The following is a 57,464-nucleotide window of genomic DNA, read 5'->3' as shown; positions in this document are numbered from 1 at the left end:
GCCCAACAGGCCAAGGAGGCTGCCGCGATGGGCGACGAGGAGAAGGCCGCCGAGCTGAGCCACAAGGCTCTGATGGCTTCAGCAAATGCCAACAAGATGCACGCCGAAGAAGCCAAGCTTGCCCGCAAAGAAGCGGAGGAACGCTCCGCCAAAATTCGTCAGGAACGCAAGGAAGAAATTGCTGAGCGTAAAGCCGAGGAAAAGGCTCGGGAGGCACTGGCTGCTGCGAAACAGCGCCGCCTCGAAGAAGCGCAGGATAAAGCCGTTGATGCCAAACATCACCTAGAGGAGGCTCGCAAGGCCAAGCACGAGCGTAAAGCCGCCGAGGCCGAGGTTTGGGGGAAGCGCCTGGAGGAAGGCCAGTTCTGGATTCGGCAAATGCAACTGGTGCAAGAGGGCAAACATCCGACCCAGGCCGTGGCTCGGGCGCAAATCCAGGCTTTCCGCGATGCTTCCGTGGCAGTTGAAACCGTGGCTCCGGATTTTACCCCAACGGTGTTGGCTGCCTAGGGACGTTTAGAAACCTTGCCGACAGCAAAGGGCAAAACTGAGCCGAAAGACCTACCCCTGTCCATAACTCATTTGCGTTTTGACCAAGTGGTTTCGTTTTGGACGCGACCGGCTAGCCAGCAAATCAGGAAGATAAGGAAAGAAATCGTCGTGATATAGGGCGAAATCGGGAGACCCGGACCCAGCGAGAGCAGGATGCCGCCGAGAGCCGAGATGAGCGCAAAGATAACCGCGAGGGCGTGTTGGTGATACGGGTTCGCGCTGACTCTGGCCGCGGCGGCCCCCGGGGTAATCAACAGCGACAGCACCAAGAGTGCCCCAACCATTTGCACCGCCAAGGCCACCACCAGGCCCAAGATGACCATGAACAAGAGGTTCATCACGCGCGGGGACACCCCTTTGGTGAAAGCCACCGCCGGATCCACCGCCGCGTAGTAGAGTCGTCTCCCAAACAGCGCCAAGGTCAAGACCACGAGGAAACCAACCGCAGCAAAAACCGCGAGTTGGTTCGTATCGACCGAAACGATTTGGCCGGTCAAGAGGCCAAATTTATTCGAGGACCGCCCTTTATAAAGGGACAAAAACAGCACCCCGATACCGAGTCCGAAAGGCAGCAGCACGCCGATAAGCGCGTTTGTCCCCCAGCGCTTGGTGTAAGTTGCGCTCATCAGGAGTGCTGCCACTACCGAGCCGACGAGGGCTCCGCCGGTAACACTCGCTCCCAGGAACAGCGCGACCGAGGCTCCCGCGAAGGAAAGCTCGGAAGTCCCGTGTACTGCGAAAGCTGCGTCTCTAAGTTGCACCAGGGGGGACAGCAGTCCGGCCACCACGGCGAGAATGGCCGCCGCAATCAGGGATTCTTGGACCAGCGGGAGGAGTTCAAAAAAACCGTCGAAGTTGATGATGACATCCATTAGTGACCTGCTTCTTTCGGGTTGTGAGGGCGTTCCGCGGATTCGAAGTGGCCAGCATGGTGGTGACCATGGAGGGCCTCTTCAGCAAACTGATTACCGGATTCTCCGCCCAAGACGAAGAAGTTGCCGCCAATCTTCACAACCTCAACGGTTTCTCCATAGAGCCTAGTGAGGACTTCGCTCGACATGACTTCATTCACAGTCCCCACGGCGGCGCGACCTAAAGCGATGTAAACCACCTTGTCGAGCAGTTTTTCGACCGGATTCAACTCGTGGGTGACGAGAAGGATGGCGGTGCCTTGTTGGCTGAGACGTTCGAAAATCTCCACGATTTCGCCCTGGTGCTTGATGTCTAGTGAGGCCAGGGGCTCATCGGCCAGGAGAATCTCGGGTTCACTCACGATGGCAGCAGCTATCCGCAATCGCTGTAGCTCCCCGCCGGAGAGCAGGTTAATCGGGGCATCCGCGTAGGATTCGGCTCCCACCGCCTCGATTGCCTTCTGAATCCGTTTCGAGGCCCCAGGTTGGTTCCAAAATCCGAGTTTCGCCCCTTCAAGACCCAGATAAACCACGTCGCGACCGCGGATTTGGGCGCTGCGCGGGAAACGTCCGTGCTGGGGAAGGTAGGAGACTCTTGCCCCTTGACTGAGGCTCACCGTGCCAGCCGCCGGTTTCACTTCCCCCAACACCGCTTTGAGGAGCGTGGTTTTTCCGGCACCATTTTGTCCCAGAATCCCGACGATATCCCCGGGCGCCACCTCCAGATTGAGGTCGTGGAACACCTCTCTGCCGCCGTAGCTCAGGGCGAGATTATTGATTTTCAGCAAGTCCAAAACTGCTCGATTCTCTCTTTAATATTGCCTGCCGGAAATATCCGGGGAGTTTTTCGACAACATCGCGGTTTTCGGGGCTCTGGTGTCGAAAAACTCCCCAGATAATCCAAATTTCTCAACCCAGGAATCTGGAATCCCGTGAGTTTGGGGCTGCCTGGATTTCGGCAATTACTTCAGCGCCGCATCCAATTGGTCGAGCGCATCCCCAATCCAAGACACGTAGTCGCTGGCTCCAGCCAAAGTTTCATTCATGGTCACCAAGGGAATGCCCTTCGCTTTGGCTTCGTCTTGGAGCGCCTTCGACACGGGATCTTCCGTTTGGGCATTCACCAAGAGCACATCAACTTTGCCTTGCGTGAGGAGAGCCTTCGTCTCTGCCTGGGTCTTCACGCTCGGGCCGGATTCTGTTTCAGACTGTTCTACATAGGCAGCCGGAGTGATGTCGTGAACTCCAGCATCCTCCAAAAGGTAGTTTGCTAGGGGCTCGGTTGCCAAAGAATGCTTTTCACCACGCTCTTCAATAGCATCTGCTTTTTCTTCCAGGGCATCGAGCTTGGCTTCAAAGGCTTTGGCATTAGTCCGGTAGGCCTTTGCGTTGGTTTTATCGGTCTTACCCAAAGATTCAGCCAGTTTTTCGGCCACATCTGAGACGGTATCCAGGTCGTAGAACACGTGTTCATTCACCGCGCAGTGGTGGTGTCCGGCGTGAGCGTCCTCAGCGTGATCATCATTTTTCTCAGTTGCCTCATTTTCGTGATCGTGCTCATCTGTTTCTCCCGCATGTTCCTCATCGTCGCCGTGTTCGTGGGCATCCTCTTCTGCTGTTTCACAGTCAATACCCGAAATTTCAACCGCGTTCAAAACAGCCGGTTTGGCCTTTGCTGAATCAGCTAACTGAATGGCCCAATCGTCGTAACCGCCACCGTTGACAATCACCACGGAGGCATCATTGACAAGTTGCTTGTCTTTCACGGAAACTTCATAGGAGTGCGGATCTTGATTCGGCTGGTCGATGGAGGTCTTCACTTCCGCGAGATCACCCGTCACAGCCTTGGCGACACTGGCCCAAACATCGGTTGAGGTGTAAACAATGGGCTTGCCAGCATTATCGGCTTCGGCCTTGGCGGCTCCACCGGACGCTCCGCTGTTGGTGGCACATCCGGAGAGGCCCGCTGTTAGGAAAGCGGCACTGACGAGGGCTCCTGCACTCTTGAATTTCATGATTTCCTTTCAGTTTGAGTTTTGAGAACAGAGCAGAAAACTCATTTACTTCTTATTGCGAATCGTTCTCATTATCATCTAAGTGGCACTAAATGTCAAAACGCGCGACAATAGAGAAAATAGAGAGGATGACTGTGAAGGAAACCCAGCCCAGACAACGGAAAACCCGCCAGCTTGATGCGGTTTTACATGCTGTCCGCGGGGAAAAAGATTTTCTCTCCGCGGCTGATGTGTTCACTAAATTGAAAACCGCCGGTGAAACCGTCGGCCTAGCCACGGTCTATCGAAACCTGGCTTCATTAGCCGCCTCCGGCGTGCTTGACCAGCTCCGCTCCCCTGATGGCACCATGATGTATCGCGAATGCGGGGTCGCGCATCACCACCACCATCTAGTTTGTCGAAACTGCGGAAAAACCGAAGAATTCCAGCTCAAGGGGCTGGAGGAAACTTTGGGCGAACTGGCTCGCAAAAATGGCTACTCCGACATTGAGCACGTCGTGGAGCTGACTGGACTGTGCGCAGACTGCGGCGAAGAAAGCCAGCAATAACAAGCCTATTGCCGGATGCGCCCCTGGAGTAGGTCAATCAGTCTATCCAGAACCCGCACATCTTGGCGCAGGCCATTGTGTTCATATTCCGAGGTCACCCACAGTCGGCAATCCGCCATCATCTGGGCGGTTTCGAGCGAAAACTTCAGCGGCACATAGGCATCTTGAAAATATGCCACTGCCGCCACCGGAACTTGCGCCGCAGCCAAGGCTTCCGCGGAATAGAGCCGGTTCCAGACGTGGTCGGCCACCAAATCTGCCGCCTCGCGAAGCCCAGAGAGCTCAGAGTCCTCCAAAAATAGTGAGCGGTGAAGGTGTTCCCCACCGAGCAGGGTCGGATCCTGCTTGACCTCCGCGGGCATGGTTCGTTCCGCGGCCCAGCGAGTTGCCACCCCATCAGCATAGGACGACTCGTGCAAAATCGCATAGACTGGGTTTCGTCCCCCGAAAGGTAAGGCCGCGCCGAGGTCGTGGCGGAAAGCCGCCGAGAGCGGGTCATGGTCGAGCAAATTGTGGAGCCGCTGCATCCCGCCTTGCATCCCAATTGTGATTCCAACCGTGCGCCACCGCTCGGGACTGACCGTATCGCCGTTTGGCAAGGTCAACTTGCCTTCCGCGCAGAGTTCCGCCACTCGGCGCACTTTGTCGCGGTCTTCCGGGAATTCCCGATAGTATTTCTCGGACTTCTCGGTCATTATCTGCCAAGTCTCGGAATAGACGTCTTCAATGGAGTGACCCACCGCGGTAAGACCTCCGGTCAAGATGGCTCCCGCCAGCGCCTCGGGGTGAGAACAGAGATAGTGAACCGAAGTAAAACCTCCGAAAGACTGTCCGAGCAAAGTCCAGCGCTCCACCCCGAGGTAGGCTCGCAAAGCCTCCGCGTCATTGACAATCTCATCGGCCCGCAGGTGAGTCAGGTATTCGGCCTGCGCGGTCGCGTCCAAACCGGCCAAAGCACCGGTGGTCGGATCCGCCGAAACTGGGGTGGACCTCCCCGTTCCGCGTTGGTCGAGCATCACAACTTGGAAATCCTCCAATGCCCGCGGCAGCCAGTTCGGATTCGGGTTCGGGTATAGCGCCGGACGCGGATCCTCGTTCCCGGGACCCCCTTGCAAAAACAACAGGAACGGTTTATTCGCGCCGTCTTCGCCGGTCACGATCCGAGCGAACACTTCGATTTTTCTCCCCTGCGGTTCCGTGTGGTCCAGGGGCACTTCCAAAGTAATCTCGCGAAGTTTCAACGCGGGCAAAAATTTTGTCTCATCCAACATAGTCCTATCCTAACTTGTCAGTTTTCCTACCACTTGTTCCCGAAGTTTCAGGTCTCAGTCCCATCCGTTTAGACTGAGTCGGTGAGATGCAAGTATTTTAGCGCCGGAAAGTGCCGGTCCTGCGATTTGATGGGGATGCCCTATAACGCGCAGCTTCAGGGGAAACTCCGCCACACGAGGCAGGTCCTCTCCCCTTTCGGTAAAGGTCAGCAAATTACCTGGCTGGAACCTTTTAGCTCTCCTCAGACTGCGTTTCGCAATAAGGCAAAAATGATTGTGAGCGGGTCGAAGAAGGATATTCGACTCGGGCTTGCTCCCACTTCGAAGCATCCTCGGGGCGTTGACCTCGAGGATTGCCCGCTTTACCCGGAGTCTATCCGCGCCGCTTTCGCGCCTCTTCGGGATTACCTGACACGCCTCGGCGTCCGTCCCTACCAAATCGAGGCCGATAAAGGGGAAGTCAAAAACGTCCAGATTACTTCCAATCCGGAAGGTGAGCTCATGATTCGCCTCGTGTTGCGCTCCAAGGCGGCGCTGAATCGGGTGAAAAACACTTGGGCGGAGCTCCGAGAGGTACTTCCCCATTTAGAGGTTTTTTCGGTCAACATTCAGCCGGAACATGCCGCGCTTCTCGCCGGTCAGGAGGAGATTCTCCTGAGCGATGAGCGCTTTTTGAAGATGCCCGGGGTTGGCGCTGAGCTAAGACTAGCCCCGAACGCCTTTTTCCAAACCAATACGGCTGCCGCCTTGACTATGTACCAGCAAGCCGCTACCTGGGCGGGGACGATCCAGCCCCAAACCGCCTGGGATCTCTATTGTGGAGTGGGCGGGTTCGCTTTCGCGGTTGGCTCCGCAACAGAGGCGAAGGTAACTGGAGTGGAGATGGCCGGGGCTGCGATTGAGGGCGCGAAGGCGTCAGCAAGCGAGTCCGGTGGGGAGGCGCATTCTGCAAAGGATGTGCCGGAAAATGGGCAAACCCTTGTTGAATCCACACCCCACTTCATCACCGCCGACGCTACCAAATGGATAAAGAACCAAAAACATCTCGAAACCCCAGACCTTGTCGTCGTGAATCCGCCGCGGCGTGGGCTCGGCTCGGAACTCGCCAAGTGGATGGAGAAATCCGGAATTCCCCACGTAATCTATTCTTCCTGTTACCAGCCCACCCTCGTCTCGGATCTCCAACGGATGCGTTCCTACCGACTCAAGGATGCTAGACTTATCGACATGTTCCCCCACACGCGACACGTTGAGACGGTAGTATTGATGTCAAAGGTCAAAGGGAAATAGGCGCGAAAGCCCAGTAATACTGCGGTTTTCGGGCAATCGGGCAAATTTGGCATCGGACAGACAAAACGCTTCTCGGTAACTTATCCAAGGGCAATCCGGCTCAAAAAGTGTGAGAGTTGAGTTGCCACGATAGATGTCACTATGTTGAGTTGCCGAGTTAGATGTTGGGGAGTTGTGGCTGTGAGATAGATGTCAGTGCGATGGTTGGAAATGAAATGTCCAGCAATTCGCTGTTTATGGTAAAGACAATTTGGTGGAGATTCGCTATGCTTTTCTCAGGAGGTGGGTCATATGGATCTTATGAAAACAGGTAAATTTATAGCGGATCTTCGAAAAGAGAAAGGTCTGACGCAAGAGCAACTCGGAGAAAAAATCGGAGTCACTAATAAAACAGTCTCCCGATGGGAAACAGGAGTATATCTGCCACCTGCAGATGTGATGCTGGTTTTAGGAGAACTTTTTAGTGTTAGTGTCAATGAAATTCTTAGTGGAAAGAGATTAACCGATGATGAGTACAAGGAGGCCGCAGAGGAGAATCTGACACAGGTTATCAAAGCCAGCAGCTTCTCATTGAAGGATAAAATAGAGTTCTTCAAGAAGAAATGGCTGAAAGAGCACATTGCTATTATGGTATTCATCGGGATTTGTATCATAGCTGTGTTCATAGCCGGTATTTTGATTAATAATGTGATACTTGTTTCGATTACTCCTCTGCTGATTGCCGTTGCACACGCATGGAGAAACAATACCATGATGGCTTATGTTGAACGTAATGCCTATGATGGAATAGGTAACTAACTGACACACCAAAGCTCCCACACTGCCATCATCGGCGGCGGGGAGCGCACTTTACCGGACTCAACCAGCGGTAGAGTTGCAGGAAATCAACCTACGGTTCGTGTAAAAATATGATGATACCGGCTATGCTTGAGTCATGAAAGGAGGTGCCCGATATGGATCAAATCAAAATTGGAAAATTCATAGCATCCTGCAGGAAGGAACAGGGCATGACTCAGGCAGTCCTTGCCGAGCAGCTTGTCCAGTTCACTGGCATCAAAGCCAAGGAGAGATAGGTCAAAGGACTGATCCTGCAGATCAGACAATTCGACCGACAGCATTTCCTCATCCCAGCCTGCGTTGAGCGCCAGCTGATTGTCCGCAAGGATATACGCACGCTTTTGTGCTTCCGTCAGGTTCTCGGCAAAAACGCAGGGCACGGTTTCATATCCTTCCTCGCGGGCAGCCGTAATGCGACCGTGGCCGACGAGGATGTTATAATCTGCGTCAATGACCGCAGGACTCACAAAGCCGAACTCCCTGAGAGAAGCGCGGAGCTGTGCGATCTGTTCTTTACTATGTGTCCGGGCATTCCGGGCATAGGGCACCAGCTTATCAATAGGTACCTGTTCCAATTTCTGTGTGTTCATTTACATATTCCTCCTGCTTCGAAGCAGCTGCTCCATCACGCTGTCCTGCGGGCTGCCCTCAAAGGGCTCGGTGCAGTTTTGCTTCACAATGTCGTAAATCTCATACCAGAGCAGGTTGGCCTGCTTCTGAAAGTTCATCAAAAGCTGTGTGAAAGGGCTCGCAATGGCAGCGCCGGTGGTAGGGTGCTTTCCGAGCATTCCGTATTTGCTGACCGCTTCGGAACACTGGATATACCGGGCAAAGGCCTCAGAGTAGCTTTCGAGCAGGCGCTTGTTTACCAGCCTCTCGCAGCCGCGTTCCTTGAGCCACAGCCATGTTTCCTTATAGATTTCATCTGCGCCGAGGGGCTTGCCGTCCTTCTGCAGAGCAGAGAGGTAATCGTCCGGACTTGGCATATCCATACCTTCCAACTCTACGCCGTCACCGATGTCGTCAACATCGAAGTCGGTCATGTCTTCGGTGAAGTCCGGCAGCTCCATACGCTTTGCAGGTGCGCCTTTCATTATTTTGTCGGCGAGGGCGTCCGGCTTGGAGCCAGCTTTGACACGCCGCCCGCCGCGATAGGTTCCGTCTTTCGCCATGTCGATCACTTCCATTTCTGTGGTGCAGGGTTTAATACCCTGTTTGAATTGCAATTTTTGTGTAAAAGACCCCGCGCCGTTTTCCGGGGAAAAGGGTCGTAGAGATTTTGACCGCCCTACCGGTCGCCTCGCTCGCGGTGAATCTTCTCGTGACACGAACGACAAAGACTCATAAGGTTGGACTCGTCATTCGATCCTCCGTCAGCAAGCGGCACGATGTGGTGGACTTCCTCGACCGCGACGTAGCGTCCTTCCTTTAAGCACTGCTCACAAAGCGGGTGCTTGTGAACGTAGCGGTCACGGATTCGTTTCCATGCTCTGCCGTAGCGTTTGCCGGTAGAGTAGCCGCGCTGAAACTTCTCGTAGTGTTGATCCATGATCTTTGCGTGCTCTTCACAATAAACGCCGTCCGTAAGGTGTGGACATCCGGGATAGCGGCACGGTCGTTGTGGTTTTCTTGGCATAAGCCGTGCCTCCTTTCAGGGCATAAAGAAAGCCCTGCAGGGTGTTCCCGCAAGGCTCGTGTGCTGCGTGTGCAGCTGTTCTTTATTTTGTTTTGCTGATTATATACTATCATAAAGGACGGGTGGACATCTTAGGACAAAGCAGGACATTTCGGGCGCATTTCAAATGATAATCGGATCATCCGGAAGCGTCACATGAAGGAGTGCCTTGCCATGCCAGCGGCGAATGGTACGGGCATCTGCACAGAGCTCCATCCCGATTTGCTCCCACGTATAGTTATGGATGTACCGGTACTTGAGTACCATGCGCTCGTCGGTATCAGGAACTGCCTCAATGACCTCCCGTATCTGTTTCTTGAGGTCTGATAGCATTTCCAGCTCACCGGCGATTTTCTTTTCCAGTGTCCACAGTTTCTCAAGCGTCCGGACAAATGGTGCTTCGGTATTACGTGATGTCTGCACGCGGTCTTTATCATATTGGATAGCCGACACGCTGCCTGCCATCTCACGCAGGTTTTGTGCTTCTATCGTGTCGGACTTGATTCTCTGATCAAGGCGGTAGGCCTGATGGAGATATTCTTTTACTGTCATAAGGACTTCGCCTCCTCTCGTAGTTTTTGTATGAGATACTCGCCGTCTACACTCGTTAAGGCCTTGTACCAGCCGGAGCGGAAGAACCGTTCACACTCCATTGCATCCGACATGGCGGCTTGATTACCGGGTTTCTTTTTCAGGCGCTTCAGGGCGTCCCGGTAATCCTTCACTGCCTGCAGCACGATGGCATTGGCGAGATTTTCATAAGGATCGGTCATCACACCACCTCAAGGTCAGCCTTGACCGCGTCAATCAGTGCGGTCTGCGTCATTTCTTTCTTGGATAGCGCCTTTACGATCCTTTCGTCGATGGTGCCCTTGGTAATAATGTGCTGGATCACCACAGTGCCGGATTCTTGACCTTGCCGCCAGAGACGGGCGTTGGTCTGCTGATATAATTCCAGAGACCATGTAAGGCCGAACCACACAAGGGTGGAGCCTCCGGCCTGAAGGTTCAAACCGTGACCGGCAGAGGCCGGATGGATGACTGCTACAGGAATCTTTCCCGCATTCCAGTCAGCAATATCGCGGCTGGTCTTGATCTCCCGAACATTGAAGCGGTTCTTGATGCGGCTTAGGTCATGTCGGAACCAGTAGGCCACAAGAAGCGGTTTTTCATTGGCGGCCTCGATAATATCCTCCAAAGCGTCCAGCTTCCTATCGTGGAACTCGATGACCTCACCGGTATCGGCATAAATGGCGCCGTTTGCGAGCTGTGAGAGCTTGCCCGTAAGCGATGCGGCATTGGCAGCAGTCACCTCACCATCAGGGAGCTGCAATATGAGCTCCTGTTTCAAATCCTCATAACGGCTGCGCTCAGAGTCGGAAAGCTGCACTTCATATTCTGTTGAAACCAGCTCCGGCATCTTCAGATGGTCGGTAGATTTCATGGAAATCGTGATATCCGAGATCCTCCGATAGATGGCATCCTCCGCATAGGGCAACGGCTTATAGGAGTAGATGATCTCGCCGTTTCTCTTGTCCGGCATGAAGTAATTTGTCCGGTACTGTGTGATAAAGCGTCCGAGGCGCTCGCCCATATCCAGCACTTTAAACTCTGCCCACAGATCCATGAGACCGTTGGAGGAAGGAGTGCCTGTGAGCCCGATAATCCGGTGAATCCGTGGCCGTACCTTCATCAGCGACTTAAAGCGCTTGGATTTGTGATTTTTGAAGGATGACAGCTCATCGATAATCACCATATCGAAGTCAAAGGGAGAGCCGGACTCGTCAATGAGCCACTGCAGGTTTTCACGGTTGATGATCGTGATATCCGCTTGCTGCATGAGGGCGGCTTTTCGCTCCTTCGGTGTCCCGACTGCGACCGCATAGGTAAGACCTCTTAGGTGCTCCCATTTCTGGATTTCTGCTGGCCATGTATCGCGGGCGACTCTTAAGGGAGCTACCACTAACACGCGATGCACTTCGAAGCTGTCAAATAACAGGTCATATACTGCCGTCAGGCTGATGATCGTCTTGCCAAGCCCCATATCTAAAAGGACTGCGGCCACAGGGTGCTTTTCAATATAGCGGATGGCATAGTACTGATAATCATGTGGATTGAAGTTCATCGATCATCCCTCCAATCTGCTCCGGATCGTCAATGACATATACCGCAAAGCCCATCTCCCGCAGCAACCTGTGGCGTGAGAGCTGGAGAGGGCGTGGCTTTTTGCCGGGTGCCTTCAGCTCCGCGAAGCCGATATGGCCGTCAGGGAGTAAGATCAAGCGGTCGGGCATTCCTGCGAAAGACGGACACACCAGCTTAAGGGCAATGCCGCCGTTCTTTTTTACCGCAATAGTTAACTTGTTTTCTATCTGTTTTTCTATCATTGCAAACCTCCGTCAGGCGTTAATTTCAGGGGTTGTGCAAGGTGTATCAATGGTATTTACCGAACTTTTTCTTAGAGCTATTTTTTTAGGCCTAAGAGAGTTTTTATATAAGACCTTGATACACCTTGTCATAGTCCCGGATTAATGCAGAAAATCTTCCTCTGCACCGCTGTCCTCATGAATCTTTAAGCCCTTGAAATAGCGCTTCCGATTCAGTGTCAGCCGCTCGAATCCGGCTTTCTCCAGCGCAAAGTAAAAATCTGCCGTGCTGCGCACATACTCATTGCAGTCCAGCGAGTAGTTGCGGTATGCCTGATAGAGCGCCGAGGAGCTTTCCTTAAAGGACTCATCCACATCGCACTTCTCGTCCAGAAAATGTCCGAACCAGTCGTTCTGGCTGCGATATTCATCGATGGCCTTTGTTACGCAGTCCGGTACCGGAATCTGGTAGTCCAGCGCGATGACTTTTTTGGCACCTTCGATGATCCATGCCAGAATGCTTTCACCGGCATTTTCATACAGGTACTCGCCGTAATTCTTGATGTCGGCCTTGCCCTCGATCTTGGCATTAAACGGGATCACGATAAGCCTGCGCCAGATACCGTCATCGGAAGCGGAGACGCGAGGCAGGTGGTTCGTATACAGCACCAGCGTATGGCAGGGCTTGAAGGAAAACGGGTCTTTATACTTTTTCTCCGCAAACACATCATCCGTAGAGCAGAGCTGCTTGACGGTAGAGTCGTTGAGCCGTGCGCCTTCCTGCATTTCGGCAGCAATCAGCAGGCGTTTGCCCTTGACCTCAGCCATTTCCGGCTTGATGTTCCTGCGGCAGCCGACGGTCAGGGTATCTGCGGATATATTTCCGCTGTAGAGTCCAAGCACGCGGGAGATGGCATTCCAGAAGGTGGATTTGCCGTTGCGTCCATCACCGTATGCGATGATGAGTGCCTCCACAAAAACCTTCCCGATAGCAGCAAGGCCGCAGATCATCTGTACATAGTCGATAAGCTGCTGATCCTTCTGAAAAATCAGATCCAGATTATCCTGCCAGAGCTGCGCTCCCTTACTGCCGGGTGACACGGACGTGATTTTTGTAATAAAGTCATCTGCAGAATGTTCGCGGGCTCCGGCCATACCTTTGCGAAGGTCGTAGGTCGCCTCCGGTGTGCAGAGCAGGAAGCAATCTGCGTCCAAGTCTCTCGGCGAGATTTCCAGCATCGGGTGCGTCTCTTTCAGAGTAGATGTAATGTTCTTGGAGTCGCGTCTACGGACGGCAAAGCTCTGGTAGGCCTTGGCGGCAAGGAACTCCTGATAGGCCTCCATCTGCTCGTCGCTCATCAGCTGTTCAGCTTTGGCCTTGGATGTGTTATCAAGGATTTCCTGCGCTCCGCAATTTTTGAGCTTCTGCAGAGCCTCCATCATATTTCGATTGGCTTCTGCGAGCTGTCTGCGGGTAAGTTCATGAGCGACGGCCTGTGCGCCGGGCTCTGTTTCCTGCCAGTAGTGATCGCTGTATCGAATAAAGTGGGTGGCCGGTGAGTAACGCAGCTCGTTTGCAAAATACTTCGAGAGCACCTCTGCCTGCCCGACGTCGGAAAAGTCCTCCGGCTTATAGCTATTCTCATCGTTATAGACTTCCGGAGGGACATATCCGTCCTCACGGCTGATCTTGGAATAAAAACGCTGGGCGCTGTGCCAGATTGTATTAAGCTCGCTGTTATCCAGAGGCGGCACGCAGGTCGCGGCCTTTTCCAGAAAACTTTGGTAGGCTTTTTCCGTATCACCGTATTTCTTTATGACGATACCGGCAAAGCGGGACATGGTAGCGTTACGGCTTCCTTCCGGGATCACGACGTCTTTCTCGTGGCCGCCGGGCAGGTCTGCATCGAACTCGTCATCATTCAAAAATTCCGTGAGGTTCATGCGACCGGGATAGAGCTCCACATTCGGCTCCTGTGTTCCGAAGAAGAAGCGAGCAGCATCCAGAGCCTTCGTATCAAAATACGGAAATATGGAATTGACCAGCTTCTTCATATCGCTATAGAGGGCAGCATCCGTCACCCGGTCGATGGGAAAGAGCACATGGAACTTTGGCCTTGCCGGTTTGCCGTTTTTCTCGCGCTGATTAAAGCGGCTGTAATGGATGGCGAGGCTTACTCCCGGAAATGCCTCCAGCACATCTGCCGGTGTGATCCAGTCTTTCGGATCTTCTGAATGGTCGTTATCACAGTCCACGGGAAGACAGTCAGCGGAGAGGAAATTGTCGCTGTTGCGGTAGTGATTTTTGTACTCCGCACACACATAGTCGTGACCGACTGCGTCTCTCATGCTGTCCGCGTCCATGACAACGGTTTTATGCGGATAGGAGCAGTTTCCGGGATTGCCGATAAAATCGGCGCTATACAGGGTAAACATCAGTCGTACACCTCCTCCGATTCTTCCTCCAGCACCTTCGTGATAAATTTCAAGGCGCGGATCATGGTTTCCAGTTCGCAGTCGCCGCCAAGGGTAACTTCAAAGCCGCTGCAGCCGAATCTGTCCATAAAAGGCCTGACATGGATATCTGTGCTGGCTTCATCGGAAATGCGGAAATAAGTTCGTCCGCCGTGGCCGGTGTCGCCACCTTTGTAGCCGGTCGTCCCGGCTTCGACCTGCAGGATATTGGCACTTACCACATCGCGGGTGTAGGTTGTGATCTCAGTGCCATCGAAAAGCTCTCTGCGATTTTCTTTAATTTCATACATAGCGTTAGACCTCCTGACATTCTTCTGTGAAATAGCGCAAGTGATAGCCTTTCCACTTGGCGCGTTTGATTTCTGCTTCCATACCGGATGAGATGCGGCTGCCGAATACCCAGACCTCAGCGCACTTGCTCATGAGGGCATTTCCGAAGAAAAGACCAAGCTCACGTTCTTGCGGATTGTCATCATCAAGGAACTGCGGAAATAGCAGATGCGGTGCGATAGGGATATATCCCTTGTCCACGGCATAGAGGCTGTAGCGTCTGGCGTTGGCTACGTTTGTCTCCACATCTCCGGAAAACGGAGAGCAGATGTAGACGATAGGCCGGAAAGCACGAAGGGACTGCTTTTCATTTGCAGCAATCCGGGATAGTGCTTCACCTGCAGTTGGGTCAGGATAGCCTTCGCTGTTGCGATAATCGTTGCTCACTCAAAAGTCCTCCTTTCCGGGCAGACTTAAAGGCGTCCACCTCCAATTTCCACTGGAGATGAACGCCTGATTTGAGCGGACGATTTTTAATCTTTTTTGTAGAAGGGCGTGACATAACCGTCGGCGCGGAGCTTCAGGCCTTTTGCCCACGGCGGAGTCCTGCCCATCTGTTCACAGAGAACGTCAAGAGACATGCGAGGGTCTGCTTCGATGACCAGTTCGTCGTGGATATGCATGACGATGGAGCAGCAGCGAAGCGTCTTCATGGCATAGCAGAGAATATCGCGGGAGGTTGCCTGCACGATATTTTCCACGAATTTCGGCCCGTATGAATCGAGCCGTTCCCATTTTTTCGTGCTGCCGATGCCCTCATAGGTAATACACTCACCTCCGAATTTATTCGTACCGACCTTTGGCTTCACATAGGCGAGGTTCCGTCCGGAGGGCAGCGTAATAAAGAGCATCCCGGAGCGGCAGGAGAAAGTAAGCCCGTAGCTGCTGGTTGTGTGTTTATACTTCACAGCCTCCATGACAGCGCGGTCGACATCCCACCAGAATTTTACGATGTTAGGATTTGTCTGCCGCCATGCATCCACCAGCGGAGGAAGCTCATCTTCGGAGAGTCCCATCTCTATAGCGCCCATTGCCTTTAAGGCACCGACCGAGCCGCCATAGCCGAGCGCGAGTTCCGCAATTTTGCCCTTTTGGCGCAGATGGCCGTTAATGCCATGTTTCTCAACCGGAACATGGAACATCTGACTGGCACTGGCGCAGTAGATGTCACCTCCGGTTTCAAAGACCTTTTGACGCCACGTCTCACCGGCATACCACGCGATGACTCTTGCTTCGATGGCGCTGAAGTCGGAAACATAAAACTGCATACCGTCTTTCGGGATGAATGCTGTCCGGATCAGTTGGGAGAGGGTGTCCGGGACATCCTCATATAAGAGCTTCACGGCATCAAAGTCGCCGGATTTCACAAGTGCGCGTGCGTCAGCCAGATCCGGGAGATGATTTTGCGGGAGGTTTTGTAATTGTATAAGCCTGCCTGCCCAGCGACCGGTACGATTGGCTCCGTAAAATGCAAACATGCCGCGAGCCCTGCCGTCATCACAGACTGCACGCTCCATCGTCTGATATTTCTTGACGGAGGATTTGGCAAGCTGCTGTCGGAGCTCCAGAACGGTTTGAAGTTCTGGCGGAGCGGTTTTGATAAGCTCTGCCACGACTTTCTTCCCAAGGCTGTCAGTTTCGAGCCCGTTGTCGGAGAGCCACTGTTTCATTTGCTGGACGGAGTTTGGATTATCAAGTGCTGTCATATCTTTCATGGCAGCAGTCAGTTCTGACCGGGAGCGGGAGTCCATTTCGATGGCTTCCTTTACCAGATCCATATCGAGCCGGACACCACGGTCGTTGATTTCCTGATCGATGTGGTATTCATCCCAGACCTCCTCTGGTACAGGGAACTTGGCAAGACGATCCTTAATACCGATCTCTGTTTCAACATCGCGGATGTTATATTTTTTGAAGGCCTCCCACTTGTCCGGCGCATGGAAAGGATGGTTCCTTGTGCGACCGCCGTTTGCTTTCGTCGGAGCGCAGGGCACGGAGAAGTATTTGATAAGCTCCTTGCCTTCGGTGAGCTTCTGCTTCTCAAGGCCGAGGACGGCACCGACGCCTTCCAGAGAAAGTGGTAGTCCCATTGTGGCTGCCCAGACCATAGAGCAGCGCCAGCTTTCGGGATTTAAGAAGCGTGCGCATTCGGTCGAGAGAGGGTGTTTATCATGGAAGGGATCAAGGCTTACTCCAAGATCACGGAGATATCGGGATAAGCAGACCCGTTCAAAATTTGCGTTGAAAGCCCATTTGATGACAGTATCATCAGTCAGAGCATCTATAATTTCCTGCGGCAGGCGCTCTCCCTGTGCAAGGTCGATGACCGTCACCTCGGAGCCGTCGGCGCTGTAGCCGAACAGCAGTATCTCAAAATCCGGTGACTCGGCATATTTATATACGCCGCACTTGGATAGGTTCACGTCGCTGTAGGTTTCGATATCAATACTGAGTGTTTGCATAGATTTTCACCTCAATTCAAACAAGCGGCTTAAGATTGCTCCTAAGCCGCCTGCCGGTACTGGATTATTTCAGGGATTCCATACGCTTGATATGGTATTCGTCGTCCTGCGCGGCTTTTTTCTCCTCGCGCTTCTCACGCTTGAAGTCATTGATCACCGTCTGGATGGCGGCCACTGCCCAAGACAGCACTACGATGCAGAAGCATCCGATCAGGATGTTGCAGAGAAGGGATGAAATCATAACTGTGCTTTCCATTGTTTTGCGCTCCTTTCCTTAGTTGAGAAAATCTTCATCGTCGTCAGTAGCAAAGTCGGACTCAGCGCTTGCCTTGCCGCCGAGAGGCTCACCGTCACGGATCTTCTGCAGGTTGTTGAGCCCACAGGCGATTCCCTTGTTGCCGGAAGAGTTGAAAGCATAAAACGTGATGCTGGCTCTGCCGTACACGCCGCTGTACACTTCGGAGCGGGTGAGAATCGGATTAAGGTCTGCGTCCACGATGCCGGGTGCAGAGGTTGCATTGGCGTTGACGAAGTAGGCGTTCTTGTAGGCCTCGTCGTCCGGACGTTCTGCATCGCCATCGCGCAGAGGAGTCTTCAAAACAGAGAGCGCCGGTACGGACTTGCCGTTGCCCTTGAGCTTGGCCTCTCCCTCCTTGTAGGCAGCTTCGATAGCAGCCTGAATCTTGGCGATGGTCTTGGTGTCGGACTTCGGGATGATGAGACTCACGCTGTACTTAGGAGTGCCGCCGTTGATGGACTTCGGCTCCCAGACGTTCGCGTAGCTCCAGCGTGTGTCGACACCGGTGATAACCTTCATGGGATTGCTGATTTTTACATTCTTACTCATTGTCGTTTTCCTCCATAAAATCATTTTTTGCTGTATTCATGGCCGGGCGCTTGTCGCTATCCGGCACAAGTGTGGGTTTGCCCTGTGGCTTTTCGATATAAGCCGTCAGGAGTTCATCAAAGCGGGACTTGCCGAGGAGCTTCTGCATGGCGGTGACGCCGAGCAGCTTTTTCTCATACGGGTCGAAGCCTGCTTTCTCGACCGTTTCAATGACAGCGGCCTCATTGCTGTATCTTCGGTTGGCACGTCCTTCGACGAGCTTGAAGCCAGTCCACTCCTTACCGGAGAGAGCTTGCTGCAGGGCATATTCCTTGATGTCGGATGCCCAGCTGACCAGCTCATCCACTTTGCCGAGGATAACCTCGATCTCGGTGTCCGTGAGCAGTGGCGGGAGCTTGAAATCATGCTGTGCGAGTTTCAGGTTAGCTTCGGCTCTGGCTCGGCACTCGTTCTTGGCCTTGCAGAAGCCGCACCATTCACCACACAGGAAATTCCCATCTCCGGCGAAGGCCAATTCTGCGGTGGGCTTCAATACTTCGTCTGCCCAGCGGTAGAGCGCGTCTTTGCTGATCTCGAACGTGCTGATGTTTTGCCGTCTCGGCTGGTAGATAGTCATGGAAACCTGATCGATGTCGTAGATGCCATCGAAAAGCTCCAAAGCGCCGAGCGCGTAACACTGCATCTGCGGGTTTTCATCTGCTGAGACCAGAACGCCGAGACCGTGTTTGTAATCGATGATCCTGAGTGTGCCGTCTGCAATGATGATGCAGTCGGCTGTTCCGAAGCCCTGTTCTACCCAGCGGGAGAAGTCCACACGCTGCTCGATCAGGACGACCGGGTCGCTGCATGTTTCCTTGGCGGCTTCGACCTGCTCCAGAACGTATTCGGCATAGCCGCTGGCGCAGTCCTCCATCTCTTCGGAATACCATTTGAGGCTTTTGGTCGGGTCTTCTGCGGGAAGTCCAAGAGCGGACTTGATCTTGAATTCGCCAAGCGCATGTGCATCGGTGCCTTCTGCAGCGTAGTCGCTTCCTTTATCCTCATAGGTTTCGCAGAGCCTTGCTGATGGCGGGCAGTGCAGCCACCTATCGGATGAAGATGCGGAGAGGATCGCGTGTGCTTTAGCTGCCATTGCCGATTACCTCCGCGTCCTTCAACAGGGCTTCATAATTTGCCGGGTCTACGGCTGAGAGCTTTGCGGCACCGTACTTCTGGAGCAGGGTGCGAACCTCTGCGGTATGACCGGCACGGGACTTCTCGGCAAGGACGGCTCTTACATCCTCCAGCTTGATCTCTGGCTTGGGTTTCTCCTTCTTAGCAGCACATTTTAAATTCTGCTGCTTTGAATCGTTTTCGCCGGAAAAATGCTGGTAGAGCCAGTCGGCTGCGGCATTAATAGAAGCAGCAGCGGTGCGGAGCTCTTCGATGGTTTGTGCCATTTCTGCCATCTTTGACATGTTCTTTTCCTCCTTCCTCGGATTGGCTTGCGGCAAGTACCCGGAGGTTTCTTGCCAGTCTGGCGGATACGTGACTGATGGAATTCAGGAGTTTTATCTCCTCGTTCACGTTGCCGCCGGTGTCTGCATAACTGCGGTACATCATGTTCACCTCGCTTTCTGAAGGCTTTGTTCTCTGTCCTTCACCTTCCACTGGAGATGAACTTTCGATTTGAGCGGAGAATTTTATAAAAAGTTTTCCGACCACCATCCGAAAGAGAGATGATGGCCGGAAAGAATGTGGTTCGTGGTGTTTATATTACTTATCGCCGCTGATCCTACGAAGATCGGTGCGGTACTTCTTCATCTGGTCAGCAAAGGTCTTCTGCGGACGACCGAGCTCTCTTGCAATGGCACGGTCGGAGATACCCTCCGGGTGATCCCTCCAAAGCTGGATGATGGTATCGGCCTCCGGGTCGAGTTCACGCAGACGTGCAAAGAGCTGCTCCAACAGCATACGGTCGGCTATGACTTCATCCATCGGTTTGTTGCTGTCCGGGATATAATCGCCGAGTGTGCCGTTGCCGTCCGGGAGAGGTTGATCCAAAGATGTGGTGTCACCTGCCGCGTGGTATTCACAGCCGATGCAATCGCCGTCGCACTTCCATATAAAGCGATACGGACACATGCACCTGCCGTGATCCTGCTCCTTGTGGCGGATACGGTCGGCTTCCTTATAAAAAGAGTCGTGCTGTGTCTTGGTGACTGGCACCTTCTCGCCGGTGCTGCGAACGTAGATGAAATAGGTCTTCTGATTGTCATTGTTTTGCATAATAAAACCTCCGATTTTCGTGTGGTTCCCGAACCGGAGGTCTCATGAAAAGAGCGTGGAAGGCCGACCGGAACGGGAAATAAATCCGTTTCAGTTGCCAACCACGCTCGTAGGTTGGTGTTTATTTACTTGTGACTGCTATGACCGTTCGAACCACTCTGCATGCCGGGTGAGCGTTCATAGCGGTGAGCCTTTTTATGCCTTGCTCAGGGTAGTCAGCAAAATAGACTAAAAAGTTTCTTTGCGTTCACAAATTAAATATCAGCGAAAGCTCGGAAAGAATTGAAATTCGCCGAAATCTGTGGTATAATGTAAAAGCAAGTTTTGTCAGTCATCTGCTGACTGACATCATTGTACAAAATCTGGTCTTTTCGGTTATGACTGCTGATGACTGCGGTTTGACCTGAGAGGTCAAAAGGAGGTATAGCGAAGTGTTTTTTCATGAGATTGCTGGCGAACTCAAGACATACATGGATCCGACCGGTCGCGGTGGCGATTTTGTGATTGCACTGGTTGGAGACACTTTACGCGATCCAATGACCGAGGAAGAAGAAAAAATGGCTGAGAACGACGAGTTCAATCCTCTCGCCAGCAGGATGTCGATCAATATGCTTGACCAGATTCTTGAAGGAAAGAAGTTTATTTCAAAAGCCCGTGCAGGCCTGATCTGCAGCCGCTATGACGGGCAAGACTTCGCTGAAGAAATCGATAATCTTTACGATGCCGACAAGGATCATTTGCAACAATTCCTCCTGCGTCGTGGAATATCAGTCGAAATAGATGAGCTTGGATCTGCTGTTCAGGATATTCTGAATCAGATTTTTCACGGACTTTCCAAGGGAATGCATGATGTCGATATTAATCTGACCATCCATGATCCTAAGCCCAGCATTAAGAATCTGGCTGGAGACCGTATCTATTGCGAAAACGGGAAACTTTATATCGATGGTGACGTTATTGAATTGCCAATCAAACTAAGCGACGCGCAGATTTATGATTTTGAGGCAGACTATATATCTGCACTTTGTGATGCCTACGCCGATGTACTGTCTCGTGATTCGGTCACTATGGACGATATCCCAAAGTTGCCAAAGAAGTATCAAACAAATTTTTATGACCAGCGAAAGGCATATCTGAGTGCTGAGAGTATTCAAAGATCCATCAGTGAAGTGTATGAGGACGGAGAAAATCAGTTTGATATTTTGAAGAGCGATGCGTTTGACGGAATAAAAACTACATATCTTGATGACTACGACAACGGCTATAGACGACTGTTAGAGGTGTTGAAGAAGATCTCTGATGTTCAGCTCACGAAGTCAAAGCTGTCACTAATTAAGAATTTGATAGGAAATTTAGAAAGGCTTGGAATTGTTCATATATTGGTGAACGACAAGACGATTAAATCGTGGGTTGATCCATATGCGGAGTAAAGTATTCAATACGGTATTTGAAAATATGCTGCGGGTGCTGCTTTTGGCTGATACCTTAGATACTCCGGCAAATGTGGATAGACTTGCAGCGCTGGACTTCATCTGTATTTACGGAAAAAAGTGCAAGGTGTTGGACAAGAATCTGCACGGAGATAACGAGTTCGGTTTTGCCGAATTTGCCAACAAGCGCGAAAAAATAACTGAGGCGATAAAGCTCTCAGTCAGGAATGATTTTATAAATGTTGAGCATACAGAACAGGGCTTCCTATATAGCATTAACGACAGAGGGCGCGAGATCGTTCAGAATATCCAGTCCTCATATGCAAGAGCGTATACGGTAGGAGCTAAAATTGTATGTAGGAAGTTTTCAGGTTTTACCGATGATGGTGTTTTGCAGTATATAAGCGACCGGGCGACGGAGTCAAAGGAGGCGTAAGGATGCAAAAGTTCATGATCGAAAAATTACGTGTATCCGGAGCCGGAAAGATTGATGGCGTCGTTGATTTTACAGATGGATTAAATATCATACAAGGCAGGTCAAACACTGGTAAAACGTGGATACTGAAATGCATATACTATCTTTTCAGTTCTGATACAAGACCTTACTCACCGCTGACTGGCTACACAGATATCGAGGGAACCTTCCTCACGGAGAGGTATGGCCGGATCAAGATTTCCAGAAAGCTTGATGAGGAAAAGGTTACTGTTGAGGCAGAAAACGAAGAAGTAGAAAACGGCGAGTATGATACAAATTATAAAAAGGATAATTCAAGATATCTGAACGATCTGTGGCTACGCATCATCGGTCTTAATGAGACGATTGAGGTTCCGAAGACTGCGCGGTATGCAAGAGAACGTATGTCATGGACTAACATCGCCAGCGTTTTCTTTGCCGATGAAAATGAGATTGATAAGTCTGAGTCACTGGTGATTAAGGACTCTCGATATGAAACGCCTTTGATCGCTTCCTTATATTTTTTGCTGACGGGCGACTATAAAAAGGGCGTGCAGGAGATTACGAAACCGGAAGTAGCAACGGCAAAGAAGAAGGCCGTAGTTGATTATATCGATGAGCAGGTTGCCGTCTTGACCGAAAAGCGAATCAGCTACATCATGCAGCTGGAAGAACTGAAAGGCACAGATATAGACAAAGAGATGCAGGAACTCTCCGAGCGCATCCAAGAAATACAGCAGGAAATAAAAGATCTGATGGAGGAGAACACTGCCATCGTAAGACAGGTCGCTGAATACCAGCAAGAAGACGCAAATTGCCGTGTCCTTGTTGATCGATATGAATCGCTCATCAGTCAGTACAAAGCAGACCTGCAGAGACTTGATTTTATCTCAAAGGGCGAACAGGTGGTTAAAGATCTGCCTTCTAATGGTGTTTGCCCGTTTTGTGGCGGAGAGCTTCATCCGGATGACGACGACAGTTATATAGAAGCCATTAATGCCGAAATAAAGAGGATTGCCTCCGAACTCGCAATAATTGTAGCCACAGAGGATAATGTCCGGGATGAACAGAAAACGATACAAAAAAGCATCAAGGAACTGCAAGAGCGAAGATCTGAAATAAGTGCCGCTCTTGATGAAAAAAATCAAGAAATCCAAAACTGTCGATACAATATGCAACGATTTAAGGATTACACGACGCTTCAAAACGGAATCGATTTTGTGAATGATCAGCTGGCTATTCTTGGAGATAAGAAAGTCTCAGAACTGAAGAAAAAGAAAAATCCTCCTCTCTACCACGCAAAGCAGGAATTTGAGGAAGAAGTAGGAACTGGCTTCAATATAATCCTTAATAGGATACTGAAAGAATGTAATTATCGTTCTGTCGGATATGCCAGTTGGGACTTTTCTACATTTGATATTCTCATGGATGGAGTTCCCAAGTCGGAGGATCAAGGCAAGGGATATCGGTCTTTCCTGAATTCAGTGGTTGCACTAATGCTATACGAATACTTCAACAAAGATGATGTGTTTATAAAACCGGGCTTCCTAATGATAGATACACCGTTGTTGGGCTTCGATGAAAATGAGGATGGATTTGATGGCGAGACCATTAAGAACGGCTTGTATCAATATTTCCTTAATCATCAGGGCTCCGGGCAGGTGATCTTAGTAGATAACCTTAATGTCATACCTCAAAACATAGATTTCAAAGCAAGAGGAGTTAATGTAGTAACGTATCACAAGGACGAGAAGGACGGACACGAATACGGGTTTATGCCGAGTTGGAGAAAAGATCTCCCGAAGGAGTAGAAATGAAATTATCTTACAAAAAATTATGGGTGAAATTGGTAGAGCAGGATATGAAAAAAACTGAGTTTGCAAAGAAGGCAAAGATAAGCTCGGCCTCCCTTGCCAAACTCGGAAAAGGTGCCAATGTAACGACGGATGTATTAGTTAAAATATGTGAAGAGTTAAATTGCGAAATTTCAGATATTTGCGAAATAGTGCCGGATGAGGCTGCGGAGGAAAAAGCCTGATCGTGACATCCAAAGGAGTAAATCTATGAAAATCTTTGACAATGTCACGGATATAGTCCGGGACGATTTAAAACAGACAGTGAAGCGTGGCAGCAAGGTTTCCATCGCTGCTGCATGCTTCTCCATGTATGCATATAAAGAGCTGAAGGCTCAGTTGGAGCAGGTTGACGAGTTCCGCTTTATTTTCACGTCTCCGACCTTCATCAAGGAGAAGGCTGAGAAGCAAAAGCGCGAATTTTATATTCCTCGTCTCAGCCGTGAGAGCAGTTTATATGGTACAGAATTTGAAATTAAGCTTCGTAACGAAATGACGCAGAAGGCCATCGCCAAGGAATGCGCGGATTGGATAAAACGCAAGGCGACCTTCAAGTCTAATGTTACCGGAGAAAACATGGGCGGATTTATGACTGTTGCTGCAACTTCGGAAGAAGTGGCCTACATGCCTATGAACGGATTTACGACTGTGGATATCGGGTGTGAGCGCGGTAATAACAGCTATAACATGGTTAACCGTATGGAGGCTCCCTTTTCGACACAGTACATGCAGCTATTTGAATCGCTCTGGAACGACAAAGATAAGATGCAGGACGTGACGGATGTCATTATTTCTAATATCAGCACGGCCTACAATGAGAACTCACCGGAATTCATCTATTTCATGACGCTTTACAATGTTTTCAGTGAATTCCTCGACGATATATCAGAGGACGTTCTCCCGAACGAAGCCACAGGTTTTAAGCAGAGCAAAATCTGGGGTATGTTGTATGATTTCCAGCGGGATGCGGTACTTGCAATCATCAACAAGCTGGAAAAATATAATGGCTGCATCCTCGCGGACAGCGTCGGACTTGGTAAAACTTTCACCGCGCTGGCTGTTATCAAATATTACGAGAATAGGAATAAAACGGTTCTTGTCCTTTGCCCGAAGAAACTATCCGAAAACTGGAACACCTATAAGGATAACTACGTAAACAATCCGATTGCTTCTGATCGGCTGAATTATGATGTCCTTTTCCATACAGACTTGTCGCGTTCCGGAGGGTTTTCAAACGGACTTGATCTTGATCGTCTTAACTGGGGAAATTATGATCTCGTAGTCATAGATGAATCACACAACTTCAGGAATGGCGCAGGCACTCACGCCAACACGCAGGAGAACCGGTATGTAAAACTAATGGATAAGGTCATCCGTGCTGGTGTAAAAACGAAGGTGCTGATGCTTTCTGCTACGCCGGTTAATAACCGTTTTACTGACCTTAAGAACCAGCTGGCTATTGCCTATGAAGGCAATTCTGAATTCATCAATGAGAAGCTCGATACCAAAAAGCCGATTGATGAGATTTTCCGTCAGGCGCAGAAGGCTTTTAATGCGTGGAGCAAGCTCGATCCGGAGGCTCGGACAACAGACGCGTTGCTTCGGACGTTGGATTTTGACTTCTTTGAGGTTCTCGATAGCGTAACGATTGCACGTTCCAGAAAACACATTGAGAAATATTACAACACGGAAGAAATCGGCAAGTTCCCGGAGCGTCTTAAACCTATATCAAGGCGTCCGAGTATGACCGATCTTTCGAGTGCCATTAATTATAACCAGATTTATGAACAGCTGATGCAGCTGACTCTTGTAATCTATACTCCATCAAATTATATCTTTCCAAGCAAGATGTCGAAGTACATCGACCTTACGCACAACAAGGGTAATAACCTTACTCAGAAAGGTCGTGAGCAAGGTATCCAGCGTTTGATGAGCATCAACCTCCTGAAGCGTCTGGAAAGTTCAGTGTATTCATTTAATCTAACACTTGGGAGAATACTGGAGCTGATCAAGAGCACCATTCAGTCAATTGATAATTTTGAGAAGTACGGCAAGGCCGATCTGGACATGTATGAGGCTACCGAAAACGACTTTGATATCGATGATGAGAACAACGACTACTTTACGGTAGGCAAGAAGGTCAAAATTGACCTTGCAGACATGGATTATAAAACATGGCGTGATGAGCTTCAGCATGATGCAGATACACTTGAATTATTGACGCTTATGATAGCGGATGTTACACCGGAGCATGACTTGAAGCTACAGACCTTGCTTCACCTTTTGGATGACAAGATGAAGCATCCTATCAATGAGGGCAACAAGAAGGTACTAATCTTCTCCGCGTTCTCTGATACAGCAGAATATCTGTACGATCAGGTGTCTGTTTATATGAAAAATAACTACGGACTGGATACCGCTGTGATTACGGGAACTATTGATGGGCGTACGACTATAAAAGGGCTAAAGGCTACGCTCAATAATGTGTTAACGTGCTTCTCGCCGATTTCTAAAAGCCGCGATGTTTTGATGCCGGGTAGCACGAAGGAAATTGATATCCTGATCGCTACCGACTGTATTTCTGAAGGACAGAACCTGCAGGACTGCGACTATCTGGTGAATTACGATATCCACTGGAATCCGGTGCGTATCATTCAGCGCTTCGGTCGAATAGATCGTATTGGAAGCAGAAATAAATATATCCAGTTGGTAAATTTCTGGCCGGATATGACGCTGGATGATTATATCAATTTGAAGTCCCGCGTTGAGACCAGAATGAAGATTTCTGTCATGACTTCGACCGGTGATGATGATCTGATCAATCCGGAGGAGAAGGGCGACCTCGAATACAGAAAACAGCAATTAAAGCGTTTGCAGGAGGAGGTCGTGGATATTGAAGATATGTCCACAGGTATTTCCATTATGGATCTGGGACTCAATGAGTTCCGGCTTGACCTGTTGGAATACATAAAGACGCATGAAGACCTCGCAAAGAAACCGAAAGGACTTCATGCTGTGGTTCCGGCCACAGGCGAAAATCCGGAGGGCGTGATTTTTGTCCTGCGGAATATCAACAACAGCATAAACATTGATAACCAGAATCGCATTCATCCGTTCTACATGGTTTATATCAGTGTTGACGGAGAAATCGTCTGTGATTACCTGAATCCAAAGAAACTGCTGGATACAGTCCGGTTACTGTGTCGCGGCAAGTCGGAACCGATTCTGACGCTGTGCGAGAAATTTAATAAAGAAACTGACGATGGAAGGAACATGGAAGAAGTATCTCAGCTGCTCTCCGATGCTATCAACTCCATCATCGATGTAAAAGAAGAAAGCGATATTGACAGCCTCTTCTCCGCAGGCGGAACTTCTGCCCTGATGTCGGAGATCAACGGGCTGGATGACTTTGAGCTTATTTGCTTCTTGGTAGTGAAATAAGGAGGTGGCGTCTGTGCTTGGCTTGCCCAAGAGTACGGAATTCAACAGGAGAATTCCGAAACAGAAGTTTTACGAGAACCTTTCAGTGACGCCTGCCTTAAAGCGAGTGTTCATTGATCAGATAAAGGTGATCTACTGGAGAAACAAAATCGCTGCGACAACAATGAATCTTGCCGCAGGCGAAACCGTCACAGAGGTGGAAATCTTCGAGGTGCGGCTGGACGATCCAAAACTGGACGTATCCGTTCTCCGGCAGATCGATAAGGAAATACCGTACCACATCATCTTCCTGCTGGAATACGACGGCAAGTATCAGGCGTGGACGGCATACAAGGAAGAAGCGGCGTCCGGCAATAATGCCTTTAAGGTCGGAACCTATTACCATACCGACTGGCTGCCGGAGTCGGAATTGCCGCTAAAGATAGATGGCCTGAATATCGACAAGGTGTATGAGAACTTTGTGCGGCAGATTGCCGGGGATGCGCTGCAGACCGACACGGGCGAGACCTTAAAAGAATCGGTCGAGCGAGATGAGCGACGGCAGCAGCTGGAAAAACAAATAGCCGCGCTGCAGGTTAAGGTAAGAAAAGAAAAACAGCTGAACAAGCAGGTGCAGTTGAATGCAGAGCTTAAAAAGCTGAGAAAGGAACTGGAGGTGCTAAGCAGTGGATCATGATCAAGAAGTTAAAAAAATCCTTGCTGGAAGAACCTCTGCTGGCACGATAAGAAGCAGAGAAAGTAACACCGTTGAATTCAAACAATCCTTCAATAAAGGAAGTACAGCAGCCTACGCTAAAACAATGGCGGCCTATGCGAATAACAGCGGAGGGTATATTATCTTCGGCGTTACGGACTCGCCAAGAAAAATTATAGGTTTGAAGAACGATAATTTTGAAAATTTAAAGCAGGAAGTGTTTACAGATGCTATTAATTCTCTTTTCTCACCTGCAATTGAGTGGGAAATGGGAATGATAGTTTTGGATGAAGAAAAAGAAGATGACAATGGCATAATTGTTACTGAACAAAAGAAAATCGGATGGATTTACGCCATTGAATCTGATGTTAAACCGGTGATTGCACAAAAGGATAATAGCAGCGAAAGCATTACTGCAGGAGATGTGTTTTATCGTTACAGGGCGAGAAACGGGAAAATTAAGCCTGCTGAAATGGAGCGGATAATAGCAGACCGTATCAATCGAGAACGTGAGAATTTGCTGAGAGTTCTTGAGGTAATAAGAAAGAGCGGAACTGCAAATCTGGGAATTGTTAATTATAGCGATGGTAAGTTTTCAACGCCATATGGTGTTGACGTAGCGTTTGATAGAAAACTTGTCACGCAGGTTTTGAAGAAAGCTAAGTTCATAAAGGAAGGAAGCTTCAACGAGACAGATGGAATCCCGGTAATCAAGGTAACGGGTAACATTGATTTAGCGGAGGAAGTTCCTGTTCCAGAAGGAAATCCGGATGATACACATCCATATATTCAGAAGCAGATGGCTGAGATATTAGGAATCAGCACACAGGATTTGTATGCGCTTATATGGTACTTCAAGATGAAGGAATCAAAAAAGTACCACTTGGAAATTACAGTTTCAAAGAGCAGCAAGACACATAAGTTTTCAAACTTCGCACTTGAATTCCTGCAGGAGAAACTGAACGAACTTTCAGTTAATGAGGCTGAGTTTGAAAAGATAAGAATGGCCTATAAGAACAGAAATAAACAGGAGGAAAAGTCTAATGGATAAAATGAGGATGGAGTCGGTTGATATGACAGCGCAGAACATTGACAGGATTGCTGAGCTGTTTCCAAACTGCATCACCGAGGCTCTGGACGAGGAACACAGCACGCCGGAGCATAAGGTTTATAAGAAAGTTGTGAATTTCGAGCTTCTGAAGCAGATGCTTTCCGGCGACGTGCTGGAAGGTGATGAGGCCTATGAATTTACATGGGTTGGAAAGAAGGCTGCTATTGTAGAAGCCAATAAGCCCATCCGCAAAACGCTCCGTCCCTGCCCAGAAGAAAGTGTCGATTGGGATACTACGGAGAACATGTACATTGAAGGGGACAACCTTGAAGTCCTAAAACTGTTACAGGAAAGCTACCTCTGCAAAATAAAGGCTATATATATTGATCCGCCATATAATACAGGTCACGATTTTATTTATCCTGATACCTTTATCATGGATAATGAAGATTATGATTCTGGGACAGGGTATTTCGACGAAGATGGTAATGTGAATTATCAACGAGAAAATTCTGCTTCGGCTGGGAAATATCATTCTGACTGGTGTTCCATGCTTTATTCAAGATTGATGCTTGCTCGAAATCTTCTTACTGATGATGGGGCTATTTTTGTTTCGATTGATGAGAACGAGCAGGCAAATATTAGAAAACTTTTAGATGAGGCTTTTGGTGAAGAGAATAAGGCTGCGGAGTTTATCGTGATTAGAGCCGAGGGCGGTGGCATGGCTAAACAGGTAATTAAAGGGCATGACTATCTGTTCGTATATGCAAAGAATATCAGCAAGTTTATTCCGCTCGGAAAGCCAAAGGATGTAAGAGGCAAGATTGTTGAACGTGATGGAGAAACATACTGGATTCAAGAGGACTGGTTAAGAAAAGAGTTTGGCAAATATGGTAATTGTCACTATGAGGAAATTCTTGAATACAAGGGTCAGGCCAAGCTCGATGAAATCAATGCTGGTTTGGCAAATGGAGAGTATATTTTGATTCCAAAGCCAAACGGGATGAATATCGTTGGAAAACTGCGCAACCTTAAAGAAGACTCTTCGAAATTCTATTCTATTCTGAAGCATCTTTCGAAGAATGGTATTGAAGATCTTAAGGCATTGGATATGGACAAATACTTCAGCTATCCTAAGCCTGTTTCTTTGATAAAAGAAATGATATCTGGTATCACTTTGTTTACTGGAAAAAAAGGAGATATAGTACTTGATTTCTTTTCTGGTTCAGCAACAACAGCACAAGCGGTAATGGAACTGAATGCTGAAGAAAACGGAAATCGTAAATTCATTATGATTCAGCTCCCTGAACCTTGTGATGAATCAACTGAAGCATATCAGGATGGCTATAAGACAATAGCGAAAATAGGAGAAGAACGTATACGGCGAGCCGCAAAAAAGATATCAAATGAACACCCGGATGCAATCTTTGATGGTGGATTCCGTATTTTCAAGCTTGATGATAGTAATATGAACGATGTCTATTATGCTGCTGGTGACTATAGTCAGGGGATGTTATCTATGCTGGAGTCCAATGTAAAATCTGACCGCTCTGATCTCGATTTGCTTTTCGGTAGTTTGCTTGAATGGGGACTTCCGCTTTCGATGCCTTATACATCAGAGAAAATCGAAGGATGCACAGTCCACACCTACAATGAAGGTGATTTGATCGCCTGCTTTGATGAGAATATTCCGGACTCTGTTATTAAAGAGATAGCCAAGAGACAGCCTCTTCGTGCTGTTTTTCGGGATAGCAGCTTCAATGGAAGCCCAGCAAAAATTAATGTCGGCGAGATTTTCAAAATGCTGGCACCGGATACAAGAGTAAAAGTAATTTAAGGAGGTAGCATCCGCATGAGGATACAATACAAACATCAAAAATTCCAAGCTGATGCTGCCAAGGCCGTCGTCGATGTATTTGCAGGTCAGCCGTATCTGACGCCTTCCTATATGATGGATCGAGGAACCGGAACATTTCAGATTGGAATAAATGAGGAACGGGATTATACCGGTTGGAGTAACCAGAAGATTGTGCCGGAACTTTCCGACCATCTTATTCTGGAACATATACAGAAAATTCAGCGAACAAATCAGATCCAGCCTTCGTCAAAGCTGGAAGGGCGCAGCGACGGTTTTAATCTCACCATTGAGATGGAGACAGGTGTCGGCAAGACCTATACGTACATCAAAACTATGTACGAGCTGAACCGAGCCTACGGCTGGAGCAAGTTCATTATAGTAGTACCGAGCATCGCTATCCGTGAAGGCGTGTACAAGTCATTCCAGATGACGCAGGAGCACTTCGCGGAAGAGTATGGAAAGAAGATCCGCTTCTTTATCTACAATTCTACGCAGCTTACAGAGATAGACCGTTTTGCCTCCGACAGCTCGATTAATGTTATGATTATCAATTCGCAGGCGTTTAATGCCAAGGGCAAAGACGCAAGGCGTATTTATATGAAGCTGGACGAGTTCCGTTCCCGCAGGCCGATTGACATTATTGCTAAGACGAATCCGATTCTGATCATTGATGAGCCGCAGTCTGTTGAAGGTAAGCAGACAAAGGAACGCTTGAAAGAGTTCCAGCCGTTGTTGACGCTCCGCTATTCCGCTACGCATAAGTCAGACAGCATTTTTAACATGATTTATCGTTTGGACGCGATGGAGGCATACAACAAGCGTCTGGTTAAGAAGATCGCCGTTAAGGGTATCACAGAGACCGGCAGCACGGCTACGGACAGCTATCTCTATCTGGAAGGTCTGAATCTTTCCAAGGGTGATCCGACCGCGACGCTTCAGTTTGAAGTCAAGATGGCCAGCGGCACTCCAAAGAAAAAGAGCCGCGTAGTAAAAATCGGCGATAATCTCTACGACTATTCCGGCGGGCTGGAAGAATATAAAAATGGCTTTGTGGTTAAGCAGATTGATGGCCGTGATGACTCAGTGGAATTCCTGAACGGTATCAAGATTTACGCCGGTGATGTGATGGGTGCGGTCGATGAAGACCAGCTGCGTCGTATCCAGATTAGAGAGACCATCCTTTCGCATATTCAGAGGGAACGTCAGCTCTTCTATAAAGGCATCAAGGTATTGTCGCTGTTCTTCATTGATGAAGTGGCAAATTACCGTGAATATGACGCTGCCGGTCAGCCGGTGAACGGTAAATACGCGACGATGTTCGAGGAAGAATATGAAGACGTCATCAGCAACCTGCAGCTTTCAATCGGTGAAGATGACTACATAAAATACCTGAACAGTATTAAGGCGTCCAAGACTCATGCCGGATATTTTTCAGTAGACGGTAAAGGCAAGATGATTAACTCCAAGGTCGGTCGTAAGGAGACCACCTCGGATGATGTCAGCGCTTATGAACTGATCATGAAGAATAAGGAGTTGCTTCTTGACCGAGATCCGAAAAAGTCGCCGGTACGTTTTATTTTCTCGCATTCTGCTCTGCGCGAAGGATGGGACAATCCTAACGTATTTCAGATTTGCACATTGAAGCAGTCCAGCAGCGATGTTCGTAAGCGTCAGGAAGTAGGTCGTGGCCTGCGTCTGTGCGTTAATCAGGATGGTGAACGTATGGATACCAATGCACTCGGAAACGACGTACACAACATAAATGTTCTGACAGTCATTGCCAGTGAGAGTTACGATTCTTTTGCCAAAGGGTTGCAGACCGAAATGGCTGACGCTGTTGCTGACAGACCGCGTGCTGTTACAGTTGATCTCTTTGTCGGCAAGGTCATCAAAGATGATAAGGGTAACGAGCAGGTTATCGATCAGGATACTGCTTCCGCAATTCACTACGACATGATCGTCAACGGTTACATCGACCGTAAAGGCGTCCTGACAGATAAATATTACGAGGATAAGGCAAACGGAGAAATCAAGGTCGCAGAGGAAGTAGCAGATTCCGCAGCCTCTGTTATTGAGATTGTTGATTCCATTTATGATGCCCGCAGCATGCAGCCTGAAAATGCCCGCAGCAATAATGTCGAGCTTCAGGTCGATGAAGACAAGCTGGCAATGCCGGAGTTCAAAGCTCTGTGGTCAAAGATTAATTCCAAATCGGTATACGTGGTAGACTTTGATACCGATGAGCTAATCAAAAAGTCCATAGCATCACTTGATGCCAAACTGCGTGTGTCAAAGATTTACTTCCGGGTCGAATCCGGCGCGATGGATAATATCAAGTCGAAAGATGAACTGATTTCCGGAGCATCCTTTGTAAAAGAAGAGTCGGCCAGCTACGGTGTGACCATCACGGCAAACTCGAATGTAAAATATGACCTCATCGGAAAATTGGTAGATGAGACAGGTCTTACCCGTAAAGCAGTTATTGCTATCCTTCAGGGTATCCAGCCGCACGTGTTTGATCAGTTTAAAGACAATCCGGAAGAGTTTATCGTTAAGGCCGCGGCTCTTATCAACGACGAGAAAGCCACAGCAATAATCGAGCACATAACCTACGATGTACTTGATGAGCATTATGGCATGGACGTTTTCACTGATCCTACTATCAAGGGCAAGCTGGGCGTAAATGCGATGAAGGCAAAGAAGCATCTTTACGATCATATCGTTTACGATTCATCGAACGAGCGTGACTTTGCGACAGACCTTGATACGAACACTGACGTTGCGGTTTACGTGAAACTGCCTGATGGATTCTATATTTCCACTCCGGTTGGTCACTATAATCCTGACTGGGCGATTGCTTTCTATGAGGGCAAGGTAAAGCACATATATTTCGTGGCAGAGACGAAAGGCTCCATGAGTTCTATGCAGCTGCGTTTGATTGAGGAGTCGAAGATTCACTGCGCGAGGGAGCACTTTAAGGCCATCTCCAATGGGAATGTGGTTTACGACGTAGTCGACAGCTACAAGTCCTTACTGGAGAAGGTAATGAAATAAAAAGCCAGTGAGTTCTGGTGTTAAATTGGAGGTTAGGTATGGACGGAAATAACGAAGAAAGAAAAGTCTGGGGCATTCATACTCAGAACGATAGCCTTTTCCTGAATAAAGACTTAATCGCAATTGGGTGGAGAGATTTTGGTGATCTTTCAAAGGTCGAGGCAAACCGAGATGCTTTTAAGGCTCATTATATAGAGGCTTACCCGGATGCTAAGAAAGGCCAAATTGCAAATGGTGCCGGTATGCTCTACAGGTTTATCCATGAGGTGCAGATCGGCGATTATGTGGTATTTCCGTCCAAAACTGATAGGAAGATAAATATTGGAACGGTTGAAGGTGATTACTTCTTTGAAGACAATGACGGCGAGTATGTACAGCGTAGAAAAGTAAAGTGGCTCAAGCATATACCACGTCTCAGCTTTTCGCAGGGTGCGTTATATGAAGTCGGTTCTGCGATGTCTTTCTTTTCAGTGAAGAATTATGCTGACGAGTTTTTATCAGCACTTGATAAGGACTTCAAGAAAACAATAACAGCTGAAGATTCAGAGGATGAAAGTGTCGGGGCGACCGCAGAGGATATCGTTGAAAGTACAAAGGACTTTATTCTAAAAGAGCTGAGTCGCCAGCTGAAAGGGTATGATCTGGAAGCGTTTGTGGCTGACCTGCTTCGGGCGATGGGGTACCGGACAACCGTATCTCCACAGGGTGGTGACAGCGGCATTGATATCACAGCATATAAGGATGAGCTGCCTCCTCGTATTCTTGTGCAGGTTAAGAGCCAAGACAGTGACATTAAAGAAACCACCATACAGTCCCTCAAAGGCGCAATGCGCGAGGGTGATTATGGTTTGTTCGTTACGCTTTCCAATTACACGAAAAATGCCCAGAAGTATCTGGATAGCACGCCAATCATCCGAGGCATAAACGGAACGGAGCTGGTCGACCTTATTCTCAAGTACTATGAAGAATTAAGTGAGAAATACAGAAAGATGATCCCGCTGAAAATGGTATATATCCCTGTACCCAAAACTGATGAATGAATGGTGTGAAGCTGCTATAACATAGGCGTTATTAAGTTGAGGCGATGGGATTTCGGACTTGTTCCCTCAGAGCATAGACTTGAGACGGTCGGCAAAGTATGCCCGGTTCCATATTATAAGTAGGGACAACCACATCGACCTGTTTCCGCATACGAGCGCGGTCGAAAAAATGGCTATTTTGAGGTCGAAAAAAGCCATTGATATATTCCCGCGAACGAACGGCTCAATCCGGCGGAGTGTTGACATCAATCTGGAGCAATCGAGCCATGTGGAGACAGTATGTCTTTTATCCCGCAAAATGGTCTAGTACATCTGCGTCCCGTTTGTGACAAAGGAATGGAGGGCACCTCTCGTGGTAAGGAAGCTGCCAGCCCATTTTCTTGAAAATCAGGGATATTACGATAAGCGAGGTAAAGAGTAATGGCAGATAATTCAAGTTTGGGGTCGGCAAGAAAGGCCAAGAACGACGAGTTCTACACCCAGTACAGCGACATAGAGGCGGAAATGAACGCCTACGTGGAATACGACCCGGACGTGTTCAGGGGCAAGACGATACTGTTGCCGTGCGATGACCCGGAGTGGTCGAACTTCACGAAGTACTTTGCGGCGAACTTCACGCGATTGGGACTGAAGAAGCTGATTTCAACGTCGTACGCCAAAGGGGCGGGCAACCGGCAGATGACCCCTTTCGAGTTGAACTCCCCGCTTTATGACGAGGAGAAGCACAAGACACATGGCAAGTTGTTCACGCTGACGAGCGACACAGACGGCGATGGCACTGTGGATACGGATGACATCGAGTTTTCCGGATATCTTGAGGGCGACGGCGACTTCAGAAGCAAAGAGGTCAAGAAGCTGCGTGATGAAGCGGACATCATCATCACCAACCCGCCGTTTTCCTTGTTTAGGGAGTTCCTGGCGTGGATTCTTGAAGCAGACAAGAAGTTCGTAATTCTGGGAAACATGAACGCCATCACGTATAAAGAGGTTTTCCCGTATCTACAAGACAATACGATGTGGCTTGGTTACAAGTCTCTGAATCAAGACATGTATTTCAATGTTACGGACGACTACAAGCAATGGCTTCTCGAAAACAAGAAAGAAGGCTCTGCTTACAAGGTAATTGATGGCGTAGTAATGGGACGTTTGGCTTCTGCGTGCTGGTTTACGAACGTTGACCATGGAAAACGCCATGAGAAGCTAGTGCTCGATACCATGGCGCATAATCTCAAGTTTAATAAGAAGCTGAGGAAGAAACTTGAGAAGGACTACGGCAAGGTAGAGTACCCGCACTACGACAACTACGATGCCATAGAAGTGCCGTTCACTGAGTGTATACCGTCTGACTATGACGGGGTGATGGGCGTCCCCATCACGTTCATGGATAAGTACAACCCTGAGCAGTTCGAGATAGTCGCGTTCCGCAAGGGCGATGACGGCAAAGACCTAGTCTTCACGAGAGAGAGAGAGAGAGAGAGTACAACCGTACTTTCGCATCCTTGTACAACGTCGATTCCGGGGATGATAAAGAACGCCGAAGGAAAGATAAATGGGCGGCTTACCTACGCGAGAATAACAATCATCCACAAAAGACTCCCGTAGAGGTCATCTTTCCTTTGGCCACCAATTTACAAAACGGGTTGATAAACGACTGTACAGTTAAAGGAAAGAAAACTTATGTGAGGATGTTGGTTAGAAAAAGATACGGAGTTAATTGATTATGAAAACGACACTTGTGACCGACTGGACGGTTGGTGATATATGCAAGGGATTCATATACGATAAGAACGAGGGTAAGGGCCTGTTTGGCCTTGACGGCAAGCTCGTCATACAGCCCGAGTACCAGAGGAACTATATCTATGGTGATGGCAAGAAGGACGTCGCTGTCGTGGATTCCCTGCTTAAGGGATACCCGCTCGGCCTCATCTACTTCGTGAGGAACGCGGATGGCATGTATGAGGTCCTCGACGGACAGCAGCGCATCACGTCGTTCGCGAGGTTCGTGAACCAGTCATGGCCCTTTGCTGTGGAACGCGACGGCAAGCCGAAGTACTTCAACAGCCTTGCCAAGGACGAGCAGGACAAGATTACGGCCACGCGCCTGACTATCTATGTTTGCGAGGGCACGCCCTCTGAGATAGAGGCGTGGTTCGAGACAATCAATATTGCTGGTGTTCCGCTCGTCAAGCAGGAGCTTCGCAACGCGGCGTATCACGGCAGCTTCGTGAACCTTGCCAAGGAGGTGTTCTCGAACAGCACCAACTCGAAGATGAGTATGTGGCAGACATACATCAGCGGCGACCCAAAGCGTCAGGCCGTGCTGGAGACGGCGCTCGACTGGGTGAGTGATGGGCAGATTGACGACTACATGGCCAAGCACCGCAACGACGAGGACATCAGGCAGCTGACGGATCACTTTGATACCGTCATTGACTGGGTGGATTCCGTGTTCGATTATACGGGCAGTGAGATGTGCGGCCAGGATTGGGGGGCTCTGTACAAGAAGTACCACCAGAAGGCGTACACGAAGGCAAGCGTCACCGCGCGCGTGAATGCCCTCCTGGACGACTCGCAGGTCACCAACAAGCGAGGCATCTTCGAGTACGTCCTTGGAGGCGAGACGGACAAGATGCTCCTCAACGTGCGCGTATTCGACCAGAAGACCAAGCAGCGCGTTTACGACCGGCAGACGAGAGAGGCCGAGGTGAAGGGCGTGTCGAACTGTCCTCTTTGTGCCCTTGGCGATGGCAACAACGCGAAGCGTATCTATAAGCTGAACGAGATGGACGCCGACCATGTGACGGCATGGAGCCACGGCGGTTCCACCGACGAGTCGAACTGTCAGATGCTCTGCAAGACGCACAACCGGGCGAAAGGCAACAAATAATAGCCGGACATGAATAGTTGAAAGCGGGCGCTTTAGAGCATCAACGCCAACGCAGACGTCCGTTATGTCATGATCTTCAAGCCGTCACGTTTCTGGCGTAACGCGGCTCATTACTGATACTTTTATTCATCAACAACAGATCAGTCGGAGGTGGTTTCCCAAAAGGAGTATGGGAAAGCATTCCGCAAGAACTGTCTGGCACCTGAATATCAGTATCACTGGATTAGCCCCCTCCCGATATTCACGGCTGCAAATACACTGAAATAGATCAAGAATAAAAGGTTTCCTTAACCAGCCGATACCACCGCACCCAGCATAATCCCTAATTAATGTGACTGCGAGTCGCTTCAATGAGGCTGCTGTAATCTAATCTCTTCCCTTTTACAGCAAAAGCCATCAAAACCCGAAACGAGGCTGTAAGCTGTGTCGCATGAGGACAGAGGAGAACGAACCGGGTTCGCCCTACATTTCGCAAATCCCCAAGGGGTATTTTGAAGCCAAAGAGGACATCCATGCACCTTTGGTGAAACCCGAGGGATCTTGGCGCGCCGCAGTCACTCTCGCAGAGATCGGTTTCTATGCCGCCTGGTTCGGGCCGATTCAAGTCCTGTTGGGTCTCCAAGCAGCCTTCATCGCTCCCTCGGATAAGGAACTGGTTCTTTCCCTTGTCACCGGTTTTGGCGCTTTCGTGTCGATGGTCTCCAATCCTTTCTTCGGAGCCTTGTCTGACCACACTACTTCCCGCTACGGCAGGCGCGCCCCCTGGGTTTTGGGCGGAACCCTCATCGGGGTCTTCGGCCTGGTTTTCCTAGCGGCTTCTTGGTCGGTTTGGGCCATGGTTCTCTCCTGGGCGCTCGTCCAAGCAGGAGTAAATGCCGCCTTCGCGGCCCTTTCAGCCACACTCAATGACCGCATCGTAGTGGAGAGACGCGGGGAGATGAGTGGCTGGATGGCGGCTGGCCAGAATCTGGGGGCCCTCGCGGGAACCGGTGTGGCGGTGGCGGCGGGAGGAATCGTCATAGGGTACGTGGCCTGTATCACCCTGCTTTGCGTGTCGGTCATTCCTTACCTGTGGCGCTCCCGCGACCGCTACGTCTCTCACCGAGACGAGTCCTACCGCATGACGAAATTCCTTTCTCGGTTTTGGATTTCTCCGCGGAACTATCCGGATTTCTTCTGGGCTTGGTTTGTGCGACTCATGGTGCTTACCCCATTTGGAATTATCACCCTCTACCTGCTGTATTACCTCATGGATGTGGTTCACCACCCGAATCCGCAATACGGCGTATTGATTCTTTCGGGGATTTTTACCGGCTTGACCGTGGTGATTTCGGTCATGGCTGGACTCATCTCCGACTATCAAGGCAAGCGCAAACCCCTCATCATTGTCTCCGGTATCCTCATGGCCGTGTCTGCCCTGATTCTGGCATTCTTTCACAGTTGGGAAGCCGCACTGGTGTCCTCGATTTTCCTCGGGGTGGGTCACGGCTGTTTCATTCCCGTCCACTTCGCCCTGACGACCCAGGTTTTGCCGCCCTCGGATGACACCGGTCGAGACCTGGGAATTTTCAATACCGCCGCCGCACTCCCCCAAGTGATTTCCCCAATTTTGGCGATGACGAGTCTCGGTTTAGTGAGCAACCACGACACCGGTTATTCGATTCTTTTCGGGGTTTGCGCGGCTTGGTTTGTTCTTGGCGCTGTCGCCATTCTCAGAGTGAAATCAGTGAAATAGGACAGACCATGGCTCTGAATCCCCTTGTTCCCACCCTCCCCCTCCAAGACCGCGCGGGAGGAACCATCCCCCAGCTCGGTTTCGGAACCTACAAGGTCGCGCCCGCCTCGGCTCAAGAAATCGTCGAAACCGCGCTCGAAGTGGGGTATCGCCATATCGATACCGCTCAGATGTACGGCAACGAGGCGGAAGTTGGAGCGGCGCTTTCAGCCAGCGGGATTCCTCGCGGGGAACTGTTTTTGACGACAAAGCTCAATAATCCGAACCACGCGGAAGCCGATGCGAGGAGGACCTTCGCGGAGTCCCTGGAGCGGCTCCGCGTTGACTATGTGGATTTGTTTTTGATCCACTGGCCGATGCCGGAGTCCTATGGCGGGAGTTTTCCGAATTTGTGGCGCTTAATGTTGGAGTTTCGCGACGCTGGGCTCGCCCGTCACGTTGGAGTGTCGAATTTCCAGGTGTCGCACCTGGAACGGCTTCTTGATGAGGTTGGCGAGTTTCCCGCGGTGAACCAGGTAGAGGTTCACCCCTGGTTCACTAACGATGCCGTCAGGGAGTTCAGCAAAGCGCATGGCGCGGTCATCGAGGCCTGGTCGCCGCTGGCTCGCGGGAGATTCTTCGATTCTCCGCAGTTGCTGGAGACTGCCGAGCGCTTGGGCAGCACCCCGGCCCAGGTTGTGCTGCGCTGGGCTCTGGATCGCGGCGACGTGGTTATCCCGAAGTCGAATCACCGCTCGCGTATGGAAGAAAACTTCGCGGTTTTGAGTCTCTGCCTTGATGAAGAGGCTCGCGCTGCCCTAGATTCACTCGACCGCGGCGAAGCCGGACGCACCGGCTCCCACCCGGACCGCGTCAACTAGGCTCACTCGAAGCGCAGGGCTTCGATGGGGTCGAGTTTCGCCGCTTTCGAGGCCGGATAGTAGCCGAAGAAAACCCCAATCCCGACGGAGAACGCCAGGGCGAAGATCACCGCGCCGAGCGGCGGAATCGCGTCCACGCTCATGGCTTTGCCTCCCAGGAATCCCGCCAAACCACCAAACAGCACGCCAAGAAGACCACCGAGAAGACACACCATCATTGCCTCAATAAGGAACTGGGTTTTAATGTTTCTGCGGGTGGCTCCGAGAGCTTTACGAATCCCGATCTCGCGGGTTCTCTCAGTTACGGAGACTAGCATAATGTTCATCACTCCGATGCCGCCAACCAGCAAGCTCAAACCAGCAATAATTGATAAACCTATAGAGATTGCTCCGAAAACCTGTTTGATGCTTTCCATGGATTGCTCCATGGATTGAATCATTACCCCGTATTGACTTTGTTCCCAATGCGAATCCATGTATCGTTGGAGTTTCGATTGAAACTTGTCCATATCAGTTCCAGGCTGAGGACGCACAATAGCATACATATTATTTTCGTCGGCATAGCCTGTAACGTCTTCGCCTAAAGGATAAGGGAAAAAAAAGGAGTCTTCGTTGCCTGCCCCCATATTGCCCAACAGAGCACCTGCAGCCCCCTGTGCCTGAACCTCCTTGTAAACTCCCACAATCTGAAAACTCATGTCATTAGCGTCAGTGGAGTATTCAAAACTTTGACCCACCGCCGTCTCGGGCCCTCCTGGGAACAGGTCTTTAGCCATCTTTTCAGAGATGACGGCAACGGCTTCTCCTCCATCGGCTTCTTCGGCGCTGAAAGATCTTCCCGCAATCATTTCCTTGTTGGAACCGACCAGGAAATCCTGGTTAGCGCCGGTTGAGTCGGCATTGGTGTCTTTCCCTTTGGCGGTAGCTGTTCCCGAAGTCCCAGAGGTTTGGATCGAGACTCCCTCGATTTCATCGGGAAAATCGGCACGCATCTGATTGACAAAATCCATCGTGATGTAGTCGCTGTCAGTCATTTCCGCCCACTGATTCGCGGAGTCTTCCTCGTCTGCCTCATCGTCTCCGTCTGAAGTGTCACTAGAGTCAGAAACTTGGGCTCCTGAGGTGGAGGCCTGCATCTGTTGAATGTTCTGTTTACTGTCAACCATGAGATAAAGATCTTGTCCGCCCAAGCCGGACAGCGACTTGGTGACCGAGTTAGTGATTCCCGAAGACAGCGCCAGAATCGTCACGACTGCCGCGATCCCGATAATGATGCCGAGCAAAGTCAAAAGAGCCCGCATCTTGTTCGCCCACAGGCCGGTCAAGGCTAGGCGCAGGTTTTCACCAAGCGTCATTGTGTGTCTCCCCTATCTGTCGCCGCGATGAGGCCATCGCGCATATGGAGAATCCGCTCAGTTTGCTCCGCCAACTCGGGGTTGTGAGTGATGAGAACAATGGTTTTCCCCTGTTCGCGGTGCAACTTGTGAAACAGACCCATCACGAGCAGCCCCGTCTCCGTGTCAAGCGCACCGGTAGGCTCATCAGCCAAGATAATATCCGGATCATTAGCCATCGCCCGCGCAATCGCGACACGCTGCTTTTGCCCACCGGAGAGCTCATTGGGCTGGTGGTGGGCGCGGTCTGCCACCCCGACAAGCTCGAGAAGCTCCGCGGCTCTAGCCCGCCGTTCCGTGCGTCCCACCCCGGCATACATCATCGGCAGTTCCACGTTTTTCTGGGCATCCGTGCGGCCCACGAGGTTGAAATTCTGGAACACGAATCCGATAGATAGCGAGCGCAACAAGGCCATATCATCGTCATCGGCTTCGCCCATATCCTGTCCGGCAAGATAATACTGCCCCTCCGTGGGGCGATCCAGCAAGCCGATAATGTTCATCAAAGTGGATTTACCCGAACCGGAAGATCCCACGATAGAGACGAATTCCCCCGGGTAGATCGCGAGGTCAAAGCCCTTCAAAACCGTGAGTTCATGGTCGGTTCCCTCAAAGAAGCGCTTCACGATTCCTTGCATATTGATGACCGGTTGGCTCTTGGTGGCCTCCCCTGGGGAATGAACCGGCGCGGATGTTTGGAGATTAGTAGCCGAGGGTCCCACCGGGCATCTCCATTTCTCCGTGAATCGGGGTATCAACAAAATGCGGGCTGCCTTCACCTACGAGTTGAATATAGTCAGTCGCATTGTTGAGGACATTCAGTCCCTCTTCCAGGCCGTCTCCGCTGATAGCAGCCGTTCCGGAGGCCTCCACCAAAACCTTCACCTGGATTTCACGGATTTTCGGTTTATTCTCCTCAACCCCGTCCACGACGAGAATCGACTTTGGCCACTCAACGTTGTCTCCGGCTTTCTCATCAGGCACGAAGCTCGGGGAATCCACCAAAGCGCTGGAAGGAACCGTGAGAACTCCGCGCTGTCCCTCGGTAACTGCCTTGGCTTTTACGGAAGACCCGAGCCGTAGCCCGTCCAAGTCTCCCGTAACCTTGATTTCGACGGGGAACGTCACCCCTCCTCCAGAGGAGTCGCCCCCGCTCGGACCGGCGTTAGCGTCCGAGACTGGCGCGGCGACGGTGGCGGCGGGAGACACAAAGGCAATCACCCCGGTAAATTCTTTGTCGCCAGTAGCCGGAGTCGTGAAATGAACCTCATTGCCGAGCTTCAGTTTCGCGACGTCCTTTTCTTTGACCGCAGTGGAGATCACCAAGTTGTTGTCATCTTCCACTACCGCAATCGCGCCTTCCGCAGCGGCTCCGACCTTGACACCGACCGAAGTCACAATGCCGTTAATGGGGGAAGTGACCGTGGCGGAGTTGATTTCGGTGCGCAGTTTCGAAATGGCCTGTCCGGTCTCCGCGGTTCCCCCGGCTTGTTGGGCGGCGCGAAGCGCCCGAATGTTGGCATTATTTTGTGTATTGGCGGCTATTTGAGCCTGTTGAAGACTCACTTTCGCCTCGGCAATACCGTCTTGAGCCTTGTTGACCGCATCACGTGCCTCAGCGAGCTGCTTGTCGATTGCTTTCAGCGCTTGGCGAGCTTGCCGACGCGCGAGACCAAGATTCTCTTTGACCTGCTGAAGTTTCAGATTAGCGGCCTTGGATTCAGAATAGGTTCCATCGTAGCTATCTTTAGCCGCGCCCACGCTGGCCTCACCTTGCTCCACAGCGGCTTGCAAACTGATGACTTCTCCGTTCAAGGCAGCGATTTCCTCTTCCAGGGCAGCCTTCGCATCCGGGTCGGTAGTGCTTTTTAGTAGCTCAACTTTTTGAGCCAAAGAACGCTGAGTTGAGGCCAGATCGGCGCGGTCGCCCTCCAGTTTCATCGCCTCCGTAGAACGCAGTTTGTCGGCATCTTTCAGGGCAGCATCGATACGGGCTTTATCCAGCTTGGTGTTTTCCAGCTCTTGGTAGGCCTGACGCAAAGCCTGGTCTTGCTCCAAGACAGATTGCAAAGTGCCGTCACGCTTTTGTTGAGCCATCGAGTTGAGGTTTACCACCGCTTTTTGATATTCGGATTCAGCGTTTTTCACCGCGTTTTGAGCGGCAATAATCTCGGGATTCATCCCGTTTATGAGGGCATTGTTGAAGTTTTGGTAAGTTTCTTGCGCTTCCGCAATCGCGTTTTGTTTCGTAACCTGGGCATCTTGGGCGCTGGCCTGTTGCGAAGCCAGATTCTGTTGCAGTTCAGAGGTATCGAGCTGGGCAATCCGCTGGCCAGTTTGAACCCGATCCCCCGCTTTCACGTCCAAGGCCTGGACTTTTGAACTCACGGTGGAGAACAGCGTCACGGATTGGGCGCTTTGCAGCGTGCCTTTGAGAGTGACCGACTTGATGACATCGTCTTTCATGACCTGCGTCACGTCTCCGCGATAGATCGCCTCGGGATCCACCGGCGGCTGCGCCATGGCCTGCAGCTTGCCGACGCCCCAGAGAATGAGGCCAATAATGATGGCGATGATTATGACCGCAATGATGATTTTCTTCCTGCGCTTTTTATTTTTGCCCTTGAGATTCGTCTTCTTCTTGAATAGACCCGCCTTGGTCTGATTCGTTCCCGCTGGGGTAACTGGAACCCGGAAAACCTGGGTATCTGGCTTGGGGTCAACGGGCGAAGTCTGGGGGTTCGCATCCGGCTGAACGCTGTCCGCGCCAGGCTTGGAATCGGGCGTCACCGGTGTGGCAGGGGGCGTCACCGGTGTAATTTTCACTTCATCGCTCAAGGGGAATCCTTTCATTCATATTCAGAATAAAGGAGCCGGTTCGGCGTCGCTATCGGGGAAACCCCTGATTTTTACCCTTACTAAAGTTTTTCAGTATCCGGGTTTGACAAATCCTAGTGAAATCCGCGGGACGGAAACCTTGTCTCCGCCTGGCGAGCGCCTAACTCTTACGATTTTTGAATTTATTGCCTTATTAGGCAATAAATTCAAAAATCGTAGTTCGAAGGCAGGCGGCTCATCACTCACGGCGAGTGACGAGTCTCTCCCGAGTGAGACCCACCACCCAGGCGCCGCCCAACATTAACAGCGCAAAACCGCCCAGCCATGCCAAAATCTCGGAGGGAATGACAAGACGACGCCACTGTTCGGTGGAAACCACCCGCATCCAGGAAACGAGATAATACGCCGCAGGAATTCCGGCAAGCCCCAATCCGCTAGCGCTGAGAACCACCACAGCCCGATACATACTGAAATTTCGCAAGAACCGCGGGCGAGCGCCGACTGCTTCGAGGGTTGCGAGCTCACCGCGGGTCGAGGCTTTGGCTAGAACCAAGGACACCATCACAATCACCCAGGCCGCAGCTATAAGCACGAGGTACGCCCCGATTTGAGTAAGCGACATCTGCCCGTGATTGTAGAGCACCAACTCGTTCACGGCGCTGTCCACTTGTCGCTCGTTCAAATCGGCGGCGAGAGGATTCTTGGCGTTGTTCTCCCAGATCTCCCCGGCAAGACGCCGTTCAGGAAGCCCCATCATCTTTGCCGCCGACTCGGAGACAGTGACTTGAGAAGTCCAATAAGGCACCAAGGCACCGGGAAAACTCCACTCTTTGCCACCATAGGCCAGAGTCACTTTGCCATCATCTAGCAGCCACGCTGCGTTAACCACAACCCCACCGTGAGCCAGAATTTTTTCGGCGCGCGCTGCCGCTACGGGGTCTTTACCGGCGGCGTTCACTCCCCCGGGTTCAACCAACGAAATCTGGACGTCAATCCAGCCTCCGCCGCTCAGACCCGGAATTTGAGACTGCTCCGAACATTCGAAAGGAGCGGAAGCTTTGATGGTGGATTCTATAGTAGGCGCTTGGTTTTCCGGGCAAGTATGCACCATCTTGGGATAAACATAGTTCGGATTTGCCGAAACATAGCCGGGTTTGGGCTGAGGGGTGGGCGAGCGTTGGGATTCCGATCCTGGATACGTTTCATTCGTTTCAACGCTACTGACAGCGTGGTTTTCTCCGACAATCTCGCCCTCCCCTTCGCCAGGTTCTTTCCCACTAGGCCAATCGAAACCGTAAATCCGAAAACGGTCTGACCTACCCAGGCCGACCGCGGCAGCCGCCTTGTCAAAGGCCAATGCATCGAGGGTGTTACTGAAGGGATTTCGCATCGTAACCGAGGCTGCCTTGCCCTCCACCAAGGGATAATAGGCATCCCTACTGGAGCTTCGCATGGACGCTACAAACACTGGCACCGCCACGAGCGCCAGTACGCAAAGCATCACGGCAATTGCTCCCGGGGTGGATCGTTCCGGGAAGCTCGCGACATCACCAAAACCGAGCCGAGCCGGAAGCGGAAGACGGGAACCTCGGCGGGCGGCAAGCGCAACCAGGGGACGTACCAAAATCACCAGGCCGGCGAGGAACAAACCGACCGCGGGGAACAGCAACAGAGCCTGCGGCGGAAATTCCCCAGAACCTGACGGTTTAACCCCAACAAGGGAGGCAAAACCCAAAGCTGCCGCGCCGAGCAACAAGCCGAAACCGACCACTATCCGCGAAGCTCTAACCCGAGGTGACGTAGCAGCAGGACGCAGTGCTGCCACGGGGCTCAGCTTAGAGACCGTGCGGGCAGGTGGGAGTGCGGCAAGAAAGCACGCCAAGATGCACACCAAAAGAGCCAACGCAGGGACTTGCCAGTTGAAGACTTCCTGAGGTGGGTCTGGGAACTTCTTTGCAAGCAAGAACAAAGATGCCCCGGTTCCGATTACCGCACCAATGAGTCCCCCTGCAAGACCAAGCGCTACACCTTGAAAACTCACGACACGGTACAAGTCGCGCTCACGCGCGCCACCGGCGGCGAATATGGCGAGAAAACGACGTTGTTCCAAGGCACTGGTGGCAATCGCCGGGGTAAGGGTCGCGAGCAAAAGAAGCCCACCGCTGACAAAGAATCCCGCAAAGACGATGAACTCACGCATCATTCCCGTCCAATTCAGAGCCAAGGGATAACGCTCGGAGGCAGCGGGCGGGTTTTCCAACACCGCCCGAGAGATAGCCCAGCTTTGAATAGCGTTGAGTTTCTTAACCTCATTCCACGTCAAGGTGTCATCACCGAGCATCAAAAAATGTCGGTTGAGTCCAAGGTTTTGTTTCTCGAAAGCCGCGGCGAACCAGCCGTCAAGGCTCCAAGTATCCGCGCCAGGAGTAAGCCCGACGACCCGAAATGCTGCCGAAGTTCCCGCCGCAACCTTACTGATCATCCCCTCCTCGCTCATCCAGCCGAGGTCTGGCGGGGCGTTGAGAGTGAGGATATCCCCAACATCAACGCCGATGGTTTTCGCCAGTTCCGTCCCGACGACGATTTCTTGATTCGATTTCGGCAATCTTCCCGCTTCAAGTTCTCGGTTCATCACCAGAGGCAGGATTGCGCTTGGTGCTTCGTAAAGATGCGTGTTAGCAAGGTTTCCCAGGGAATCAGTTCCGAGGTTGCCAGGGTTTCCTCCCGCCACTGCCAGCAGCTTGTCAGAAACATAGTAGGGGTAAATTGGTTGGTTGGTTTGGATTACTTTGCGGATTTCCGGCGCCGTGGCCGCACCTTTTTCGCCACTTACGAAGGGCATTCCACCGTATCCAGTAAGGTCTTGAGCGAGCGGCACGGTGGCATCAATGGCCAAGGTGGTGATATCGGCTTGCACCCCAGGCGGGAGTTTTCTCAAGGCAGCGTTTACCCCGTCAGGAGTAGCAAACAATGCGCTTTGGGCAATAACCAATCCTGCGGTGGCTCCTGCAATCAGAACCAAAGCAGCGATGGTGCGCAAACGATGTCGAGCCATGTCACCATGGGCGAGCCGACGCGCCGCACGCCACGAGCCAAGCCAGCGAGTAACGCCTCTCGCGAGACTGAGCATGGGTCTGCTCGCACAGGCACGGATGGAGCGGTCAAGCGCAAAGGGAGCGAGATCGCTAGTCGATTCGCCAAGACGCCTGGGAATTCCTCTATGCTCATTCATGGTTCTCACTCGCAGCTATTTCTTCGGATTCGAGGCGATCCAAGTCATAAAAAGTTGAGGCGACTCCATCGATAATCCGCCCATCACGCAAGAACACGGTACGGTCAGCCCAAGCAGCGAAACGTGATTCGTGAGTGACCATCAGCACTGCGGTTCCCCGATCAGCGCGGGCGCGAAGTGCACGGATGGTTGCTTCCCCGGTAGTCGAATCCAAGGCGCCCGTTGGCTCATCAGCAAGCAGGAACTGTCTTTCTCCTACTACGGCCCGGGCAATCGCGACCCGCTGAGCTTGTCCACCGGATAATTCGGTCGGGTAGCGACCTTCCAAGTCAGCGACTCCGAGGTCTTCAAGCGCTTTAAGAGCCTCTCGGCGAGCCACGCCCGGTCGCATCCCACCAAGTTCCAAAGGAAGACTCACATTCGTACTCACGTCGATCCCAGGCAAAAGGTTGTAATCCTGAAACACAAAACCGAGAAAGACTCGTCGTAAGTCTGCGCGCTTATTGCGGTTCATTCCCCCAAGGTTTGTCCCGCCAATAATCACCGTGCCTTTGGTCGGCAAATCGAGAGCCCCGGCGAGATTCAACAGGGTGGATTTGCCGCAACCCGAGGGCCCCATAATGGCAATGAATTCCCCGGGATTTACGGTGAGACTCACGTTATCCAAGGCATGAACAGCGTTTACCCCGGAGCCATAGATTTTGCTTACGTTTTCAAGGATGAGTACCGGCGGAGTTTCCATCTTCAAGCTTCACTTCCCTTTTTAGCGCTTGCCTTGGCCGGCACAAAGATGGCTCTAGGCCCGCGAGCTCCGACCCGGGAAAGAATCCCAGCAATATCGGATTGGTCAAGGGAACTCAACCGTCCCTCAACGTGGTCAAGCCAGCGCAGTTCCGCTTCGATTTGGAAAATCCGAAAATCCAAGGTGAGAGACCAGGCGATATCCCTTTCCACTGGTGTTTCTGCGGATTCGTCGCGTTTCAGCATCGTAATGTCGTGCAGGGTCGACATAGTGGCGCTTCGCTGCCTGCTGATAATGCTCACCAATCTCCCTGGATTCGTGAGCGCCGCCATCGCAAGCTTAATCACAAGCTCATCGCGAGCCGGATGGGTGCGTGAAACTGGCGCAGCCCACCAACCGTTGAGTTCTTCTCTACCCATACTCGTGATTGACCAGGTATCGTCGTGTTCCACCAGTCCGTCTCGTTCAAGGCGAGCCAATGTTTGCGAAACCTGTCCGTCATTTAGCGGCCAAGAATGGTCTGTGGCTTCTTCGAATCCCACCCGCAACTGATAGGCAGTATTGGGACCCAGATTCAACAGAGCCAGCAGGGCATGTTTGACAGACATCTTTGACCTCCGTACAGTTTACTTACTCAGTAAGTATATACCTAGTAAGTAGGGGGAAGCAATGCGTTTACAGACTTTAAAAAAGTTATCCACAATTTGAGAAAATTTGATTTCGCCTCGTTTGCCGACTTGAGAAAAATCAGCTCATGGAACAAGACTTGGGAATTTATAGTGTCAAACAACTGCACGAGGCGGGTTATGACCGTCGCGCCTTGGATAAACTTGTCAGCGTCGAAAGACTCACCCGAGCCAAACGCGGATGGTATGTCACGCCGAATCCGAACCCCGAAGCGTTGCATGCTCTCAAACTTGGCGGGAGGCTAGGATGCATCTCCGCAGGTAATGCCGCGGGGCTGTTCATTCCGCCCACGGAAAAGCACCGGCTTCATGTTATTCTTCCCGAACATTTTTCGCTTCCCCAAGCAGATGCCTGCTTTCATCGTTCGTCCGCACTCCCCGATGGCATTTGCTTTCCGATTGAGGACAGCCTCCGTCAGGTTCTTGCCCATCACGACCCGGAAACGGCACTGATTCTTTTGGAATCTGCGGTGGCTAAGAAGAAAATTACCTACGATTTTGGTTGGTCCCTCATCCGGGAGTTACCCAGGTATAAGCAACTTCCGCTCAAATTTTTCGATTGCGGGGCTCAATCCGGAAGTGAAACCCGGACACGGTTGTTCTTCCAAAGGCGCAAAGTTCCAGTAAAAACCCAGCAGTTTATCCGTGGAGTAGGATGGGTCGACATGATTGCAGGAAATTCCTTGGTTGTCGAGTGTGATTCCCAGGCTTATCACACATCGGACTATAACTACCACGAAGACAGGAAGCGAGATTTGGAAGCCGATTATTTTGGTTATGACGTGATTAGGCTCAGTTTCGCCCAAATCTGGTATCAATGGGAGGACACTCAACTGCGGTTGTCCGAGCGGCTAAAAAGTCGTCGGCATCGCTACGGTCTCCGGTTGGGCGCCTAACTCTTACGATTTTTGAATTTATTGCCTTATTAGGCAATAAATTCAAAAATCGTAGTTTGGAGGCGGAGCAGTCCGACAGAAGATGGAGCTCAGGACTCAATTCTCGTCAAAGACTCCGGAGTCTTCGCCACTAGGAACCTAGGACATCCCGCAAGATCCGGACGGGTGACGGGGTTTTCGAGACCAAGTTCACGAGCGGCTTCAACCAGCGCTTCACCTTGGGTTTCGCCGTGTTCCATCACGATGGTGGCGCCGGGGGTGGCAAGAGCAACGGCAGAGACCAGGAACCGGCGCGGGATCTCTAGGCCATCCGGTCCTCCCCCGTAAAGCGCCGCGGGCGGGTCGGCGCTCGCCTCCGGCTGGGTAACGGCCTCAATCACGTAAGGCGGGTTAGTCGCAAAGACATGGAATGCAGCAAGGGACATCTCGGATCTCAAAGCCTCGCGCAGTGCTTCCGGCTGGGTGGCATCCGCCAAAATGACTCTCGCCGGAACTCCCACGAATTTCGCGTTTTCTTCCGTTAATTCCACCGCTGCTGGGGAAATATCCACCGCAGTCAACAGGGTCTGCGGCACTTCGGAAACCACCGAGAGTCCCAACGCTCCTGACCCACAACCAAGATCCAAAACCCGAGGCGAAACTCCGCGAGCCACCCATTCGCGGGCAGCGTCTATCGCCGCTTCGGCGACCATCTCGGTTTCTGGGCGCGCTACGAAAACTCCAGAGCGAGCATGCAGGGTCAAGTGCCGGAAGTACATGATGCCCATAACGTGCTGGAGCGGCACGCGCCGCGCCCGCTGGCCGACAAGGGAAAAGAACTCCTGCCATTTCTCGGAATCCATCCGCTCGCTAGAGCCGGGGCGGTGGCCCAGCACGTGCTCGGCGAGCAGGGTCGCCTCGCCGCGGGCATTGCCAATCCCCGCCTCGCTAAGCACGAAGGCGGCATCGTTAATCGCGGTGCGAACCGCGGCATTTTCTGGGATTTTCATGTGATTCCTAGTCGCTACGCCGTTGGTATCTCACTACACTCCAATGGGTCAAACCTTTTGACTACAAACGGCTTTGCCGGGGGTCGAACCCTTTGGCTTCGGTGCTCACGCAACTACGCCAAGAGGTCTAACCCACCAGCGAAGCCTTGCCCCAGAGCTCTGACACGCGCTGGTTACTCATTAGCAAAACCGTCCCCAACTCTCCGCTATTTCTCACCGATGGAGGCGAGGCGGGCTGCCTCGTCGGCGTCGATGCAGGACTGGATAACGGGCGCGAGATCCCCATTCAGAACCGCATCGAGATTGTAGGCTTTATAACCCGTGCGGTGATCCGCAATGCGATTTTCCGGGAAGTTATAAGTGCGAATGCGCTCCGAACGGTCCACGGTTCTGACTTGGGAGGCGCGTGCCTCCGCCGCTTCCGCGTCGCGTTTTTCCTGCTCCAACTGCATCAAGCGCGAACGCAACACGCGCATACCCGCCTCTTTGTTCTGTAACTGAGACTTCTCGTTTTGCATCGAAACCACCATACCGGTGGGAATGTGAGTGATGCGCACCGCCGAGTCGGTCGTGTTCACGGATTGTCCACCCGGCCCAGATGAACGGTAGACGTCGATTCGCAAGTCGTTCGGGTCAATCTCAATGTCCCCGGTTTCTTCGGCCTCCGGCATCACCAAAACACCGGCAGCCGAAGTGTGGATGCGGCCCTGGGACTCGGTGACCGGCACACGCTGCACGCGATGCACGCCACCCTCGTATTTGAGGTGCGCCCACACGCCTTCCTCCGGAGAGGGGTTCCCCTTCGCCTTGAACGCAATCGAAGCATCCTTCACCCCACCGAGATCGGACTCGGTCAAACCCAGAACTTGGACGTTCCAGCCCATTTTTTCCGCGTAGTGCTCGTACATACGCATGAGGTCACCAGCGAACAAAGCGGATTCCTCCCCGCCCTCTCCGGCCTTGATTTCCATAATCACGTCGCGGGCATCATCGGGGTCGCGCGGAGTCAAGACCTCGATTAATGCCGCGTGAGCGGCCTCGTAAGTCTCTTCCATCGCCGGAAGCTCCGCGGCGAAATCCTCGTCTTCCGCAGCCATTTCTTTGCCGGCCTCGAGGTCTTCCACAGCCTGCAAGTATGCCTTCGCCGCGGCGTTCACCCGCCCGAGCTCCGCGTAACGACGTCCCACTTTGCGGGCGCGTGCCTGGTTGGAATGCAGGTTGGGATCGCTCATCTCCTTTTCCACAGACTTGTATTCCTCAAGCAGGGCTTCAACACCTGAGAATTCTTCTGGGAAGTCGGTCATTTGTTGCTCCTCTATTTTTTACTAAATAAATACAAAGGTGCCGACTGGGAACCCCAGTCGGCACCTTAAATCAAGCTATTTTGCGGAAGCCTTCGCGGCCTTCTTCTTGGCCTCGTTGAATTTCGCGTAGCGCTGCTCGAAACGAGCGACGCGACCGCCGGTATCAAGAATCTTCTGCTTGCCGGTGTAGAACGGGTGGCAAGCCGAGCACACGTCCACGCGCATCTGGCCGGATGGGATGGTCGAATGGGTGGTAAAGCTGTTGCCGCAAGTGCAGGTCACCTCGGTCAACACGTAGTCAGGATGGATATCCTTCTTCATTTTTTCTCCTAGGGTTTCAAAGGGCTCTGGGTCCATTGAGCCAATCTCGCAGGTGAACCAGAAAACCGAGAAACTATTATGCCATAGCCGCTTACTTTTAGCGAATTTTTCACTACAGGTTCTCGGAGAGCCGAATCGGTCTAAATCTGAAAATTTAGTTATGATAAATCCAGGAAGAGTGAGGGAGAAATGTCTGAAAACCTAACCCCGCAATTGGAAATCCGCGGTATCGTCAAGCCGAAACGGCGCTGGCCAGCAGTGCTAGCCGTATCAGCTGTAGTTTTAGCCGGAGGTCTGACCACGGGCGGATTCGCCTACGCCACCCACTATCAGAATCTGGCCCTACCCAATACGGTTATCGGAGGGACTAAAGTTGGGGGGCTGACCCCGCAGGAAGTCAGCAAAAAGCTGCAAGACAATTGTGAAAATTTGAAAGTCAAGTTTAGCGGCGCAGCCACCGGCAGTTTCTCCTTGGCGGAGTTGGGATTAAACTGTGACGTCCCAGCCACCACCGCCGCGGTGATGACAGCGAACGACAATCTCCGGGGTGTGTTGGCCTCCACGTTGGTGGAACGGCGGGTTGAGGCCAAATTCACCCTTGATGAATCGAAAGCCACCGCGGCCGCGAGGAAACTCAGTGCCGGCACTCCCGGTTCCGTTTCCGACCCCAGTTTGACCTTTGACGGCGCCACTGGACAATTCACTGTCACCGCCGGCGCTCCCGGACAAGGAATTGACCCGAAGCAAGTCAGCGCGGCTGCGGTAGAAACTTGGAAACAACAGCAAGACGGCTCCACTAAGGTTGAGTTCACTGAAGTCCAGCCGCTTGCTCCCGCTCCGGAACTCGGCCAGTGGGCTGAGACCGCGAATGGGCTCATCTCCCCGCGGGTATACCTTATCGGGCGCGGGATTGGCCACGTTATTGAACCCACTGAAAAAGCCCAGTGGATAGAGATAACCGAAAATGGGCCGACCATCAACCAAGCACAGGTGCTATCTTGGTTGAAGACTTTTACCGACGAGTTTGTGGATGTCAAAGCGGACGCGGGGGAACGCCAGTTCACTAAGGACGGCAAGCTCCTCACTATGACCAAAATGGCTTGGAACTCCAAACTGGTTTCCAATAACGCCGAGATCGCCCAGGGAATCACAGAGTCGCTGAACTCCGGAAAGAGTTTCCGCGGCGTGTTTACCATGGAAACTAAAGAGGGCTCCTATAACGACCAAAGACTCGACACCGACCTTCCCACGCCCCCGTACTCCCCCAAGGCGCAGGAAGTGTGGGTCAGCGTGGACCTCACCAACCATACTACGACTGCTTGGAAAGGGAACCAAGTGATTTGGGGACCGGTAGCGGTAGTGCACGGTTCTATCCCCTCTCCCACTTATCCCGGGATTTTCCATATTCAGTCCAAGTGGGAGACGAACCGGATGCGCGGTGAAGGCTGGGACGGAGAATACGACGTGTGGTCACCTTGGACCATGTATTACTCCGGTTCCTATGCGATTCACGGCGCCGCTTCTCGTGCAAATTGGGTGCAAACCAACTACGGAGGCTCCCACGGTTGCGTCAACATGAAACCTGCGGAGGCCGCTGAGCTCTACCAGCTCGTGGAAGTGGGAACCACCGTAGTTATTCACCGCGGCGGAAAGCTCTGAAATGTCCTACCGCCCCACACACTTACCGGTTCAACATGGGAAAAACTCGACCTCCGCTTGGGGGGCGATGGTTGCCGTGCTGGGAGCGTTAATGCTGGTTGTGGGCGGTAGTTGGTATGCCTTCGGCTACGAACCCCAGTGGTCTAAGGAGGCGGCGGCCCAAATCCAGAACTCCAGGTTGGAGGCCTGTAATCAAAAGGTAACCCTGCGGATCGGGGCGGACGCGGCTTTCGTGGCGGAGCCTCGGCTCGTGTGTTCCTGGTTGAAGCCGGTTCCGGCTCCTGCCAAGCCTTTTCCCGGGGAGATTCCTACCCCGAAATTCGATTCGGCTAAGATTTCTCGCTGGGTTCAAGATGGCGTGAAAATGGTTGAGAAGGCGCCGGTGACGGGCAATCGCGAGGTTGACAATACCGGCGCCTTGGTGAAACTCGTGTCCGATCCGGTTCCGGGGGTGGAAGTGGCGGATGCCGAGGTGGCCATTGCTGACATTAAACGCGACCTGGAAGCCCCTCAGGGCGCCACCGCTGGTACCGACAGCACTGTCTTCGCTAAATCTAAGACCACCGCCAAGGGCTCCCCTGATGCCACTGTTGGCCCCGCTTCCGCAGACCCTCGCAATGTCGAAGCCACTTTGGAAACTTCCCCCGCCAACGCCACTTTCAAGGACACCGTAGTCACGGCTCCTGCGCTTTCCTACCAGCCGCAAAGCACGGAGAAGTGGGTGGATGTCAACCTCACGAACCACACAGCTACCGGCTACGAGGGCACCAAGAAAGTGATTGGGCCGGTGGCCATGGTTGACGGACACACGCTCAACCCCACAGTTCAGGGCGTCTTTAAGGTCTACGCCAAAGTCCCGCACCAGGTGATGCGTGGCGTGGGCTGGGATGGAGACTACGCTGAGGATGTTCCCTGGATCGCGTATTTCGATGGCAACTACGCCCTCCACGGGGCTCCCTCGAGAACCAGTTTCGTCTATGACCCCAACCGTGGCTCCCACGGTTGCGTGAATCTTCCTGTTGACGTGGCAAAGACTTTTTATGACTGGGTTGAAAACGGGACGACGGTTGTGAGTCACCTCTAGGGTTCAACAAGGGATATCTCGGCTCGTCGCGCTTTTCGTGACAGGCGCATTGCCACGGGGCAAAGTGAGCCGGTCAAATCCCGTATTTAGGAGCTGAAACCGCAGCCAACTTTTGGGAGATATTCGCTTCCCTCGAGGCCTCATTGTTGAACTCGAGGTCGCGACGCAGGACCAAAACGGCCGCGATGAAACGCTCCGGATCGGTTCGAGGTGGCGGCGGAGGATAAACCGCGAGCTCGAGCTGGGAGGCAATCTTCAAGGCGGCGTCTCGCCTGGCCACGGCTTCCATCCGGCCCGCGGCCTGGAGGAAACGTCGCGCCATGATGGAAAGGGAGGCGTCGATTTCTCCCACTCGCGCCCCGCTCGCCCAAGCGGACAGTTCCGGTGCCAGCAGCAAGGGCTGGCGGGAGTTGATGCTGGGCTCCGTGATGACGTAGGTGCCGGCGAAAAGGTCACCGAGCCTCTTGGAGCGGCGGCTAAAGAAAGCGGTCAGAATCGCCACCGATCCCAGGGTGATCCACAGTTCGGCCACCCCGAGGAGAGCCCGAATAAAGGCGTGGCGGAAAGTGATGGGGCCGCCGTCATCGCGAACCACTCGAGTTCCGGCCACGAATTTTCCGAGCGTGCGCCCTTTCGTGAGGGTTTCGATAAGCATCGGGAAGAAAAAGGCCCAAAATGCGAAGAGTACCGAGATGAAGGTACTGACTTGGGCCTCGTTTTTCAGGGGCAGGGAATCTGCGGGACCAAAAGTGAAAAATAAAATCACAATTTCTGCAGTAAAAACGCCACCAACCAGGGCCGTGAGAGCATCGATTGTTCCTGAAATGACGCGCAAAAATAGGGATGCCGGCTGTACCAGCAAGGCGATAGCCTCTCCGGTAACAACGACATCCGGACGTATCTTCTCCCCGCGAAAATTTTCCATATAAGGATAAATTATCATTATGGACATTGATGCGTACAGTGCAAGACACCGCTCCCAGTGGGATCGGCTCGAAACTTTAAACCGTAAACGGCGGCTGAGTGGCGAAGAAGTCGACGAGCTGGTGGGGCTTTACCAGAGAACTAGCTCGGATTTAGCAACCTTGACTTCGACAGCCGCCGACCCCGACTTGGTCATAGAGCTTACCCATATCGTGCAAAACGCGCGGGGGCGCATCAACGGGACGCGGGGCGGAGCAGTAAAGTCCGTGGGATATTTTTTCACCGTCACTTTGCCCCTCGCGATTTATCGTCTCGGGCCGGTCTTTCTCGCCACCATGTTGTTTTCGCTTTTCATTGCGGTTTTCGTGGGGTTTTGGGTCTATAACCATCCCGAGATTATGTCCGCCCAAGGCAGCGATCTCGAGTTACAGCAATATGCCCAAGAAGCCTTTGCTGCCTACTATTCAAACTATCCTGCGCCGGACTTTATGGCCCAGGTCTGGACGCATAACGCCACCATTGCAGTGATTATGGTGGCGACTTTCTTCACCGGCGTCTATCCGATTTACCTGCTGGTTCAAAACTTCGCCATGGTTGGCTTCGCGGGGGCAGTGATGGCTAAATACGGGGATATTGGGGTGTTTTTTGGGCTGATTACGCCGCATGGAATTCTGGAGTTGTCCTGCATTATTTTTGCTACTGCCGTAGCGGTGCGCATGTTTTGGGGGATTTTGGTTCCGGGACCCCGGACTCGCGTGGAGGCCTTCGCGGCTCTAGGACGGGAGATTTTGCCGGTGGCTATTGGGCTCATCATTCTCCTCGCCATCTCCGGAGTGGAAGAAGCTTTCTTGACGCCCTCGCCTTTGCTACCGGCAGTGAAAGTGTTTATCGCAGTGGTGGTCTATGCGCTGCTAGCGGCATGGGTAGTAGTGTGGGGGCGCCGCGCAAAGGCCCTCGGTCTCACCGGCGACCTCGCCGCCGACCAGGCCGGCTACGTTGCATGAAAATTGTCCCAGTCGCGCTCAGTAACCGTTCTCAGTTAGCCAGCGAGGCGGATCTAGACTTGACGGGCGCGGCGCCGCGGCAAAGCCGCACCAGCGCCGCGTCACAGCGCGAAGCCGTTAAAAAACGTTCCAGTGGAACGTTTTAGGCGAAGCACCTTGAAAGCCGCGCCAGCGGCTTAAATTGTCG

53 protein-coding genes (1 of these 53 running past the window's edge) are annotated in these 57,464 nt (G+C 51.7%); 23 read left to right on the top strand and 30 right to left on the bottom strand.

Features of this window, described 5'->3' with window-relative positions; translation table 11 throughout:
• Window positions 1–510: the 3' portion of a hypothetical protein gene (locus tag FYJ63_RS06150; RefSeq protein ID WP_154544819.1), read on the top strand. 321 nt of this gene lie to the left of the window's left edge; 510 of the gene's 831 nt are visible here — the last part of the coding sequence; its start codon lies beyond the left edge, outside the window; its stop codon occupies window positions 508–510.
• Between the two features lie 68 nt (window positions 511–578).
• Here FYJ63_RS06150 and FYJ63_RS06145 read toward each other — a convergent pair whose 3' ends face one another.
• The 3 genes from FYJ63_RS06145 to FYJ63_RS06135 form a co-directional block, all read right to left on the bottom strand.
• Window positions 579–1,424 carry a metal ABC transporter permease gene (locus FYJ63_RS06145; protein ID WP_154544817.1) on the bottom strand — a complete coding sequence of 282 codons (846 nt, stop codon included), beginning with the start codon at window positions 1,422–1,424 and terminating at the stop codon, window positions 579–581.
• On the bottom strand, window positions 1,424–2,257 hold the full coding sequence (locus tag FYJ63_RS06140) for a metal ABC transporter ATP-binding protein (RefSeq protein ID WP_154544815.1): 834 nt from the start codon (window positions 2,255–2,257) through the stop codon (window positions 1,424–1,426). The genes FYJ63_RS06145 and FYJ63_RS06140 overlap by 1 nt, the downstream gene beginning before the upstream one ends.
• A 168-nt stretch (window positions 2,258–2,425) precedes the next feature.
• Complete coding sequence (locus FYJ63_RS06135) at window positions 2,426–3,478, bottom strand: metal ABC transporter solute-binding protein, Zn/Mn family (RefSeq protein WP_154544813.1); 1,053 nt, start codon at window positions 3,476–3,478, stop codon at window positions 2,426–2,428.
• Between the two features lie 128 nt (window positions 3,479–3,606).
• Here FYJ63_RS06135 and FYJ63_RS06130 point away from each other — a divergent pair, with 128 nt between their 5' ends.
• Window positions 3,607–4,026 (top strand): Fur family transcriptional regulator, encoded by a 420-nt coding sequence (locus FYJ63_RS06130; RefSeq protein WP_154544811.1) that lies wholly within the window; start codon window positions 3,607–3,609, stop codon window positions 4,024–4,026.
• A 5-nt stretch (window positions 4,027–4,031) separates the two neighbouring features.
• Here FYJ63_RS06130 and FYJ63_RS06125 read toward each other — a convergent pair whose 3' ends face one another.
• A complete protein-coding gene (locus FYJ63_RS06125) occupies window positions 4,032–5,297 on the bottom strand; it encodes an alpha/beta fold hydrolase (protein WP_154544809.1) in 1,266 nt (421 codons plus the stop codon).
• Between the two features lie 129 nt (window positions 5,298–5,426).
• Between FYJ63_RS06125 and FYJ63_RS06120 the strand changes: the two genes are divergently transcribed.
• On the top strand, window positions 5,427–6,587 hold the full coding sequence (locus FYJ63_RS06120) for a class I SAM-dependent methyltransferase (RefSeq protein WP_154544902.1): 1,161 nt from the start codon (window positions 5,427–5,429) through the stop codon (window positions 6,585–6,587).
• Between the two features lie 291 nt (window positions 6,588–6,878).
• Window positions 6,879–7,385 (top strand): helix-turn-helix domain-containing protein, encoded by a 507-nt coding sequence (locus tag FYJ63_RS06115; RefSeq protein WP_154544807.1) that lies wholly within the window; start codon window positions 6,879–6,881, stop codon window positions 7,383–7,385.
• A 134-nt stretch (window positions 7,386–7,519) separates the two neighbouring features.
• Here the strand turns inward: FYJ63_RS06115 and FYJ63_RS06105 are convergent, their stop codons facing one another.
• The 15 genes from FYJ63_RS06105 to FYJ63_RS06035 all read right to left on the bottom strand — a co-directional run bounded on the left by FYJ63_RS06105 (window position 7,520) and on the right by FYJ63_RS06035 (window position 19,018).
• Window positions 7,520–8,014, bottom strand: coding sequence for a ParB/Srx family N-terminal domain-containing protein (locus tag FYJ63_RS06105; RefSeq protein WP_229770016.1), 495 nt, complete (start codon window positions 8,012–8,014; stop codon window positions 7,520–7,522).
• Window positions 8,015–8,596 (bottom strand): P27 family phage terminase small subunit, encoded by a 582-nt coding sequence (locus FYJ63_RS06100; RefSeq protein WP_009242861.1) that lies wholly within the window; start codon window positions 8,594–8,596, stop codon window positions 8,015–8,017. It lies immediately after the preceding gene.
• Window positions 8,597–8,712: 116 nt separating this feature from the next.
• Entirely contained in the window at window positions 8,713–9,060 is a 348-nt protein-coding gene (locus FYJ63_RS06095) for an HNH endonuclease (protein WP_118475213.1), read from the bottom strand.
• A 162-nt stretch (window positions 9,061–9,222) separates the two neighbouring features.
• Window positions 9,223–9,651, bottom strand: coding sequence for an RNA polymerase sigma factor sigma-70 region 4 domain-containing protein (locus FYJ63_RS06090; protein WP_154544805.1), 429 nt, complete (start codon window positions 9,649–9,651; stop codon window positions 9,223–9,225).
• Complete coding sequence (locus FYJ63_RS06085) at window positions 9,648–9,872, bottom strand: hypothetical protein (RefSeq protein ID WP_009242858.1); 225 nt, start codon at window positions 9,870–9,872, stop codon at window positions 9,648–9,650. Before FYJ63_RS06085 ends, FYJ63_RS06090 begins: the two co-directional genes overlap by 4 nt.
• Window positions 9,872–11,224: a DEAD/DEAH box helicase gene (locus tag FYJ63_RS06080; protein ID WP_154544803.1), complete on the bottom strand. Its 1,353-nt coding sequence runs from the start codon at window positions 11,222–11,224 to the stop codon at window positions 9,872–9,874. The genes FYJ63_RS06085 and FYJ63_RS06080 overlap by 1 nt, the downstream gene beginning before the upstream one ends.
• Entirely contained in the window at window positions 11,205–11,486 is a 282-nt protein-coding gene (locus FYJ63_RS06075; RefSeq protein ID WP_154544801.1) for a VRR-NUC domain-containing protein, read from the bottom strand. Before FYJ63_RS06075 ends, FYJ63_RS06080 begins: the two co-directional genes overlap by 20 nt.
• Before the next feature lie 141 nt (window positions 11,487–11,627).
• The gene (locus FYJ63_RS06070; RefSeq protein WP_154544799.1) at window positions 11,628–13,901 is read right to left on the bottom strand and encodes a phage/plasmid primase, P4 family; all 2,274 of its coding nucleotides are present in this window, start codon (window positions 13,899–13,901) and stop codon (window positions 11,628–11,630) included.
• Window positions 13,901–14,230: a hypothetical protein gene (locus FYJ63_RS06065; RefSeq protein ID WP_154544797.1), complete on the bottom strand. Its 330-nt coding sequence runs from the start codon at window positions 14,228–14,230 to the stop codon at window positions 13,901–13,903. The genes FYJ63_RS06070 and FYJ63_RS06065 overlap by 1 nt, the downstream gene beginning before the upstream one ends.
• A gap of 4 nt (window positions 14,231–14,234) precedes the next feature.
• Window positions 14,235–14,657, bottom strand: a complete 423-nt coding sequence (locus tag FYJ63_RS06060) for a DUF7768 domain-containing protein (RefSeq protein ID WP_229770015.1) — start codon at window positions 14,655–14,657, stop codon at window positions 14,235–14,237.
• An 86-nt stretch (window positions 14,658–14,743) separates the two neighbouring features.
• Window positions 14,744–16,732 carry a DNA polymerase gene (locus FYJ63_RS06055; protein ID WP_154544795.1) on the bottom strand — a complete coding sequence of 663 codons (1,989 nt, stop codon included), beginning with the start codon at window positions 16,730–16,732 and terminating at the stop codon, window positions 14,744–14,746.
• A gap of 64 nt (window positions 16,733–16,796) precedes the next feature.
• On the bottom strand, window positions 16,797–16,988 hold the full coding sequence (locus FYJ63_RS06050; RefSeq protein WP_154544793.1) for a hypothetical protein: 192 nt from the start codon (window positions 16,986–16,988) through the stop codon (window positions 16,797–16,799).
• 18 nt (window positions 16,989–17,006) lie between these two features.
• Window positions 17,007–17,579: a DUF2815 family protein gene (locus tag FYJ63_RS06045; protein WP_138337770.1), complete on the bottom strand. Its 573-nt coding sequence runs from the start codon at window positions 17,577–17,579 to the stop codon at window positions 17,007–17,009.
• On the bottom strand, window positions 17,572–18,711 hold the full coding sequence (locus FYJ63_RS06040) for a DUF2800 domain-containing protein (RefSeq protein ID WP_075714382.1): 1,140 nt from the start codon (window positions 18,709–18,711) through the stop codon (window positions 17,572–17,574). Before FYJ63_RS06040 ends, FYJ63_RS06045 begins: the two co-directional genes overlap by 8 nt.
• Window positions 18,701–19,018: a hypothetical protein gene (locus FYJ63_RS06035; RefSeq protein WP_229770014.1), complete on the bottom strand. Its 318-nt coding sequence runs from the start codon at window positions 19,016–19,018 to the stop codon at window positions 18,701–18,703. The genes FYJ63_RS06040 and FYJ63_RS06035 overlap by 11 nt, the downstream gene beginning before the upstream one ends.
• On the opposite strand from FYJ63_RS06035, the gene FYJ63_RS11020 reads away from it, so the two are divergent.
• The gene (locus tag FYJ63_RS11020) at window positions 19,005–19,199 is read left to right on the top strand and encodes a hypothetical protein (protein WP_195839355.1); all 195 of its coding nucleotides are present in this window, start codon (window positions 19,005–19,007) and stop codon (window positions 19,197–19,199) included. The two genes, FYJ63_RS06035 and FYJ63_RS11020, sit on opposite strands and share 14 nt — an antisense overlap.
• Before the next feature lie 135 nt (window positions 19,200–19,334).
• On the opposite strand, the gene FYJ63_RS06030 is transcribed toward FYJ63_RS11020, so the two are convergent.
• Window positions 19,335–19,847, bottom strand: coding sequence for a sigma-70 family RNA polymerase sigma factor (locus tag FYJ63_RS06030; RefSeq protein WP_154544789.1), 513 nt, complete (start codon window positions 19,845–19,847; stop codon window positions 19,335–19,337).
• 431 nt (window positions 19,848–20,278) lie between these two features.
• Between FYJ63_RS06030 and FYJ63_RS06025 the strand changes: the two genes are divergently transcribed.
• The 14 genes from FYJ63_RS06025 (at window position 20,279) to FYJ63_RS05960 (ending at window position 40,204) form a co-directional block, all read left to right on the top strand.
• Window positions 20,279–21,277 (top strand): ABC-three component system protein, encoded by a 999-nt coding sequence (locus FYJ63_RS06025; protein ID WP_229770013.1) that lies wholly within the window; start codon window positions 20,279–20,281, stop codon window positions 21,275–21,277.
• Window positions 21,267–21,713: an ABC-three component system middle component 2 gene (locus FYJ63_RS06020; protein WP_195839350.1), complete on the top strand. Its 447-nt coding sequence runs from the start codon at window positions 21,267–21,269 to the stop codon at window positions 21,711–21,713. Before FYJ63_RS06025 ends, FYJ63_RS06020 begins: the two co-directional genes overlap by 11 nt.
• Window positions 21,714–21,715: 2 nt before the next feature.
• Entirely contained in the window at window positions 21,716–23,542 is a 1,827-nt protein-coding gene (locus FYJ63_RS06015; RefSeq protein ID WP_154544787.1) for an AAA family ATPase, read from the top strand.
• Between the two features lie 2 nt (window positions 23,543–23,544).
• Complete coding sequence (locus FYJ63_RS06010) at window positions 23,545–23,769, top strand: helix-turn-helix domain-containing protein (protein WP_154544785.1); 225 nt, start codon at window positions 23,545–23,547, stop codon at window positions 23,767–23,769.
• Between the two features lie 25 nt (window positions 23,770–23,794).
• The gene (locus tag FYJ63_RS06005) at window positions 23,795–27,025 is read left to right on the top strand and encodes a helicase-related protein (RefSeq protein ID WP_154544783.1); all 3,231 of its coding nucleotides are present in this window, start codon (window positions 23,795–23,797) and stop codon (window positions 27,023–27,025) included.
• 13 nt (window positions 27,026–27,038) lie between these two features.
• Window positions 27,039–27,701, top strand: coding sequence for a DUF4391 domain-containing protein (locus FYJ63_RS06000; protein ID WP_338106853.1), 663 nt, complete (start codon window positions 27,039–27,041; stop codon window positions 27,699–27,701).
• A complete protein-coding gene (locus FYJ63_RS05995) occupies window positions 27,691–28,770 on the top strand; it encodes an ATP-binding protein (protein WP_338106852.1) in 1,080 nt (359 codons plus the stop codon). Before FYJ63_RS06000 ends, FYJ63_RS05995 begins: the two co-directional genes overlap by 11 nt.
• Window positions 28,763–30,607, top strand: a complete 1,845-nt coding sequence (locus FYJ63_RS05990; RefSeq protein WP_154544781.1) for a site-specific DNA-methyltransferase — start codon at window positions 28,763–28,765, stop codon at window positions 30,605–30,607. The genes FYJ63_RS05995 and FYJ63_RS05990 overlap by 8 nt, the downstream gene beginning before the upstream one ends.
• Before the next feature lie 15 nt (window positions 30,608–30,622).
• On the top strand, window positions 30,623–33,682 hold the full coding sequence (locus tag FYJ63_RS05985; RefSeq protein WP_154544779.1) for a type III restriction-modification system endonuclease: 3,060 nt from the start codon (window positions 30,623–30,625) through the stop codon (window positions 33,680–33,682).
• Between the two features lie 38 nt (window positions 33,683–33,720).
• The gene (locus FYJ63_RS05980; RefSeq protein WP_154544777.1) at window positions 33,721–34,722 is read left to right on the top strand and encodes a restriction endonuclease; all 1,002 of its coding nucleotides are present in this window, start codon (window positions 33,721–33,723) and stop codon (window positions 34,720–34,722) included.
• 420 nt (window positions 34,723–35,142) lie between these two features.
• A complete protein-coding gene (locus FYJ63_RS05975; RefSeq protein ID WP_154544775.1) occupies window positions 35,143–36,324 on the top strand; it encodes an adenine-specific methyltransferase EcoRI family protein in 1,182 nt (393 codons plus the stop codon).
• A 133-nt stretch (window positions 36,325–36,457) separates the two neighbouring features.
• On the top strand, window positions 36,458–37,609 hold the full coding sequence (locus tag FYJ63_RS05970; protein ID WP_277028567.1) for an HNH endonuclease family protein: 1,152 nt from the start codon (window positions 36,458–36,460) through the stop codon (window positions 37,607–37,609).
• A gap of 430 nt (window positions 37,610–38,039) precedes the next feature.
• Window positions 38,040–39,344, top strand: a complete 1,305-nt coding sequence (locus FYJ63_RS05965; protein WP_154544773.1) for an MFS transporter — start codon at window positions 38,040–38,042, stop codon at window positions 39,342–39,344.
• 8 nt (window positions 39,345–39,352) lie between these two features.
• Entirely contained in the window at window positions 39,353–40,204 is an 852-nt protein-coding gene (locus tag FYJ63_RS05960) for an aldo/keto reductase (protein WP_154544771.1), read from the top strand.
• Window positions 40,205–40,206: 2 nt separating this feature from the next.
• On the opposite strand, the gene FYJ63_RS05955 is transcribed toward FYJ63_RS05960, so the two are convergent.
• The 6 genes from FYJ63_RS05955 to FYJ63_RS05930 form a co-directional block, all read right to left on the bottom strand.
• Window positions 40,207–41,559, bottom strand: coding sequence for an ABC transporter permease (locus tag FYJ63_RS05955; protein ID WP_154544769.1), 1,353 nt, complete (start codon window positions 41,557–41,559; stop codon window positions 40,207–40,209).
• Window positions 41,556–42,320: an ABC transporter ATP-binding protein gene (locus tag FYJ63_RS05950; RefSeq protein ID WP_338106851.1), complete on the bottom strand. Its 765-nt coding sequence runs from the start codon at window positions 42,318–42,320 to the stop codon at window positions 41,556–41,558. The genes FYJ63_RS05955 and FYJ63_RS05950 overlap by 4 nt, the downstream gene beginning before the upstream one ends.
• Window positions 42,301–44,436: an efflux RND transporter periplasmic adaptor subunit gene (locus tag FYJ63_RS05945; RefSeq protein WP_195839349.1), complete on the bottom strand. Its 2,136-nt coding sequence runs from the start codon at window positions 44,434–44,436 to the stop codon at window positions 42,301–42,303. The genes FYJ63_RS05950 and FYJ63_RS05945 overlap by 20 nt, the downstream gene beginning before the upstream one ends.
• Window positions 44,437–44,674: 238 nt before the next feature.
• Window positions 44,675–47,668, bottom strand: coding sequence for an FtsX-like permease family protein (locus FYJ63_RS05940; RefSeq protein WP_154544765.1), 2,994 nt, complete (start codon window positions 47,666–47,668; stop codon window positions 44,675–44,677).
• Entirely contained in the window at window positions 47,661–48,410 is a 750-nt protein-coding gene (locus FYJ63_RS05935; protein WP_154544890.1) for an ABC transporter ATP-binding protein, read from the bottom strand. Before FYJ63_RS05935 ends, FYJ63_RS05940 begins: the two co-directional genes overlap by 8 nt.
• Before the next feature lie 2 nt (window positions 48,411–48,412).
• Window positions 48,413–49,018 (bottom strand): PadR family transcriptional regulator, encoded by a 606-nt coding sequence (locus FYJ63_RS05930; protein WP_154544762.1) that lies wholly within the window; start codon window positions 49,016–49,018, stop codon window positions 48,413–48,415.
• Window positions 49,019–49,164: 146 nt separating this feature from the next.
• On the opposite strand from FYJ63_RS05930, the gene FYJ63_RS05925 reads away from it, so the two are divergent.
• A complete protein-coding gene (locus FYJ63_RS05925) occupies window positions 49,165–49,992 on the top strand; it encodes a type IV toxin-antitoxin system AbiEi family antitoxin domain-containing protein (protein ID WP_154544760.1) in 828 nt (275 codons plus the stop codon).
• Between the two features lie 89 nt (window positions 49,993–50,081).
• On the opposite strand, the gene FYJ63_RS05920 is transcribed toward FYJ63_RS05925, so the two are convergent.
• The 3 genes from FYJ63_RS05920 to rpmE form a co-directional block, all read right to left on the bottom strand.
• Window positions 50,082–50,981, bottom strand: coding sequence for a N5-glutamine methyltransferase family protein (locus FYJ63_RS05920; RefSeq protein ID WP_154544758.1), 900 nt, complete (start codon window positions 50,979–50,981; stop codon window positions 50,082–50,084).
• Between the two features lie 206 nt (window positions 50,982–51,187).
• Entirely contained in the window at window positions 51,188–52,285 is a 1,098-nt protein-coding gene (gene prfA, locus FYJ63_RS05915) for a peptide chain release factor 1 (protein ID WP_154544756.1), read from the bottom strand.
• Window positions 52,286–52,360: 75 nt separating this feature from the next.
• Window positions 52,361–52,606, bottom strand: a complete 246-nt coding sequence (rpmE, locus tag FYJ63_RS05910; RefSeq protein ID WP_154544754.1) for a 50S ribosomal protein L31 — start codon at window positions 52,604–52,606, stop codon at window positions 52,361–52,363.
• 189 nt (window positions 52,607–52,795) lie between these two features.
• On the opposite strand from rpmE, the gene FYJ63_RS05905 reads away from it, so the two are divergent.
• Together FYJ63_RS05905 and FYJ63_RS05900 are read left to right on the top strand one after the other, a co-directional pair.
• Window positions 52,796–54,265 (top strand): L,D-transpeptidase, encoded by a 1,470-nt coding sequence (locus FYJ63_RS05905; RefSeq protein ID WP_154544752.1) that lies wholly within the window; start codon window positions 52,796–52,798, stop codon window positions 54,263–54,265.
• Between the two features lies 1 nt (window position 54,266).
• The gene (locus FYJ63_RS05900) at window positions 54,267–55,349 is read left to right on the top strand and encodes a L,D-transpeptidase (protein ID WP_154544750.1); all 1,083 of its coding nucleotides are present in this window, start codon (window positions 54,267–54,269) and stop codon (window positions 55,347–55,349) included.
• 73 nt (window positions 55,350–55,422) lie between these two features.
• Here FYJ63_RS05900 and FYJ63_RS05895 read toward each other — a convergent pair whose 3' ends face one another.
• Window positions 55,423–56,274, bottom strand: a complete 852-nt coding sequence (locus tag FYJ63_RS05895; protein ID WP_154544748.1) for an RDD family protein — start codon at window positions 56,272–56,274, stop codon at window positions 55,423–55,425.
• A 19-nt stretch (window positions 56,275–56,293) separates the two neighbouring features.
• Between FYJ63_RS05895 and FYJ63_RS05890 the strand changes: the two genes are divergently transcribed.
• Window positions 56,294–57,277, top strand: a complete 984-nt coding sequence (locus FYJ63_RS05890) for a stage II sporulation protein M (protein ID WP_154544746.1) — start codon at window positions 56,294–56,296, stop codon at window positions 57,275–57,277.
• Window positions 57,278–57,464 lie beyond the last annotated feature (187 nt).

The sequence above is a fragment of the Mobiluncus porci genome, from assembly GCF_009695935.1.
Taxonomy (GTDB): domain Bacteria; phylum Actinomycetota; class Actinomycetes; order Actinomycetales; family Actinomycetaceae; genus Mobiluncus; species Mobiluncus porci.
Note: the sequence above shows the minus strand (reverse complement) of the source record. Positions and strands in the feature narration are given on the sequence as shown.

Excerpts from the sequence above, each read along its gene's own strand:
- FYJ63_RS05935 (WP_154544890.1), bottom strand. The coding sequence starts at position 48,410 with ATGGAAACTCCGCCGGTACTCATCCTTGAAAACGTAAGCAAAATCTAT.
- FYJ63_RS06045 (WP_138337770.1), bottom strand. The coding sequence starts at position 17,579 with ATGAGTAAGAATGTAAAAATCAGCAATCCCATGAAGGTTATCACCGGT.
- FYJ63_RS05930 (WP_154544762.1), bottom strand. The coding sequence starts at position 49,018 with ATGTCTGTCAAACATGCCCTGCTGGCTCTGTTGAATCTGGGTCCCAAT.
- FYJ63_RS06050 (WP_154544793.1), bottom strand. The coding sequence starts at position 16,988 with ATGGAAAGCACAGTTATGATTTCATCCCTTCTCTGCAACATCCTGATC.
- FYJ63_RS06075 (WP_154544801.1), bottom strand. The coding sequence starts at position 11,486 with ATGATAGAAAAACAGATAGAAAACAAGTTAACTATTGCGGTAAAAAAG.
- FYJ63_RS06100 (WP_009242861.1), bottom strand. The coding sequence starts at position 8,596 with ATGGCGAAAGACGGAACCTATCGCGGCGGGCGGCGTGTCAAAGCTGGC.
- rpmE (WP_154544754.1), bottom strand. The coding sequence starts at position 52,606 with ATGAAGAAGGATATCCATCCTGACTACGTGTTGACCGAGGTGACCTGC.
- FYJ63_RS05960 (WP_154544771.1), top strand. The coding sequence starts at position 39,353 with ATGGCTCTGAATCCCCTTGTTCCCACCCTCCCCCTCCAAGACCGCGCG.
- FYJ63_RS11020 (WP_195839355.1), top strand. The coding sequence starts at position 19,005 with ATGGTTTGTGCCATTTCTGCCATCTTTGACATGTTCTTTTCCTCCTTC.
- prfA (WP_154544756.1), bottom strand. The coding sequence starts at position 52,285 with ATGACCGACTTCCCAGAAGAATTCTCAGGTGTTGAAGCCCTGCTTGAG.
- FYJ63_RS05955 (WP_154544769.1), bottom strand. The coding sequence starts at position 41,559 with ATGACGCTTGGTGAAAACCTGCGCCTAGCCTTGACCGGCCTGTGGGCG.
- FYJ63_RS06070 (WP_154544799.1), bottom strand. The coding sequence starts at position 13,901 with ATGTTTACCCTGTATAGCGCCGATTTTATCGGCAATCCCGGAAACTGC.
- FYJ63_RS05895 (WP_154544748.1), bottom strand. The coding sequence starts at position 56,274 with ATGGAAAATTTTCGCGGGGAGAAGATACGTCCGGATGTCGTTGTTACC.
- FYJ63_RS06065 (WP_154544797.1), bottom strand. The coding sequence starts at position 14,230 with ATGTATGAAATTAAAGAAAATCGCAGAGAGCTTTTCGATGGCACTGAG.
- FYJ63_RS05980 (WP_154544777.1), top strand. The coding sequence starts at position 33,721 with ATGGACGGAAATAACGAAGAAAGAAAAGTCTGGGGCATTCATACTCAG.
- FYJ63_RS06015 (WP_154544787.1), top strand. The coding sequence starts at position 21,716 with ATGCAAAAGTTCATGATCGAAAAATTACGTGTATCCGGAGCCGGAAAG.
- FYJ63_RS05990 (WP_154544781.1), top strand. The coding sequence starts at position 28,763 with ATGGATAAAATGAGGATGGAGTCGGTTGATATGACAGCGCAGAACATT.
- FYJ63_RS06125 (WP_154544809.1), bottom strand. The coding sequence starts at position 5,297 with ATGTTGGATGAGACAAAATTTTTGCCCGCGTTGAAACTTCGCGAGATT.
- FYJ63_RS06130 (WP_154544811.1), top strand. The coding sequence starts at position 3,607 with ATGACTGTGAAGGAAACCCAGCCCAGACAACGGAAAACCCGCCAGCTT.
- FYJ63_RS06095 (WP_118475213.1), bottom strand. The coding sequence starts at position 9,060 with ATGCCAAGAAAACCACAACGACCGTGCCGCTATCCCGGATGTCCACAC.
- FYJ63_RS05975 (WP_154544775.1), top strand. The coding sequence starts at position 35,143 with ATGGCAGATAATTCAAGTTTGGGGTCGGCAAGAAAGGCCAAGAACGAC.
- FYJ63_RS06030 (WP_154544789.1), bottom strand. The coding sequence starts at position 19,847 with ATGCAAAACAATGACAATCAGAAGACCTATTTCATCTACGTTCGCAGC.
- FYJ63_RS06080 (WP_154544803.1), bottom strand. The coding sequence starts at position 11,224 with ATGAACTTCAATCCACATGATTATCAGTACTATGCCATCCGCTATATT.
- FYJ63_RS05920 (WP_154544758.1), bottom strand. The coding sequence starts at position 50,981 with ATGAAAATCCCAGAAAATGCCGCGGTTCGCACCGCGATTAACGATGCC.
- FYJ63_RS05905 (WP_154544752.1), top strand. The coding sequence starts at position 52,796 with ATGTCTGAAAACCTAACCCCGCAATTGGAAATCCGCGGTATCGTCAAG.
- FYJ63_RS06105 (WP_229770016.1), bottom strand. The coding sequence starts at position 8,014 with ATGAACACACAGAAATTGGAACAGGTACCTATTGATAAGCTGGTGCCC.
- FYJ63_RS06020 (WP_195839350.1), top strand. The coding sequence starts at position 21,267 with ATGCGGAGTAAAGTATTCAATACGGTATTTGAAAATATGCTGCGGGTG.
- FYJ63_RS06005 (WP_154544783.1), top strand. The coding sequence starts at position 23,795 with ATGAAAATCTTTGACAATGTCACGGATATAGTCCGGGACGATTTAAAA.
- FYJ63_RS06055 (WP_154544795.1), bottom strand. The coding sequence starts at position 16,732 with ATGCAAACACTCAGTATTGATATCGAAACCTACAGCGACGTGAACCTA.
- FYJ63_RS06145 (WP_154544817.1), bottom strand. The coding sequence starts at position 1,424 with ATGGATGTCATCATCAACTTCGACGGTTTTTTTGAACTCCTCCCGCTG.
- FYJ63_RS05940 (WP_154544765.1), bottom strand. The coding sequence starts at position 47,668 with ATGAATGAGCATAGAGGAATTCCCAGGCGTCTTGGCGAATCGACTAGC.
- FYJ63_RS05965 (WP_154544773.1), top strand. The coding sequence starts at position 38,040 with ATGAGGACAGAGGAGAACGAACCGGGTTCGCCCTACATTTCGCAAATC.
- FYJ63_RS06115 (WP_154544807.1), top strand. The coding sequence starts at position 6,879 with ATGGATCTTATGAAAACAGGTAAATTTATAGCGGATCTTCGAAAAGAG.
- FYJ63_RS05985 (WP_154544779.1), top strand. The coding sequence starts at position 30,623 with ATGAGGATACAATACAAACATCAAAAATTCCAAGCTGATGCTGCCAAG.
- FYJ63_RS05890 (WP_154544746.1), top strand. The coding sequence starts at position 56,294 with ATGGACATTGATGCGTACAGTGCAAGACACCGCTCCCAGTGGGATCGG.
- FYJ63_RS06120 (WP_154544902.1), top strand. The coding sequence starts at position 5,427 with ATGGGGATGCCCTATAACGCGCAGCTTCAGGGGAAACTCCGCCACACG.
- FYJ63_RS05925 (WP_154544760.1), top strand. The coding sequence starts at position 49,165 with ATGGAACAAGACTTGGGAATTTATAGTGTCAAACAACTGCACGAGGCG.
- FYJ63_RS06085 (WP_009242858.1), bottom strand. The coding sequence starts at position 9,872 with ATGACCGATCCTTATGAAAATCTCGCCAATGCCATCGTGCTGCAGGCA.
- FYJ63_RS06035 (WP_229770014.1), bottom strand. The coding sequence starts at position 19,018 with ATGGCACAAACCATCGAAGAGCTCCGCACCGCTGCTGCTTCTATTAAT.
- FYJ63_RS05900 (WP_154544750.1), top strand. The coding sequence starts at position 54,267 with ATGTCCTACCGCCCCACACACTTACCGGTTCAACATGGGAAAAACTCG.
- FYJ63_RS06010 (WP_154544785.1), top strand. The coding sequence starts at position 23,545 with ATGAAATTATCTTACAAAAAATTATGGGTGAAATTGGTAGAGCAGGAT.
- FYJ63_RS06090 (WP_154544805.1), bottom strand. The coding sequence starts at position 9,651 with ATGACAGTAAAAGAATATCTCCATCAGGCCTACCGCCTTGATCAGAGA.
- FYJ63_RS06135 (WP_154544813.1), bottom strand. The coding sequence starts at position 3,478 with ATGAAATTCAAGAGTGCAGGAGCCCTCGTCAGTGCCGCTTTCCTAACA.
- FYJ63_RS06040 (WP_075714382.1), bottom strand. The coding sequence starts at position 18,711 with ATGGCAGCTAAAGCACACGCGATCCTCTCCGCATCTTCATCCGATAGG.